The organism is Lysobacter soli (assembly GCF_009755585.1).
Classification (GTDB): Bacteria; Pseudomonadota; Gammaproteobacteria; order Xanthomonadales; family Xanthomonadaceae; genus Lysobacter_J; species Lysobacter_J soli.
Map to the genome: position 1 here is coordinate 398608 of NZ_CP046603.1, position 57671 is coordinate 456278.

A 57671-nucleotide genomic window follows, 5' to 3' on the forward strand; every position below is an offset into this window, starting at 1 on the left:
CCCGATATCCGATTTCCTCGACTGTTACGCCTCGGAAACGAGCGGGGGGCGGACGACCGATCCTGCTGCCCCGGATGACTTCGCCGAAGCCGCGATCCGGGTTCTGGAAAAACGATGATGTCCGCTCGTGGCCGTTAGTGGACATTGTCATCGCCTGCATGGCACGTGGAAAACGACGAAGACGATGACGAATCTTGTGCCAAATCTGCTCATGGCCGCGGCCTTCCTTGCCGGAGCGGTTGTGGTAGTGCGAATTGGTCGGGCGAAAGGACTCGGCGCGAGCCGGGCCGCGCTCAATGCATTCACTGCAGTCTTCATCGTCTTGGCGATGGGATTTGCCTGGCTCACTCGCGATCGGCTAAGTAGCCAGGCATGGTTTGCCGCGGCTGGTCTATTCGTCGTGGCGTTCACCGTCGTAGCAAAACTGCTCAAGAGACGCTGAAATGCCATCGCCGCCGATCGAGCGCACTGACGGCCTGCCAATGTCCGCTTCTGGCCGATAGCGGACGTTCGATCGGGACGGCCCGACTTTCGCGTCTGCAAGTATGTGCACACGAAAACGGGGAATAGGCTCTTCGACGTTTACGTCGGCGAGCATCCGAACAACCCAGAAGGCCTACGTTACGCCGGCACGACACGGACCAGCGGGCACGACCTCATTTGGTTCCGAACGCCATCCGGTGGTTGGGACAAGCCGCGCGTCTGGCACACATACCTGCCAACGGGGAGTCCACGGGGCACAGTAATGGTGGTCGCCTGCACAACGAGCACGCAAGAGCAGTTCCAAGCGCTTTCAGGAGTGGTCTCACACCAGCCAAGGCTCTAGGTGGGACGTCAGCTACTGGTCGTTAGGGAACATTCGGCCGGACGCTCCCGCTGTGGAATCCTCATGTCCGCTTTCAACCCAAGGCGGCCCTTCGATCGGTGCGTCCGACGGCACACGCGGTCCGCCATTACCTGCTTGTGAGGCGGAGCAAGCTTGCATAAGCTCCAGCCCCAACAGGGGGATTCGATGAAAACTGTAGCGGCACTAGCTCTTGCAGCTATTTGCGCTTGTTCGATCGAAGCGGTTGAGTCGGGGCCGCGCAGGGGGCCGCCCATTACTTGTCCGAAGGAGTTGCGCTCCACCGGAACGCTGATTGTGGGACTGGGGCCGCGCCACGGTTCCGAGATGGCGATTCTGAGAAAGAGCGACAGTACGCTGTTTGTGTTGGTCTCCAACGAAAAGGTACTGATAATGCCGTCCAAAGTTTTCGCGACGGTCCCCTTGATGCAGTTCAACGTCGACGCCGAGTTCCCCGCGGGCGATGGCGAGACGCAGAGAATGTTCAGCAGTCCGGGTGAGTACGAGGTAATCGTTTCGAACGATCTTACGGACTCTGCGCGAGGCCACCGCTGTACGATCCAGTTCACCGGCTGACGATGAGATAAGCGAATGTCAGCCAATCTCCGCTTCTGGCTGATAACGGTCATGGGAACGGAGCAAGGAGGACGGACTGATGCCGGCATCCTCTTCCGGCCGAGCGCTTGCGCGAGTTGTCCAGAGGGAGGGGGACCTTCATGCGCGACGGTGACGTCGATTACTCCAGGTACACGCTCCTCGAACTGGAGGAGGCGCTGGCCGGCATAAACCGGGATCAATATCCCGAGAACTACGCGAGACTTCGCGCTGCCCACGAGCGGTTGACGGCTGCCAAGGAGAAGGGTGAGTCGGATGGTTCGGCCCTCCAGGGCCAGACTTTGGAGAGTGAATCGCCCACAAGCCGCAAAGGGAGCGCCGCATGGGAACGCCCCTTCGCCATCCTGGCGGGCGCTGCCTGCTTCTGGTGGCTTATGACCTCGCCACCCAACCGGCTTGCGGTGACGGTCGGAAGCTAGTGGCCCTTATCCTCCACGCCGTATGCGAACGCGTGGGCCACGCAGCCGCGGCAGCGATTGCACTGTTGTTCGGACTCATTTCCCTCGCCTATGCCCTGCGCGAGGGACGAGAGGACTAGCCCTGACACTGCGACCCATCAAGCGAGCATCTCAATGCGCCTGGTTCTTGTGATCGTTGCACTCCTGCGGCCCGACGCATCCGCGAAGAAATGCATCGAGGATCGGACGGTGACCGGCCTCGTGGAGGATGCGCACGGCGCACCGCTGCCCGATGCACTGGTCGGCGTGTCCTGGGCCGTTGACGAACAGCCAAAGGGTCCGGCCATCGCCTACACGGATTCAGAAGGCAAGTTCGCGATTCCTCTTCGCATTGCTACGGTGTGTAGGGGACTTTCAGATACTCGGTCAAGGCCTTCACCCGCACCCATGAATCGTTGGTGGAGGCGATCGAGGACGCCCCCGTCGTGATCCCGGTGCCCACGCTTCGCGTGATTTTCGAGATCGCCCCCACCCCACGAAGGGGTTGCCCTAGGCTAGCGGAAACCACGTGCCCGCCGTGATGCGCGTGATCGTGGAAAGGCGGTTCAAAGTGGCAGGGGTGCTACTGTCCGCTATCGACCCAAAGCGGACATTAGGACCGATCGACAAGGAGCTGAACTCGATGGCGCAACTGGTTCGAAGTCGGTGTCTGCACATTGTCACGGCCCTGCTCCTCATCAGTCCCGTACGGCCTTGCCTCGCCCTTGGAGGCATCCTTACCGATCCGCCGACACAGTCGGGCGCTATAGGACCATCGGTGAGTCTCACCGGGCTCTACCGGTTTGGCGGGGACGGCGAGCTCTGTTTCCTGCCCTCAGCGCGTTCGGTCGCGCAACTGCCGGAATGGAAGGGAGGCAACCGCCTGTGCTTCATGAACCACGATGCGTTCGACGTTCTGCACGTCCGCGATGTCGCACTGGGGGAGCCGCGCATCTGCGGCTTCGAAGGTCACGCGTCGGTCGTCGTCGAGAACCTGCGGTGGGCGGACAACGAGGGCGAGTGGCGGTATGAAGGAACGCTGGTCGACGCCACCGACCTTGGGTCGCCGTCCTGGATCCGGTGCGGCGATGTGCAGGACCGCTGTTACACGCTGAGGGATGCCGAAGCGATGGAGGCCCTCGTGCCAATCGAGCGGCCTTCCGTAGTTGAGGAGTCTCGCTCGACGCCCGTGCCCGGCATCGACCTGGACGCGGACGGCCTTGCCGATCGCATGGCCCTTGAGAGCAGCTTTTCAACCAGTCATTCGCCCGGCGATCTGCAGGAGCTTTCGTACACGGTCAGCTCGACAGGAAAGACATTCGCCGTCGGCTTCCCGGTGATCGGGTTGAACCGGCAGGATGGGTCTTATTACGTCCGAGGCGTTACCTATCCGGCTTCGGAGGCCGGCCCCTATGCCACCAAGCGCGTGGACGTCCTCAGCATCACGCGGGACGGGCTTGTGCCCGTCTGTTCGTATGAGCTTCCTTGGACCGCCTACTGGTAGCTCCGAGTTGTTCGCCTGATTTCGAGATCCGTCATTCGCGACGCTACAAGCAAAGGTCTTTCGATGTCCGCTTCTGGCCGATAGCGGACGTTCGGCGGGGACACACGCCAGCCGGGCTGCTAATGTCCAAATCCGACCCTTAGCCGCCATTAGCAACGGGTACTTGGGGACTCATGAATACTCTCGTCGTAAAGGCGACCCAACGTTATGGGGATTCGGCCTTCAGACAACAAAATGGATGACGGGATGCGACTGTTCGCATTGGCGGCTGCGGTACTACTTTCCGGATGTTCCACGATTCCCGATAGCGCTCCGGCCACGCTTGAGTTCGTGCCGACACCAAGCGATACGTTGGCGGGCGGAATCTGGTCGGTTGACTGGGAGGAGTTGCAAGGGGCACCGGTCGCGTCCACAAGCCTGAGGCCTGGAAAACGTGTTATCGGTTACACCTGTCCCGGGCTCCTTTTCGTCGACAACCCTCCGGAGCTGCGCTTTCGCTTCGCGTCCGGGGCCAAATACTCCCTGACCTGCGATGGACGAACTCCGACAGTTCGAGAGGTCGCACCGCCCTGACTTCCCGAGCGTCCGCTTCTGGCCGATAGCGGACGTTCGAGCAGGGCGGGCGCGCCGACGACTGGTAATGTCCGCTTTCGACCCTAAGCGGACATTGGGACGTAGACCATGGGGCTCAGCATGTCAGTCAGGCGGGATCAGCTTCGAGTCGGAACAATTGTCATGGCCGCACTGCTATCGGGATGCTCTGCCTTCATTCCTGAGCATCTGTGGTCGATTGATCCGGACCTGTACGTGACGTCAATGAAGCCCGCGAGTGGCAGTCGCGTAGCCTACGGAACTCCGATCAAAGTCAAGCTCAAGTACCGCATCGACCCATTTCGGGAAGGCCAGCGGTATTACGTCCTGTTGTGTGGTCAGGACACTCTGCGGTGGGAATCGACGTGCGGCACGAGCCACGAACACGTGTTCGAGGTAGTGAAACCACGCGGCACCGTGAGTATCTCGTTTCCATTTTCCGAGTCCACTCGATGGGCTGTACTCGTCGCGCGGCAACCCAAGGTGGTCCAGTGCGCCCTGAATGATGCGTGGTGCACGAGTCCGAGTACGCTCGGTGCGGCCGATCTCTATCTCATCCCACTCGCCCGGTAGATGAGGTCGACGCCACGCAGAGGGCGTGGCGTGACCCCGAGCCCCAATGTCCGCTCTTGGCCGATAGCAGACGTCCAAGCCCGGATATTGGAAATGGATACCGCATGCGAGCGGACTACGTGTCACACCATTCGGAGCTGAAGCGCGGGTTGCTGCAGCAAGGGGCAGTTCTCCTGTGCGAGTCGGAGCTGATGGCCGAGTACCGACTTTCGTCTGGGTGGATGCTGAGGTTCGTCTGCGAGAAATGCGACGGCCCCAGCTGGTCGATCGATATCGCACCGTCGGCTGGCGGGCCTTGGTTCGCAGTTTGGCTCCTCATGCAGGCTTTCGAACGATTGACTGGAGCCCACTACGGTGCGCCGACGATCAACGCCCAGGTGTGCTTCCTTGATTCCGAAGCCTCACGCCTATTTGACGAAGACGCCTTTTATGCGGCTGAGTACGCGAGGCTCAATCGGGTTGACGGCATGGAATGACCGTCGGTGTGAGAAGGTCCGCTTGTGGCCGAAAGCGGACTTGTATTGGTGACAGGGTCGGCGGTAAGACGCGAGCAATGAAACGACAAGTTCATTTTCCGTCCCTTGCAGGCCTAATCCTCACGCTCGCTGCTACAGCAGCGGCGCTGTGGGGGGCGCGGGGGTGCGGCACGCAGCAGCTCCGACCATTTACCAGGCGGGCAGACCTAAGGCATGGCTGTCCGATTTTGGGGATATGGCCACCGCGATTGTTCTGCTAGCTGCTCCCCTGATCATTTGGCTGGTCCATAAAGCATTTTTCAGTAGGTTTCGGCGTTAACGAACTTCGTCCGCTACTGGCCGATAGCGGGCATTGAGGAGGGAGGCGGCCGAATCTGATGCTAATGTCGAACCGTCGTCGGACGATGATCCGTTGGAGCGGGACGCGCAGGAGAATCGTAGGTGGGCGATCCATACAACACGGCGGACCAGCAGCCACCTTCGTCGGATAGGGGAGCTGATAACGATCCGGCGGCGGAGGCCCGCGCCAGGGCGGTGGCGTTTGCTCGTTCGCGTGCAAAGCGCCATGTGCAAGGAACCCGGTGTGGAAATTGTGAGGTGCCGTGGCATCTTTCGCTGGCCGATCTCATTACGTTTCGCAAATGGATCATGGCCTGCCCGCGCTGCCGAGTTTTTAACCGTCTTCCTCACCGTGCTGACGTTGGTTGCGCGCTGGTCGCCTTCGCCTTGGGCGGCCTGGTCTGCGTCCTATTGATCCCTTTTGGATTCCTCGGGCCGCTGGCCGCCGCTATCCTGTATCCCGTTTTCGTCGGAGTTGCGCGCGTGCTGTACCTGGACAGGGGAAAACTCGTTTCACTCGGGTATTGACTGCTAGCCAGAGCGTTGACGTGGCTGTACGGCACGCAGGTGGTTCGCGAGCGTCCGCTCCTGGCCGATAGCGTACGTTCTGACGGCACGGCCCGCGGCCGGGCTGCTAATGTCCGCTTTAGACCCAGCGGACGATCGTGTCCGCTAGGCGCCCGCGGGGAACTCATCAAGTAAGGCGGCAATGTCCTATGAAGCAACGCGTCATATTTGTGGATGTGGATGACACGCTCGTCCGTTCCGTCGGCACGAAGCGCATTCGAATGCCTTACGTCTTGGATCGTATTCGTGCTCTGTACGAGCAGGGGGCCGCCTTGTACCTGTGGAGTTCAGGCGGCGCCGAGTACGCCCGCGCCTCGGCTGCCGAGCTCGGAATCGAGGATTGTTTCGTCGCGTTCCTGCCGAAGCCGGACGTGTACTTGGACGATCAGCCCGTCCATGAATGGCGCTATTGCCAGCACGTCCTTCCCGCTAACGCGGGCGACGCCTACTAACTAGAGGGTCGGACTGGCGAACGTCGGCCTCTGGCCGATAGGGGGCGTTCGAGCAGGACGGGCGCCCCTACGACTGGTAATGTCCGCTTTCGACCCAAAGCGGACATTCGAAGGCCTATATATTCGGGGCCACGAATTCCCAAGTCCGACGGAGAGGCCCTATGACGAAATGGACGTTCGCAGCCTCAATCGCGTTACTTGTTGCCGCCTGTTCTCACGGGCGTATGGACCCTCGCAAGTCTGTTCTCGTCGAGGTATCCGTCCAACGTTGCCTCGACACTTTGCGCAACGACGAGATCCCGCTCGTTATTACGAACCGCTCCGATCGCCAGGTTGCATTCTTTTCTACCGGCACATCGGGACCGCCTTACGTGCTCCATCCCTATGCGTTCGCCATCAACTTCGCGGAGCCGAGATCAGACGACGAGCTCGGGGTGCTGCTCGAGCATTACATCCCGCCGAAGAATGAAGTGCGGCTCGATCCGGGCGACCGCGCGGAGGTCCTGGCTTACGCCAGTCTGTGGCCTCTGCCCGGCTACACGGGGAGGGTGCGGGCCGAGGTCACCGATACAAACGGTCGCCCGTACGTGTCAGAGGAACTGGCCGTTTGCGTCTCGACAGCCATGTCCGCTTCTGGCCGATAGCGGACATTAACCCCGCTTCTCGCGTCGCTACGTTGGCAAGGTGGTCCGTCACGGAAGAGAGGCACCTATGATCCGCGTCGCAAGCTGGTTTTCGATGGTCGCGGTGCTGGTTCTGGTTGGCACCACGTTGTTGCTAATCGCGCTGCCAAGAGACCCGTTCCGTCAGCCTGGTGAGACGTGGAGCTTTGGCTTGCTGAGCGGCTACTCAGTGCGTCTGTTGGAGTCGGGCCGGTATGTGGATTCCAACTGGTGCGACATCTGCCCTGAAGAGCGATCGTTCGGAACGTGGCGTCTTGCGTCGGAGGGCTACGAGCTCTACCCGGATTCCGGAAAGCGCCCGTGGCGACTGCGGCGAGTTGAGCGCGGAGGGTGCTCGCGCTTGGCTGGACCGCCGGTTCGTCGTGGCGGCGAACCGGTTTACTTCAGGCGGGAAGGTGATCTGTGCACGGAGCGCTGATAATTGAGCTCTGCAGTGAGTGCGAACGTCTGCTCTTGGCCGAGGAGCGGACGCCGGCGCAGGTGCTTGCTGCCGCATTAGCATTAGGCACGTTTGGATGGCCGAAGAAGGCGACCCTGCAGGGCTCGATTCCGCTAAGGACTCACGGCTAAAGCTTGACTGCGGTGATTAACGAGTTGGAATCGAACAGGAAGTCCGAAGCGATGGAACAGCGAAGATTGCGCGTGTGTGCTCGTGCCCCCATGGTGGGGCTCGCATCGTTGGCAAGCGTGCTCCTGCTGACAGGTTGCCCAGGAACGTCTGCCGAAACCACGCAAGCTCCCGCACGCATGACCACCAATGCACGCGACTCCGGCTACGCGGGGACGCCAGTGCATTGGCGTGATTTCCTTTCGTGCTGGAATCGCGAAGCGAAGCAGACGCGGCAGGGCCGCGCCGACCTCGGGCCCGCGCTGATCGTGAAGGATCCGGACAATCCTGATGTGTCCCTGTCCTCGCGTATCCGGGCGCGCGAGCGTGCGCTTGGCGTCGAGTTGCCCCGTTCGTACGTCCATTTCCTCGCCGCCGCCCGTCCCGACGGAACCTGGCCTGGGCTGGCGCGGAGCACCGGCTTGCTTTCCATTGATGCCATCGACACGGTGGGGCATCTGGACCCGGAGGGGGCGTGGATCGCACAGGCTCATGCGCTGGATACGGACGACGAACTGTACTTCGTCTACGGCGTGAACCAGGACGATGCAACCATGCGATCGCGTTACCTCGGCGATGCCATCGTGGTCGGGAAGTACGGCGACAGCCTGTATGAACAGATCGTGCTCTTTCCGCAGGTCAGAACGTCCGACGGGGAGATGGAGGCCGCGTTGCTGGGATGGGCAGGAACCTTCCGAGCCCCGTCGTTTGCCGAACTCATGCGGCAATTGTCCTATCAGGACCTGGGGCGCGCCGACCATGTGCCGCCTTACGCGCAGACGTTGCTCGTCGGTACGTGCGCTGATCGGTTGCCGCAGAAAGATGTCTGGTGGAAGTGATTCGGTTGCGGTAAACGACATCAGAGCTGGCTCGTAATGTCTGCTTCTGGCCAATAACGGACGTTCGGGCGCTTCGTGACGCCTACCGGGTCATGGAGCGCTTTGCCCAGAGTTACTGCGAGCGCGGTGACACACCGATATCCGACTTCCTCGATTGCTACGCCGCGGAAACGGGCGGAGGGTTGACGCCCGATCCTGCTGCCCCCGATGACTTCGCCAATGCCGCGGTCAGCATCTTGGGGAAGCGATAACGTCCGCTTCTGGCCGCTAGCGGACCTTCGGGCGGGACGGCTGTCCGGTTTCGACCGGCAGACGCGGGAGCCAGGCGGACCCGGCGTAACCGGGTCCGCACGAAGCGCGTTTAGAAGCTGGCGCGGACGCCCACGCGGAGCAGCGTCCAGGCATCGGCGACTTCCACCTCGCCGACGATGCCCCACGTAGGAGTGAGTCTGAACTGGAGACCCGCGGCGCCAGTGAAGCCGCCGTCGTAAACGGTGTCGCCGATGAAACCGGCTTTCGCCCAACCCTCGAGCTGTTCGGAGAACGCACCGCGCATGCCCACGCTGACCCGTGCCGCGGTCGAACTGTCGTCCAGCTCAACCACCGAATAGGGCGTCATGTCTCCGAAGAACGGCCTTTCCTCACGGGTGACCTTCGCGGCCACGTTGACCGCGGCGACCTCGGCGATCAGGTCGACCCGATCGCTAATGGGGTGGTGGTAGCCAAGCCCGAGCTCGCCGAGTTCCAGATCGTACTTTGTGTGGTGACCGCCGCTGTTCGATGCCCAGACATCCTTGCCGCTCGCCTTGGAGTACTGCCCGAACAGGCTCAGGTTGTCCGCGAGGCGCACCGAGCCGCGACCATATCCGCCATCGACGTCGAGCTCATCCCCGCTTGTGCCATCGAATCCGCCAACGTCGACCTTGTCGTAGCCACCTTCTACAAACGTGTAGCTCAGTGCCTGCGCCGAAGCTGCAAACGGTGCCGCCGCCAGCAACGCGGCCAATACGAAACGTTTCTTCATGAAATCCCCTGGTCCTTGTGTAATCGTCCTTGCCGCTACCGCGGCCGGGCGACCTTAGCAGAACGTGCGGCGCGCCTATGAGGCGTCCTGCGCAGTTCTTGCCAGTACCGCGACCGCAACGCCGGACTTGGGGGATGGTAATGTCCGACCCGGATCCCAGCGCACACTTCGGTGATTCGGGCAGACAGCTATGGCGAGTAGCGTCACAAGGGGCAGAGTATTGATCGTCACGACGTTCCTTCTCGGCGCGGGCCTCCTCTTCGTTGCGAGTCCGTGGTTGCTTTCGCAGTACGTGGCGAGTGCGCCAAGCGCGGCAGATCCGCTGAGCGGCCATCTCCAGCCCTTCAATCAACATGGCACCGTCGTTTACCTGTCCATGTCCGAACAGCTGTGCGTGTACGGCACCGCCGGGTTGGGCGTTCTTCTGCTGGGCGCGTGCGGCTTGCTAGTAGCACGACACAGGCCCTGACCACCTGCCGCTTGATCGCAGCAAAGGGTCGGGAGCATCGCGCCGTTAGGGGCGACCCCGTCGAAACTGATGCCCGGCGGGCTCGGCAAGGCGGTGCTAATGTCCGCTTTCGACCTGAAGCGGACATTGGAGATGCCGGCGCTCGTCATATCATCGAAAAGGTCCGTGCGACTACCGAACGGGAATCGATGTTTCCGCTGAGTCATGCGTGTCTTGGACTTGCTCTCGCCGTCGCGCTCGGTTCGTCCGGATGCGCGAGCGCTCCGCCTTCGTTGGCGTCGGACCCTGTTCCGCCGACAGCGGAAGACTTTGGAACCGTTACGTACCACGACGACAACTCCGACGGGGTCGTCGATTTTGAAATGCATGACTTCGGATGCTGCGATCGCAACTGGGCGCTGGTCGATTCCGATTTCGACGGCACGTTCGATCTGCGCGTACAGTGGGGCGAAAGCTTCACCGAGGAACCCATCGAACAGCCCGTTCCCTCCCTCGTTTCAATTGCGCCCCGAGGCTCGGGCTGGTTGCGATGAGTGTCCGCTTCTGGCCGTTGGCGGACGTCAGAGTTGTGGCACCCGCGGCATTCGGAGCCTGCGGCTCCGGATGCCATTGGTACGCGGCTACTTCGTTCTCTTCACCGGCGAAACCGGTCCCACGGCAGTCGAACCGATGCCATCGAGCAGTGCATCCTGCTCCTTCCAGTAAACGTCGAAGTTGACGCCGCCGGTCCGGTCGTAGAGCTGATCGGGCGTGACCACATCGGCGACGTGGTAGGCGGCGACGTTGGCGCCTACTTTCGTTGCGAAGGCGCCATTGACTGGTTGCGAAACGATATCCAACGGCTGGCTTCGATACCCGAGGCGGCTGCCGGTCATGTCGCGGGCGAACGCGCGCATCAGGCCTTCGGCACGGGGCTTTGCAACCTCGTCGCCATAACGGGCGTAGAAGTCGCCTCCAAGCGCGAGTGCGTGCGCCTGCTCGCTGGGGGTCAACTGCGACCACATCTTCTCGCGGATGAGCAGCAACGTCCGACTGCCCCGCTCGGCCGCCAGGTCGGCCCAGACGTACGCCTGTGCGCGATCTTCGGCAACGCCGGCCCCGTGCCAGTACATCAGGCTCAGGTAGTGCTGCGAATACTTGTCCGCATACCGTGCGGCGGTCATGAAATGATCGACCGCGTCTTCGCCGTCTCCCCTCAGATAGGACTTCAGGCCGAACACTCGCTGCAGCTCGTTCGGCTTGTCCTTGGACGTGATGACGACGGCGTCGAGCTGCATGAAAGTCTTGTTGCTGAGCCGAAGGTCCTGCCCTTGGCCGCTGTGTGCACCCGCCGCACCCGCCACGAGCAACATCGCCAGAACCAACACGTTTCCATGGATCATCACTGCCATCTCCCTGTGCACGATGAATGGTGTCGTTCGTCCCCGGGGCATCGCGACGAAGCGCGAGCGCTCAAAGCGCGCCCCGCCACAACCCTACCGGCCCCCCGGCCGCGTCGCAAATCCATGCCGCCCTGAAGGTGGCCGCATGCGCTCGGAGGGACGATGGTACTGTCCGCTCTCGACCCATATCTGGCGTTTGGTGGCGGGCATGCCCGAGAAAATGGCGACCAATATTGAGCGGCTGCACTCGGCGTTCGCTAGCGGCATCATCTTCCTTGTAGTTGCTCTCGTCGGATACTGGTCTGGGTTTCGAGGCAAGGGGCGCGCCTTGGACTCAGCGACGACCTGGGCAGATCTCCTGGAGGTCGCGCCAAGTTGCTTGGTGCTCTCAGTGCTTGTCGGTGGCTGCGTCTACTTCTGGGTCGGCCGTCGTCGCTAACTGGAGTCTGGAGCCTCCTCTTGGCGGCTAGCGAACGGTCGCGCAGTAGGGCCGGCTACCACGCTGCATGCGTCCCGCCGAGATCCTGCTGGCCTTCGTGATCCTGATATTGCCACTGCATCGCTTCTTCTTGCCGCTCGGGTTCCTCGGTGCGGATTTCCAGATTGGGGGCATTTCCCTTGCAGGCGGCAATTCTGTCCTCGACCGCCGTTAGCGCTCTCTTTGGGTGGGCGCCCGCCGCGCTGTCTCCATATGATGTCTGCCGCTTGTGGCCGTCGGCAGAGATCACACCGGACCGGGCTGTGGAAGGTTCGAACAATGCAACGCGCGTCGTTTTAGCAATGTGTCGACGACGCGAACGCGAGCGGCTCGGCATTGGTGTGTGACACATCACACGCTGCTCTTCACTGCCGGCCCGGCGAATGGGTCGCGCGGGGTGTACGGAAGGATCGATCTGATCCGCTAGCCGCGGCGACATCGGATGCGGTGATGGTCGGCGCGGCGCGGAAGGATGCATGACGCGCCTCACGCCGCATCCGCCACCGCATTCGCCTCGCGTCGCGGCTCGCGCGGTCCCAGTCCGAGCAGCGGACGCATCCATCCGATGCGGCGCACGAGTTCGAATGCCGCGAACGCCAGTGCGAACGTCGCCACCACGAGCAACGGTCCTTCCACTGCCGGACGCAGCGCCAGCGGCTGCAGGTTATGCGCGAGCACGACGATGATCGTCTGGTGGAGGATGTAGACCGGGAAGACCGCTTCGGTCAGGTAGCGACGCGCGCGGCTGTCGCCCGGCGACCAGTGCGCCGCGAAGCCGATGATCGCGACGATCGCCGTCCACTGGAACGTGCCCCACACCGCGCGCATCGTGTTGCGCAGCGCGTCCGGCGGCGTGGCGTCGCCGCTGTAGGCGCTGAAGTACACCACGATCGCAACGTAGCCCAGCACCGCAAGCGCGGCGGCCTGCCAGCGCAACGCGGCGAAGCGGTCCCACACCGGCTGCGACTTCGCCACCGCGAAACCCAGCAGGAACTGCGGCAGGTACTGCGCGTGGTTGTACCAGTCGTCCACCAGCGCGTGCGTCGATTCGAAGCGGTCGATCATCGTGATTCGCGCCACGATCAGGAACAGCGCCGGCCACAGCAGCAGGCCGACGCCGCGGCCGAACACGCCGGCGATGCGGTCGCACAGGCGGGAGAGTCCATCCGGCGCGATCCACTTCAGCAGGCACAGCACCACCGTGTAGACCCAGAGGTAAGCGACGAACCACAGGTGGTTCCAGGTCGGCACGTCGAGGCAGTCGCCGTCGCGGCAGAAGTTCTGGTCGTTCTGCAGGTAGCGGGCCCAGAAGGCGAGATAGCCGTCGTGGTAGCCGCCGGGCAGCCGCTCGACCACCTCGTAATAGGACTGCGGCGGGACGATGACGAGCATGCCGAAGATCAGCGGCACCAGCAGCCGCCACGAGCGCTTGCGCAGGAAGCCCTGCGGCGTCTTGCCGAGCAGGAAGGCGGTCGCCACGCCGGATATGAAGAACAGCAGCGACAGCCGCCACGGCGAGGTCATCAGCATGAACGGCTCGAGCGCGGGGCTCGCGAACGGGCTTTTGACGTGCCAGTCCCAGGTCACGTAGTACATGCCGACGTGGTAGAACACCAGCAGCGCGAAGGCGCCGATCCGGACCCAATCGAGGAAATAGCGGCGGCTCACGGCGGCGTGCTCCAGCGTGGAAGATGCGGCCACCCTCGGCCCGCCGGACGCGCGATTCCACCGTGAAGTGACCATCCGGCGGGGCTTTGGGACGAATCGCGGGCTCGCAGGGACGAGCCGGGACGGACCCGCGGCACCGTGCCCCTACAATCCCGCTCGATGAATGCGCCCTCCGCTCCGACGCCGTCGCCCGTCCCGTTCCGGTCGCATGCGCGGCGCCGCGCGTTCGAGATCGGCTTCTGGGTCGTCACCACGCTCATCAATGCCGTCGCCAACAGCGTGACGGTGCTGATGGACATCCGCCGCACCCGGCTGGATTTCGGCGCCTGGGAGCCGGTGACCTGGGAGTGGTCGAGCGCCGTGCTCATGCTGGCGCTGGCGCCGGCCGTGGTCTGGTTCACCCGCCGCGTGCCGCTTCACTGGGACACCTGGCGCCGGACGCTGCCGCTGTACGTGCTGGCCAGCCTCGTGTTCAGCCTGGCCCACGTGCTCGGCATGGTCGCGATCCGCGAGGTCGTCTATGCGGCGCACGGCGCGGAGTACGACTTCGGTCCGTGGCTGGAGCAGCTGGGCTACGAATACCTCAAGGACGTGCGCAGCTTCGCGAGCATGGTGGTGCTGGTCGAAGGCTATCGTTTCATCCGCCGCCGCCTGCAGGGCGAGGCGAGCCTGCTCGGCGAACCCGACGAAGGCCCGCCGGTCGAGCCGGTCGAACGTCCCGAGCGCTTCCTCATCCGCAAGCTCGGTCGCGAGTTCCTCGTCGCCGCCAACGACATCGAATGGCTGCAGGCCGCGGGCAACTACGTGAACCTGCGCGTGCGCGGACACGACTATCCGCTGCGCTGCACGATGGCGACGATCGAGGAGCGACTGGATCCCTCGCGCTTCGCACGGATCCATCGCAGTTACATGGTGAACCTCGGGCAGGTGGCCTCGATCGAGCCGCTCGACACGGGCGATGCACGCGTGCATTTGTCCGACGGCACGGTGCTGCCGTGCAGCCGCCGTCATCGCGATGCATTGCGCGAACGCGCGGGTTTCGCGTGATGTTGCGACGCGCGTGTTGCACTTCGTGCAGTGCGCGCATCGATCGATCGTCCGCATCGCAATCGAGTCGATGGATGCAGCAACTGACGTGAAAACAGGGCTTGCAGCCGACGGACGGCTGCGTTGCCGACACGATCGGCAAGTTCGCGCATAACGCGCTGCGTTATTGGAGCGCCGACGCGCATCGCACGAAAACACGTGAAAACGGCCGTGATTTCGAGCGCGTGTGACTTCTAGCGTTTGCATCGTTCAGCTTGCTGTGGTTTATTGCATCGCAGTGGGATCGGGGATGAGCTCACATCCGATGCGATGCACGCGCCGGTCTGGCGCATGTGCAGTTCCTTTTTTCGCGAAGCCGCGTTGCGGTGTCTCGCGCATGGATGTTGGTTGCAATGAGCAGAGATGATCCGGAAGCCGCGTTGGCTTCCTACGAGATATTGATCCGGTCGGTGGGTCAGGGCATTCGCGAAGTGCACGGCAACACGACATGGGAAGCGGTGCAGGCGCGCGCCGAAAGCCTGTGGCACCTGTACGCGATGACCACCGGGCTGGAATGGCCGCAAGTGGCCGAACGCGTGCGCGAGGCATGGCGCGCGGCGGCGGACGACGCGCAGCCGTAGCGTCGCGTCATATCGCGTGCCGTCGTGTCAGATCGCATGCCCGCATCGGCGCGCGATATGTCGGTTACATGACGCGCCACCTATCGCGTTCGACAAAACGATTGGCCGATGGAAGGTCCGTCACATCCGACGGATCGGTCTACGATCGCTGCATGGCCGCCGCGATCACGCCGATGCAGTGCTACTTCCTTGAAGCGTTGGGACGCAACGCCCGGCGTGCGTTTCCGACGGCGCGACTGCGCGAAGTGGAATCGCGATTGTCCGCGTGCTGGTACGGCAGCGGCCTGGCCGGCGATTGCGAATGGCCCCAGGCGCGCGGCATCGCCATCCACAGCTGGCGCGTGTCCACGCCGACGCGCGTTTTCGCGCAATCGCTGGGTCGTGTCGCGCGCAACTACCACCCCGCGCTCAGCTGGGACGAACTGGAGCCGTCGCTGGTCGATGCCTGGCACGCAAGCGCCTGGGGCGGCACGACGTCATGGAGCCGCGTGCGCGAGCTCGCGCGATCGGGCTGGACCCACGCGGACGGCTGACTCGCGCGACTCGTCGCGCGCCAACGCCATCGTCACCCCATCGCCACCGCTGCCTCACGCGCGGTAACGGACGCTGCGGTTTCCACGGGAACGGACGTCCGCGAATGCCGGGATGGGCGGAACGCAATGTCATCGTCATCGGGGGGTCGTCCGGCGCCGTAAAGCCACTGCTGGAGGTGGTCGCGGGGCTACCGCGCGAGTTCCCGGCGACGATCCTCGTCGTGCAGCACATCGGCGCGCACACCAGCGTGCTGCCGGAACTGCTGAACCGGCGCGGCGCGTTGCCGGCGATGTTCCCGACGTCCGGCCGGTTGCTCGAGCCGGGCGTCATCTACGTCGCGCCGCCGGACCACCACCTGCTGGTCAGCGACGGCGCGGTGCGGCTGAGCAGGGACGCGAAGGAGAACTTCACCCGGCCCGCGATCGATCCGCTGTTCCGCTCGGCGGCGATCGCCAAGGGCCCGCACGTGATCGGCGTGCTCCTGAGCGGCCTGCTCGACGATGGCGTCGCCGGATTGCAGGCGATCAAGGCCTGCGGCGGGCTGGCGATCGTGCAGGATCCGGCCGACGCCGAATCGCCGGAGATGCCGCAGAACGCGCGCGATTACGTCGCCTTCGACGCGCTGCTGCCGGCGTCCGACATCGCGCAGGCCCTCATCGTCATGGCGGCGCAGCGCGTGGATGCGGAGCCTTCGGTACCGGCCGCGCTGATCGAGGAACATCGGCTCAGTATCGGGGAGGCAGACAACCCCATGGCCACGCTCGACGACATCGGCACGCCTTCGCGCATCACCTGTCCCGAATGCAGCGGCGTGCTGTGGGAAATCAAGGGCGCGCAGCCGCCGCGGTATCGCTGCCACACCGGGCATGCGTACACCATCGGCGCGCTCGATGCGGCGCAGAACGTGCGCACCGACCAGGCGCTGTGGGCAGCGTTGCGCGCGCTGCAGGAGCGTGAGCGACTACTGCGCAGCGTCGCCGCCGCGCATCGCGTTCGCGAAGCCCGCAACGACGCCGATCGCGCCGACGCCGAAGCCGACCACATCGCCGTGCACGCGGCGCAATTGCAGCGACTGGTGGCGGACTGATTGCCGCGCCAAAAGCCGTGCCGGATACTGAACGCCTTCTTCGAAACCCGCCGAACCCATGACCAAGCCGCCCCATCGCGACGCAAAGCCGAAAGGCGCGGCAGACGAGCAGTCGGGGCAGGCGCGCGCCGGTGATACCGCAGCGCCCGCGAACGTGCCGCTGATCGTTGGCATCGGTGCCTCGGCCGGCGGCCTGGAGGCGTACAAGGCGTTCTTTGAGAACCTCGAAAGCGCGGACGGCATGGCCTTCGTGCTCGTCTCGCACCTCTCGCCCGACCACGCGAGCATGCTGCCGGAGCTGGTGGCGCGATACACCTCGCTGGTGGTGATGGAAGCGGCCGACGGCATGGACGTTGAAGCCGGCCACGTCTACATCATCCCACCGGACGCGACGCTCACCATCAGCGGCGGCGTGCTGCAGCTGAGCAAGCCGGCGCCGCCCCGGCAGTACCGTTTTCCGATTGACACGTTCTTCGCCTCGCTCGCCGAAGACCAGGGCGACAACGCGGTGTGCATCATCCTGTCCGGCGCCGGCAGCGACGGTGCGCGCGGACTGGGCGCGATCAAGGAACGCGGCGGCCTCACGCTCGCGCAGGCGGCGATCGACCACATCGCCATCGCCGGCATGCCGGCCAGCGCCGCGGCGACGGGCCTGGTCGACAACATCGTCCCGGTCGAACAGATGCCGGCGCGGCTCAAGGCGTACCGAGCGCACCTGTCCACGGCGCGCACGCAGAAGGGTCCGGACGGCATGCGCCAGGACCTGAGCAACCACCTGCAGACGATCTGCACATTGCTGCGCGCCGAAGTCGGCCACGACTTCAGCCAGTACAAGGAAAAGACGCTGATCCGTCGCATCCAGCGACGCATGCAGGTGGTGCAGATCGACGGCGTCGCCGGCTACATCGACTACCTCAAGCAGACGCCGCGCGAACTGGACAACCTTTTCCGCGAGCTGCTGATCGGCGTCACCGAGTTCTTCCGCGATCCCGAAGCGTTCGAAGCGTTGCAGACGCTCGCCATTCCCTCGCTGCTGGAAGGCAGGAGCGCCGCCGACACATTGCGCGTGTGGACTCCCGCATGCGCGACGGGCGAGGAGGCGTATTCCATCGCGATCTCGCTGGCCGAAGCCATCGCGGCGCGACGCGGCGGCCCGAAGGTGCAGATCTTCGCCACCGACATCGACGACCGCGCGATCAACGCCGCGCGTGCGGGCCGCTTCCGCGCGCCGCTGCCGGGCGTGTCGGCCGAACGGCTGGAGCGCTGGTTCATCCAGGACGGCGAGCACTACGTCGTGGTGAAGCCGATCCGCGAGATGGTCGTGTTCTCGCCGCACAGCGCCATCAAGGATCCGCCGTTCTCGCGGCTGGACCTGATCTCGTGCCGGAACCTGCTGATCTACATGAACTCGGAGCTGCAGGAACACCTGATCCGCACGTTCCATTACGCGCTGCGGCCGGGCGGCGTGCTGATGCTCGGTCCGTCCGAAAGCCTCGGCCGCAACACCGCGCTGTTCTCCGTGCTGGACAAGAAGCATCGCCTCTATTCGCGACGCGCCGATGGTCGCGCGAGCCTGCCGATGACCACGCCGAAACGGCTGGCTGGCATCGACACCGTAGCGCGCGTGCCGACAGTGCGCGGCGGCGGCATCGAGGATGCGATCGACCGCAACGCGCGGCGCGTGCTCGACAAGCACTCGCCGGCGTACGTCGTCATCGATGCCAACCACGACGTGCTGCGCTTCTCCGGCGACACCGGGCGCTATCTTGGCCCGTCGTCGGGTGCGGCGAGCCTCAACCTGTTCGCGCTGCTCAACAAGGGCCTGCGCGGCCCCGCGCGCACCGCGGTGCAGCAGGCGCTGATCCGTCACAACACCGTCGTGCAGGAAGGGCAGCTCACCGGACCCCACGGCGAGCGCATCCCGGTGCGCCTGATCGCCGAGCCGATCCACGAGCAGGACGACGGCAACGCCGAACGCCGCGCGCCGTCGTCGCTGTGCATCCTGGTGTTCAAGGAACTGACGCCCGTCGCAGCCGTCGCCGAATCGACCACGCCCAACGGCCGTCGCGCGCGCGGCGAATCGGCGCGCATCCGCGAACTCGACCTTGAATTGGCCACCACGCGCGAGCAGCTGCACACGGCGATCGACGAGCTGGAAACGGCGAACGAGGAGATGAAGTCGGCCAACGAGGAACTGGAAACCTCGAAGGAAGAAATGCAGTCGATCAACGAGGAACTGCAGACGGTCAACGTCGAGCTCAACAGCAAGAACGAGGCGCTCGCGCGGCTCAACAGCGACCTGCAGAACCTTCTGGAAAGCACGCAGATCGCCACGCTGTTCCTCGATTCGGCGCTGCACGTGAGCGGCTTCACGCCGGCCATCAGCGACCTGTTCCACCTGCGCGAAGGCGACCACGGCCGCCCGATCACCGAGATCACCGCGCGCATCCCGTACCCGCAGCTCAAGCAGGATGTGAAGCAGGTGCTGCGCACGCTGGCGATGGTCGAGCGCGTGCTGCACGGCGGCGTCGATGACGCGGTCTATCTGTTGCGCATGCGTCCCTACCGCACCACCGACAACGTCATCGACGGCGTGGTGCTCACCTTCATCGACATCACCGAACGCCAGCAGCACGAGTACGAACGCGCGCGACTGGCGGCGATCGTCGAATCCTCGCAGGACGCGATCATCGGCCACAGCCTGGAAGGCATCATCACCAGCTGGAACGCCGGCGCCGAAAGCATGTTCGGCTATCCGCCGGCGCGCGCGATCGGCAAGCCGCTGTCGGTGCTGCTGCCGCCGGATTCGAAGAAGGATCTCAACACGCTGCTGGAAGCGTCTTCGCGCCAGATCAAGGCCGAAGAGCTGTTGATGACGTGGATACGCGAGGACGGCACCCCGGTGCCGCTGTCGTTGCGCTGCTCGCCGGTGCTGGATCCGGCCGGTGCTGTCGTCGGCGGTTCGACGATCGCGCGCGACATCACCGATCGAAAGCGCGCGGCGTGGATGCTCGACGAAACCGAGCGCCGCCTCGCGGCGATCATCGAACAGACCACCGTCGGCGTCGCGCAGACGGACCTGGACGGCAAGCTGGAGATGGTCAACCCGCGCTACGGCGAGATCCTCGGCCGCAGTGCCGATGAACTCATCGGCCATCGCCTGCACGAGTACATCCATCCGGCCGACGCGGCGGAATTCGAGGCGCAGTTCCACGACCTGGTCGCCGAGGGCAAGCCCTTCCAGACCGAACAGCGCTACGTGCGCCCTGACGCGAAGCTGGCGTGGATCAACCACCACGTCACGCTCATCCACGACGAAGGCGGGCAGCCCTCGCACGCGGTGGCGTTCGCGCTGGACGTGACGCAGCGCCGCCTCGCCGCGCAGCAGCGCGAGTTGCTGGTGAGCGAGCTCAACCATCGCGTCAAGAACACGCTGGCGACGGTGCATTCGATCGCGCTGCAGACGCTGCGCCACACGCCGGACATGGGCAAGTTCCGCGACGCGTTCGTCTCGCGCCTTCGTTCGCTGTCGACCGCGCACGACCTGCTCGCGAAGGAAGGCTGGCGCGGCGTGAGCCTGGCGGACCTGGCGCGCGCCGAACTGGCGCCGTACCACGCGGGCGACACCGACACCGCGCACGTGCAGATCGTCGGCGACGACCTGCACCTGGACGCGAAGACCGGCCTCGCGCTGAGCCTCGCGCTGCACGAGTTGGCGACCAACGCCGGCAAGTACGGCGCGTTCACGCGCGAAGGCGGGCAGGTGCGGCTGGAATGGGCCACGTTCGAACGCGACAGTCAGCGCTGGCTGCGCATGGTCTGGACCGAATCCGGCGGCCCGCCGGTGAAGGCGCCGGCCTCGCGCGGCTTCGGTTCGCGCCTGATCACCGAAGGCGTGGGCTACGAACTCGGCGGCGACGTGTCGCTGGAATTCCCCGAGAGCGGCGTGGTGTGCACGATGACGGTGCCGTTGAAGGACGCAGGAAGCTGAGATGGGCGGCAAGACCCTGTTGCTGGCCGAGGACGAGATGTACGTCGCGATGACGCTGAGCGACCTGCTCACCGAAGCCGGTTACCGGGTCCTCACCGCCGCGCGGCTCGGCGATGCGATCGGCGTCGCCGAACGCGAGCGCATCGACTGCGCGATCCTCGACATCAACCTGCACGGCGAGCAGGTCTATCCGCTGTGCGACCGCCTGCGCGAAAGCGGCGTGCCGTTCTTCTTCACCTCCGCCTATGGCGCCGAGGGCCTGGCCGAGGAGTACCGCGACGTCCCGATGGTGCCCAAGCCCTACACCTGCGACGAGGTGGTGGAGGCGATCGTGCGGCAGATGGATGGCGCTGCAGACGGGTCCCAGGCGCGTTGAGCCGCTCTCCCGCCTGGAGAGGCGTTGGTGTAGCTCCTCTCCCGGCGGGAAGCGCTCAGGTTTAGCCCCTCTCCCACCGGGAGAGGGGTTGGGGTGAGGGTCGGGCGTGTGATGTGCTGGCACTTGCGACGCGCTCATCGATTGCCTTTCAACAGCGACAGCAAAATGGATTCCAGCTTTCGCTGGAATGACGATGCTTTTGTTCGACGCTCGTGGACTGCCTGTTCGCCGGCAATGGAGTGCCCACGCGCGGTGGGCCTGGATCCCGGCCTTCGCCGGGATGACGGCTTCGGGGAGGCTGTCGGCCATCGGCGGGATGACGCCTTTACCCATCTCCTAGCGGGAGAGCGTTGGCTAACCTCTCTTTCAAGGGAGAGTCGTTGGTATAGCCCCTCTCCAACGGGAGGAGCGCTGGTTTAGCCCCTCTCCAACGGGAGGAGCGCTGGTTTAGCCCCTCTCCAACGGGAAGAGCGCTGGTTTAGCCCCTCTCCCACCGGGAGAGGGGTTGGGGTGAGGGGCGGGGCGTGCGATGTGCTGGCACTTGCGATGCGCTGCTCGATTGCGTTTCAAAAGCAACAGCAAAAGTGCATTCCAGCTTTCGCTGGAATGACGATGCTTTGTTCGCCGATGGTGGAGTGCCTGTTCGCCGGCAATGGAGTGCCCATGCGCGGTGGGCCTGGGTCCCGGCCTTCGCCGGGATGACGGCTTCGGGGAGGCTGTTTTGGGGTGGGGCGGTGCCTGCCATTGTTGCCCCACAGGCAACACCCGATGTCCGCACCCGAACCTACCGGCCATCTGCCAACGGCCGCACCATCGCAGCCGGATGGCAGCCGAAGCGCGCGCCGGAGGACTCCGCAATGAAGATCGTCGTCGCAGGCGGAACCGGGCTGGTCGGGACGCGGCTGGTCACGCGGTTGCGCGAGGGCGGGCACGACGTCGTGTCGGCCTCTCGACGCACCGGTGTCAACGTCGTCACGGGCGACGGGCTCGACGCCGCGCTCAAGGGCGCCAGCATCGTCATCGACGTCACCAACGCGCCATCGTTCGACGAACCCAATGTCGCGGACTTCTTCCGCACCGCCACGCGCAACCTGCTCGACGCGGGCGAACGCGCCGGCATCGCGCACCATGTCGCGCTGTCGGTCGTCGGAACCTCAAGGCTGCAGACCAGCGCCTATTTCCGTGCGAAGCAGGTGCAGGAAGACCTCGTGCGCGCGTCGCGCGTGCCGCACACGCTCGTGCAGGCGACGCAGTTCTTCGAGTTCATGGCCAGCATCATTCCGCACGACGACGACCGCGACCCGGTGCATCTGTCCAGCGGCCTCGTCGAACCCGTCGCGGCCGACGACGTCGCCGCGCAGCTGGCGGAGATTGCGGTTTCACCGCCGTCGGCGGCGACGATCGAGATTGCCGGGCCCGATACGTATCGTCTGAACGAACTGGTGCAGTGGGTGATGTACAGCTACCAGGACGACCGGCCCGTCATCGCCGATCCCACCGCGTCGTACTACGGCGGCCTGCTGGACGACCGCACGCTGACGCCCGGGCCGGGCGCGCGCATCGCGCCGACGCATTTCCGGGACTGGCTGAGCGGACTGCAGGCGTCGAAGATCGAGATTCCGCACGTGCATCATCCCGATCCCATCGCGCGCCGGCGCTAGCGATCCTTCGCGTCGACCGTCGTCGCGATACGCGCGAGCATCCAGCCGTGGAACGGGTTGCTGCCCAGGCGACTGAGCACGTCTTGCGACACCACCAGCGCATTGCGTTCGCCGCGCACCGCCACGGCGCCGAGCCGCAGCCCGCCTTGTCCTTCCGGATGCATGCCGTACAGCGGATCGTCGTCGGCGAAGGGCAGTGCGACGTGCGACAGCGAATACACCTCGGCGGGGTACCTCATGCCGATCGGCTGCGCGGTGATGGCGCCGGCGCGCGCCGGCCGTGATCGCGCGAGCACGGCCGCGTCGTCCTGCGAGGTCACGCCAAGCGCGGTCAGCGTGTAGTCGCGCGGGCGCTGCAGCGCGTCGCGCGTCCAGTTCGTCGCGGCGGGGCGCAGCATCGGCGCCATCACGCGGCTGCGGTTCACATCGAACAGCACCAGCTCGCTGCCGTTGTCGGGCAGCACGTCGAACAGGCGCGTCATCACCGCGCGCGCGGACACGGTGTCGTCGACGACCGACTGGAACGCGAGGATCGGCGGCAGCTGCGCGATGCGGTTCTGCCGCGCGACGGTGTCCAGCGAGCGTTGCAGGTCGGCCGTCACAAGATACGACTCGCGCGCGGCACGCACGGGGAAGGAGTTGTACTTGAACGGGTTGTACTCGGGCATCAGGTCCAGCCACGCGGATTTCGCGTAGCGGCTGAAGAACGCCGGCACGCCCGCCAGGCCCGCGTATCGCGCGAAGCGGTTGACCTCGATCATCGGCGAGAGCAGCACGATCCGATCGACATCGCTGCGCTGGCCACGTTCGATCCAGCGCATCTCGTGCAGCAGCGCGAGCGCGGCGCCGTTCGAATAGCCCACCAGGTGGATCGGCAGCGCATCGCCCGCGCGACGCTGCGCTTCGCGCATCGCCATGTCGGTGACGGCGTTCCATTCCGCGCGGCCTTCGCGCGTGAGACCGGCGGGCACGGTGCCGTGGCCCGGCATGCGCGGCACGAACACCACGAAACCGTGCTCGCGATACAGCTCCGCGAGGCTGCGCATGCTGTACGGCGAATCGGTCAAACCGTGCAGCATCACCGCGACGCCGCGCGGCTTGCCTTGGGGCTCGAACACGAACGAGCGGTTCCAGTCGCGATCGAACCGCAGCGGCGAGGTGATGCTGTCGTCGTAATAGCGGTTGAGCGGCGTGTGGTCGGACGCATCGAGCTGCGCGCGCAGCTTCCGATGCACCTGGTCGAACATCGCCGTTTCGGCCTGCACCCAGGCGCGCCAGTCCATCTTCGCGATGGCGGCGGCGTCGGGCTCCTCGGGCACAATGGTCTGCCACGGGCGCAGCGGCGGACCCTGCGTGGACAGGTACGCGCGGATGGCGATGAGCGCGACGACCAGCAGCACGACGCCCAGCAGCAGCCGGCGCGCGAACGTGCCCAGGCCGCTGAGCGAACGGCGGATCAGATGCGTCAGGCCCTGCGCATGCGCGGGAACGTCGTCGTTGTCCTCGACGCCGGGATGCTCGCGGTTCTCGTCTTCGGGCAAGGCCATGGCGGGCTCCCGCGTCGCGGATGCGCCGCATGGTGCGGCGGCGAGCCGCTCCGATCAAGTCGACCGATCAGATCGTGGGCTTCAAGGCGCGGGCGCAAGGCTGTAGACGTGCGCGCGTACCTGCGCTCCGTCGTCCAGCCGCGCGGTCGTGATCACGCGGATGTAACCCTCGCCTTCGAAATCGTCCAGCCGTTCCCAGTGCGCCGGCAGTTCCGCGGACGTGAATACCAGGCCGGCGACGTCATCGCCCTCCGGGTCGAGCACGAGTCCGGGGAAACCCATCGCCGCGCCCCAGCCTTCGGCGTGCAGCGTTCCGCGCACGGTGGCCGGGCGCCATTGCCCGGGGATGTCGGCCAGTACGTGCGCGTTGGCGCGGCCGGGGGCGAGGCTGCCGTAGACGAACAGGTGCGTGGTCATGCGCGAAGCGTAGCGCGTCGTGCGCGCGCCACGCTTCACGCCGCCGCGCCGATCACTTCAGCGGAGGAACCGTCTGCTGGTACGTGCCGACGCGTTCGCCCTTCGCGATGACGTGGCCCTTTGCGGCCGACAGCACCTGATCGCGATCCGCGCCCGGAGGCAGGTCGAGCACCGTGTCCAGTGCAAGGATCTGGAAGTGGTAGTGATGCGGCGGATCGCCCACCGGCGGGCGCGGGCCGTAGTAGCCGACGGAGCCGCGGCTGGTCCGGCCCTGCATCATTCCGTCCGGCTTGGTGAGGCGCATCTGCTCCTGCAGGCCTTCAGGCAGCGACGTCACGTCGCCCGGGATGTTCCAGGCGACCCAGTGCACGAACGGCGTGATCGGCTTCGCGTCGGGGTCTTCCATGATGATCGCGTACGACTTCGCGCCCGGCACCGCGGTCCACGACAGCGCCGGCGACACGCCGTCCTTGTATTCGCTGTGCTTGGGCGGAATGGGACCGTTCGCCGGAATCGTCGGCGATTCGACGGTGAGCGCACCCTTCGCGGCCGTTTCCTTGCGCTGCATCGCGATCGGCACGCCGATGCCCTTGGCCGCCTGCGTCTTCATCGGGCCGGCTGGCGGCGACAGCGGCTTGACCGCGCCGTTGCCGTCGCGACTGGCGAGGCGATAGATCACGCCGTTGACGTCGTCGCCAACGAGCAGCGCGCCGTCTTTCGCCACCGCGACGCCGACCGGCCGGCCGAAGTGTTGCTGCCCGCCATCGACGAGGAAGCCGGAGAGGATCGGCTCCATCGACTGCGGCTTGCCGTTGGCGAAATGCACGCGCACCACCTCGTAGCCCGACGGCTTCGCGCGATTCCACGAACCGCGCATGGCGATGAAGGCATCGTTCGCGTAATCGGCCGGCACCGCGCCGCCACCGGGATGGAACGCCATCTGCATCGGCGCCGCGTGCGCGGTGTAGCCTAGGCTCATCGGCACGCTGATTGCCGCCCACTGCTCGCGCGTGATCCCGCCCGGCGGCGGCGCGCTCTGCGGATTGAGCTCGCCCTTGCCGTACACGTGCGGCCAGCCGTACTGCTTGCCGAGTTCGATCCGGTTGAATTCCTCCGGCTGCTGCTCGTCGCCGAGCAGGTCGATGCCGTGGTCGGCGCCCCACAGCTCGCCGGTCTGCGGATGCCAGCCGAAACCAATGGTGTTGCGCAAACCACTGGCGAAGATCGTGCGCGACTTGCCGTCGGGTGACATGCGCAGCAGCGTCGCGTGTTCCGGGTTGGTCTCGTTGCATGCATTGCAGGTGGAACCAACGCTGACGTACAGCATGCCGTCCGGGCCGAAGGCGAGCGTGCGGTTGGGATGCTGGCCGCCGTCGGGCAGGTCGCCGACGAGCAGCGTTTCCTCGCCGAGCGTGCCGTCGGCGTTGATCGGCGCGACGAAGATCTCCTTCACCGTCGCCATGTACAGCTTGCCGTCGTGGATCGCCAGGCCGTGCACGCTCGGGCGCGTGGCGACGATGGTCGGTTCGCCATCGGCGGCGCCGTCGCCGTTGGCGTCGCGCAGCATCAGCACGTCGCCCTGTTCGCGACGGCTCACGTACACGGTGCCGTCGGGCGCGACGACGAGGATGCGCGCGTTTTTCAGGCCGGTCGCGAAGGGTTTCACTTCCAGTCCGTCGGCGGCCTTCAGGCTGGCGATGCGTTCGGGCGTCGCGTCGACCTTCGCCGGTCGCAGGACGTTGGCTTCGTTGCGGCGCGTTTCGGTCTTCTCGTCCTGGGCGAACGCCGGCGCGGCAAGCGTGCTCATCAGTGCAAGGCAGGCCAGCGATGTCGCCCGCGTCGATCGTGTTCCGTTCATCGTTGTGCTCCATGGAATGCCCATCTCGACGCACGAAGGTAAAAGCGGGCGCGTGGGCAAACCGTCCACGCAACGCGACGATCACGTCGTCGTCATCGCGCGATGCACGTTTCACGAATCCGTGCATGCGAGTGCGTTTCCATCGAACACGACGCCGCCTCGCACACGGAGTGACACCTCATGAAGCGCACGATGAGCCGCATCCACGTAGTGCTGTTCCTGCTCGGCATCGCGATGGCGATGCCGGGTTGCGATCGCCGCGAAAGCGATGGCAATTCCACGACGCCGCCAGCGGCGGGCGATGCGTCCGAACCGTTGCAGTCCGAGCAGCCCGCCGCGCCGGCGCCGGAAGCGGCGAGCAACGATTCCACGGCGCCGGGCGCGGCGAATCCGCCGCCGGAAACCACGCCGTCGGAGACCTCGCCCGAATCGCCGCAGCAGGACGATCCATCCCGCCGCTAGGCCGTCGACGCCGTCTGGGCGCGCTTGCGGGGGCGTCTTCACGCCCCCATCGTGGAGGGACCGGACGAGACCGTCCCCATCGACGAGGCAGAGGACCGACATGAGCGCCCGTACCGAAACCGCACTGCTGGCCGGCGGCTGCTTCTGGGGCATGCAGGAGCTGATCCGCGCGATGCCCGGCGTGGTGTCCACGCGCGTGGGCTACAGCGGCGGCGACGTGCCCAACGCCACGTATCGCAACCACGGCACGCATGCCGAGGCGATCGAGATCGTGTTCGATCCCGACAAGCTGAGTTATCGCGAGATCCTGGAGTTCTTCTTCCAGATCCACGATCCCAGCACGAAGAACCGGCAGGGCAACGACATCGGCACCAGCTACCGCTCGGCGATCTTTTATACCAACGACGAACAGAAGCGCGTGGCCGAAGACACCATCGCCGACGTCGATGCTTCGGGTTTGTGGCCGGGCAAGGTCGTGACCGAAGTGTCGCCGGCCGGCCCGTTCTGGCAGGCCGAGCCCGAACACCAGGACTACCTGCAGCATTACCCCACCGGCTACACCTGCCACTTCGTGCGGCCCGACTGGAAGCTGCCGCGCCGGGCCTGACCGGCGCGCCGATGCAGGGCGCGTGAAGCGCGGCCCCGTTCGCGCGCGTCCACCGATCCCCGGCTAGACTCGCCGCACGACCACGGCTGGGGAGAACGGTGTATGGCTGCATCGGTTTTCGGGCGTCGCGCGCAACTGGGCGCGATCGGTTTGACCGCCTTCGCGCTGACGGCGATGGCATCGGGGATGGCATTCGCGCAGGCGCCTGATCGCGCCGCGATCCAGGCGCAGGTGACCAAGCGGCACGACACGGCGGTGAAGGCGTTGCAGGACTGGATCGCCCTGCCGTCCATCGCCGCGGAGGATCGCAACGCGAAGCAGGGCGCCGAATACATGGCGAAACTCGCGCGCGAGGCCGGCTTCCAGAAGGTCGAGATCGTCGACACCGGCGGCAAGCCGGGCGTGTTCGCCACGCTCGACGCCGGCGCGTCGACCACCGTCGGCGTGTACTACATGTACGACGTGAAGCAGTTCGATCCGGCCGAATGGTCGTCGCCACCGCTGGAGGCGCGCATCGTCGACAAGCCGGGGCTCGGCAAGGCGATCGTCGGCCGCGGCGCGGCCAACCAGAAAGGCCCGGAAATGGCCTTCCTCACCGCGCTGCACGCCATCCGCGACGCGAAGCAGAAGATGCCGGTGAACCTCGTGCTCGTCGCCGAGGGTGAGGAGGAAATCGGTTCGCCCAACATCGGCAAGCTGGTGCTGCGCCCCGACGTGCAGGCCGCGCTGAAGAAGAGCATCGGCGTGTTCATGCCGATGGGCCTGCAGGATCCCGACGGCGCGGTGACGGTGAACCTCGGCGCGAAGGGCGTGGTCGAGCTGGAACTGGTCGCCGACGGCAACGCCTGGGGACGCGGTCCGTCGAAGGACGTGCATTCCTCGCTCAAGGCGATGGTCGACAGCCCCGCATGGCGGCTGGTGAAGGCGCTGGACACGCTGGTGTCGGAAGACGGCAACACCATCACCGTCGACGGCTTCCCGAAGCCGACGCCGCTCACCGCGACCGAACGCGCGCAGATCGCCAAGTCCGTCGCCGCGCGCGACGAAGCCACCGCGCGCAAGTCGCTGGGCGTACCGCACTGGATCGACGACCTGTCGTGGGAAAAGGCGAACGAGCGCCTGGTCTCGCAGCCGACGATCAACATCGAAGGCATCGTCGGCGGCTACACCGGCCCCGGCGGCAAGACGATCCTGCCGTATCGCGCGGTCGCGAAGATCGACATGCGCCTGGTACCGCCGATGACGCGCGACGGCGCGGTCGAGGCGCTCAAGGCGCACTTGAAGAAGCGCGGCTACGGCGACATCGCCGTGAACGTGAGCGGCGGCTACGACCCGACCACGACCGATGCGGATTCCAGACTGATCCAGGCGCAGATCAACGTGCTGCGTCGTAACAACATCGAGCCGCTGCTGTGGCCGCGCCTGGCCGGCTCGTACCCGGGCTTCGTATTCACCCAGCCGCCGCTGTCGCTGCCGTCGGGTCACTTTGGCCTCGGCCACGGCGGCGGCGCGCACGCGCCGGACGAGTTCTACCTCATCCAGTCCACCAACCCGAAGGTGCAGGGCTTCGACGGCGCGGTGATGTCGTACGTGGATTACCTGTACGAGCTGGGCGCCTCCGGCGGGAGTTCGGCTGCGGCGAAGTGAATCCGTTGCTGACGTCGACGTCCTGGGCGAGCACGCCGGGTTTAGCCCCTCTCCCGTCGGGAGAGGGGTTGGGGTGAGGGGCGGGACGTGCGATGCCTTCCCGATGTTCAAACCTTCAGGCCGTCATCCCGGCGAAAGCCGGGACCCAGGCCGATCACGCTGGTTCTTGCGTCACGCCCATCTTCGGATTGTCAGCGGGCCTGGGTCCCGGCCTTCGCCGGGATGACGATTCGGGAAGGCGCGGCGTGAGCCCGCCTTGCCTCAACTGGCGCCCCGCACTCCGCCGCCCGCCAGCCGCCACAAACCCCACCAAAGTCACGCGACAGCCCCGTCGCGTGCCGTTAGCCTCGGGCGTTCCATTTCCGTCGGAACCGCCCATGAAGTTCTCGTCCCTGAGCCTCGCCCTCGCGCTCGGCCTGGCATCCACCGCCTCCTTCGCCGCCGGCAATCCGGCCGGCAAGCCCGAGCTCGGCGATTTCGGCGTCGACCTCAGCGCCCGCGACCTGTCGGTCAAGCCCGGCGATGACTTCAACCGCTACGTCAGCGGCACGTGGTTGAAGAGCTACCAGCTCAAGGATTACGAGACCTCCTTCGGTTCGTTCAACGCGCTGCGCGACCGCTCCGAGGAGCAGGTGCATGGCCTGATCGAGGAACTGCACGCGAAGGGCGGCATCGCGCCGGGCAGCAACGACCAGAAGGTGCGCGATTTCTATGCCAGTTACATGGATCGCGACGCGCGCGACGCCAAGGGCATCAAGCCGCTGCAGCCGGTGCTGGGACGCATCGGTGCGATCAAGTCGAAGGGCGATCTGATCAACGCCTTCGCCAACGCCGACCTCGACGCCAGCGCCTCGCCGGTGCGCCTGGGCGTCGACCTGGACCGCAAGAATCCCGATGCGTACCTGGTGAGCCTCAACGTCGGCGGCCTCGGCCTGCCGGACAAGGACTACTACACCAATCCCGACGCGCGCTTCGTCAAGATCCGCGAGGCCTACGTCGCGCACATCGCGCGCATGCTCGGCTTCGCCGGCGCGAAGGATGCGCAGACGCGTGCGCAGAAGGTGCTCGAGCTCGAAACCGCGCTCGCCAAGCCGCAGTGGGAGCGCGCCAAGCGACGCGATCGCGACAAGACCTACAACGTGTCGACCTTCGCCGAGCTTCAGAAGCAGTTCCCGTCGTACGACTTCGCCGCGCACCTCAAGGCGCAGCAGATGCCGCAGCCGGACCGCGTCAACATCGTCACGCCTGACGCCGTGCAGCCCGTCCTCGACGTGATCGCCGCCACGCCGCTGCCGGTGTGGCGCGACTACCTCGCTTTCCACGCCGTGGACGGCAACGCCGAGCTGCTGAGCCGCGAGATCGACAACGCCTCCTTCGAATTCAACGGCAAGGTGCTCGCCGGCCAGAAGGCGCAGAAGGACGACTGGAAGCGCGCGGTGGCGATCGTCGGCGCGAAGGACGGCGGCCTCGGCGATGCCGTCGGCGAGCTGTACGTCGCGAAGTACTTCCAGCCCGAGTCCAAGGTCGCGATGGACAAGCTGGTGGAAAACCTGCGCGCCGCGCTGCGCCAGAACATCCAGCAGCTGGACTGGATGGGCGAGGCGACCAAGGCCGAGGCGTACCGCAAGCTGTCCACGTTCCGCCCGAAGATCGGCTATCCGGAAAAGTGGACCGACTATTCCAGCGTCACCATCGTGCCGGATGACCTGGTCGCCAACGCGATCCAGATGCGCCGCTTCGAACGGCACGACGAGAACCGCCGCGTCGGCCAGAAGACCGATCGCGACGAATGGCGCATGACGCCGCAGACCGTCAACGCCTACTACAACTCGACGTTCAACGAGATCGTGTTCCCCGCCGCCATCCTGCAGCCGCCGTTCTTCGACGTGCATGCCGATGCCGCGGTGAACTACGGCGGCATCGGTGCGGTGATCGGCCACGAGATGGGGCACGGCTTCGACGACCAGGGCAGCAAGTCCGACGCCGACGGCGTGCAGCGCAACTGGTGGACCGATGCCGACCGCGCGCGCTTCGACGAACGCACCAAGGCACTCGGCGCGCAGTACGACAGCTACTGCCCGCTGGAAGGCCAGTGCGTGAATGGCGCGCTGACGATGGGTGAGAACATCGGCGACCTCGGTGGCATCTCGATGGCCTACACCGCCTACAAGCTGAGCCTGGACGGCAAGCCCGCGCCGAAGATCGACGGGCTGACGGGCGACCAGCGCTTCTTCCTCGCGTTCGGCCAGATCTGGAAGGGCAAGTACCGCGACGAATCGCTGCTCAACCTGATCAAGACCAACCCGCATTCGCCGGGCATGTACCGTGCGAACGGTCCGGTGCGCAACTTCGATCCGTGGTACCAGGCCTTCGACGTGAAGCCGGGCGACGCGCTGTACCTCCCGCCGGAGAAGCGCGTGCGTATCTGGTAATCATCGACACGCCTTGATGCAGAACGGCGCGGCGGAGCGATTCCGTCGCGCCGTTCTGCGTTTCAGGCGCCGAGGTCCGGTTCCGGCGGAGGACGCTCGCGCGTGCCGCGCGTCACCAGACGCAACTGCCGCAGCGGCCCCTTCCACGGCAGCACGAAGCGCCGGTAGAAGAACGACAGCACGCGGCGCGGCCACGGCACGCGTCGCGCGAGGCCTTCCTCGATCGTGTACACGCACGGTGCGCACAGGCCGCACGGCTTGCCACGCACCGGGCGATGGCAGAACCACGTCATCTCCATGATGCCGTCCCAGCCGGCCGCGCGCGATTCGCGTTCGATCCCGCGCTTGTCGACGCGGAACAGCGGGAAGCCGAACGCGCCGAACAACGTGTGTTCCGGTGTTCCGATGCGCGCCGGGTCCACGCGCACGCTGCGGAAACCTGCCGGGTGCTCCACTTCGACGACGAACCCGCGCAGCAGCGCCTGCACCTTGTCGTCCACGTGCACGCCCAGTTCCATGCCGTCGAGCGTGTGGTCGCGGCAGAACGCTGGCAGCCACGCATATTGGCTTCCGATGAACGAACGACGGCGGATCTTCGACAGCGCGATGGCGATGTCGTCGTCCACCACGATGTCCGCCACCGCGGCGCGCCGTAGCGGCTGCAGCAGCTCGCGCGTGTGCGGGAACTCCTCGTTCAGGCGCTGCGCGATGCGCGCCATCGTGTCGATCTCGGTATCGGTCGATGGACGCGTGCGATCTTCCAGGTAGTAGGGAATCACGCGCGCGCGATCGCGCAACAGCAGCTGCAGCAGGCGGAACGTGGAATCCCAGCCGCCGGTCCAGAGCAGCTTCACGCTTCGCGCGTCCTCGTGCAGGTCATCGTTGACGCGCGTGCTGCGCATGCGGCGCGGTTCCTCTTCGCGATGCGGGGAGACAGGACAAGCGTTGTAGCAGTCGTGCATGAAGGATGCATCGCTGTCGTCGGCAGGCTCGCATGCGCTTCGTAAAGGTAGATGAATACTGGCTGTTCGAAGAACAACATGAATGCGCGATCGCGTGAAGCGCGTCTTCGCAAACGTGAGCGCAATCGCGAAATTCCCCGCAATTCCAGTGAAAACGAGAGGTCGTGGTCAAAAGGGAGTGAACCTTGCCATGATTCCTGCGGGGTATGCTCCAGCCGCACTCGATGTTCGTCATCGACGAGTTCGCTTCCCTCCACGCGCAGCGCATGCAATGCGTGCAACGCGCCTCTACCGGACCGGATGCATGTCCCTGGAAAACAGTCTGAGCCCGCTGACCACGCCCTCCTTTCCTGTCGCGATGCATCGCGGCGAATGGGACAGGGACAGTTTCTGGACGTTCGCGGACGCTGCCAAGGAAGCTACCGAAGCGCTTGCGGCGCAGAAGATGAAGGCGCTGGAGAACATGCCGGTCGAGGCGCTGCGCGAGTTCTGCACGCAGTACCGCTTCTTCACCATCGAATACATCAGCGATCTCGCGCTGCTGCTCGCCAAGCTCCCCTTCGGCGGCCTGCGCAGCCTGTTGAGCCAGATCCTCTCGGAGGAACTCGGTGAAGGCGACGCCTCGCGCGCGCATCCGGAGATCTACGATCGCTTCCTCGCCAGCATCGGTGTGCCACGCGACCGGCTGGATCGCGGCTTGCCGGAAAACCGCCGCATCCTCGGCGCGCTCACGCAGGAAATGGCGCAGCGCGATCCGGCCTTCGGCGTCGGCCTGCGCGGCATGGGCGGCGAGTGCCTGTGCCAGACCTACCTGTCGGTGATGTTCGACCACCTGCGCGTGCATCCGTACATGCAGGAGAACGCCGACCGCATCGACTGGGAGTTCTGGACGATCCACACCGGCGAGGAGGACATCGTCCACGGCGAACTCACGCGTGCGGCGATCGACCGCTACATCCAGGACGAGCCGGGCGCACTGCCGGATCTTGCGCAGGGCTACGAGCGCAGCATCACGGCATGGAACCGCTTCTGGCAGAACATCTTCGACGCATGCGCGCCGCAGCGGAGTGCCGTTTCGTGAGCGAGGCGCCGCGCAGGATCACGCAGTTCCACCTCGCGTTCCCCGTGCGCGACCTCGATGAGGCTCGCCACTTCTACGGCGAGGTCATCGGGTGCCCGCAGGGCCGCACCGACGTGTCGTACCAGGATTTCGATTTCTTCGGCCACCACCTGGTGGCGCACATCGCGCCCGATGGCGCGCCGCTGCAGACGGGCCGTTTCGACGGCGAAGCGGTGCCGGTGCCGCATTTCGGCATGAATCTCGACCGCCAGTCGTGGGAGACGCTCGCCCAGCGCGTGAAGACCGCCGGTGTGCAGTTCGCCGAGGAGCCGCACTTGCGCCTGAAGGGCAAGCCCGGCCAGCATGTGACGATGTTCTTCTTCGATCCGTCGGGCAATGCGCTGGAATTCAAGTCGTTCGACGATCCGGAGCAGACCTTCATTCCCTGAGTCCACTGAAGGCGATCGCCATGCGTGAGGCTTCCCTGCAGGGCGCCGGCGAAGCCGCGCCGTCGACCGCGCGTCGCGACGACCGCGCGCACGTGCTGCATTCGTGGTCGGCCATCGACACGTTGAACCCCACCGTCGTCGCCGGCGCTTCGGGTTCGCATTTCTGGGACGAGGAAGGCCGGCGCTACATCGACCTGTCCAGCCAGCTCGTCAACGTCAACGTCGGCCACCAGCATCCCAGGCTTGTCGCCGCGATCCAGGCGCAGGCCGCGACGCTGTGCACCATCGCGCCCTACCACGCGAATGCGGCGACGAGCGAAGCGGCGCGGCTGATCGCCGAAGTCGCGCCGGGCGATCTCAACCGCGTGTTCTTCACCAACGGCGGCGCCGAAGCCATCGAGAACGCGATGCGCATGGCGCGCCTGCACACCGGGCGCCACAAGGTGCTGACGATGTACCGCAGCTACCACGGTGCCACGGCCGGCGCGATCACGGCCTCCGGCGATCCGCGGCGCTGGCCGGCCGAGCCGGGCATGCCGGGCATCGCGCGTTTCTGGGGGCCGTATCCGTATCGCTCCGCGTTCCATGCGAGCGACGAACGCGAGGAATGCGAGCGCGCGCTCGCGCACCTGGCCGACACGATCGCGGTGGAAGGGCCGCACACCATCGCGGCGATCCTGATGGAAAGCGTGGTCGGCGGTAACGGCATCCTCGTGCCGCCGGACGGCTACCTGCAGGGCGTGCGCGCGCTGTGCGACGCGCACGGCATCGTGATGATCGCCGACGAGGTGATGGCCGGTTTCGGCCGCTGCGGCGAGTGGTTCGCGATCGACCGGTGGAACGTCGTGCCCGACCTGATCACCTTCGCCAAGGGCGTGAACTGCGGCTACGTGCCGCTGGGCGGCGTGATCATCTCCGACGCCATCGCCGCGAGTTTCGCCAAGCGCGCGTATCCGGGCGGCCTCACCTACGCGGGCCATCCGCTGGCGTGCGCGGCGGCCGTGGCGTGCATCGGCATCTATCGCGAGGAAAGCCTGATCGAACGCGCGCGTGCACTCGGCGACACGATCATCGGCCCCGAACTGCGCGCAATGCAGGCGCGGCATCCGTCCATCGGCGATGTGCGCGGGCTCGGCGCGTTCTGGGCGATCGAACTCGTGCGCGATCGCGACACGCGCGAGGCGCTGGTGCCGTTCAACGCAAGTGGCGATGCCAATGCGCCGATGATGCAGTTCGCCGCCGAGTGCAAGCGCCTGGGCGCGTGGCCGCTGGTGATGGGCAATCGCCTGCACGTCGTGCCGGCGCTCAACATCGAGGAAGGCACGCTGCGCGAAGGGCTCGCCATCGTCGACGAAGCCCTCGCGGTGGCGGACCGCTTCACCGCGGGCTGACGGCCTTGCTGATCCGGCCGGGCTTGATCGACGTCAGCCCGGCGAGCCCTGCGCGCCCGTACAATGCGCCGCGATGCGCAACCCCGCCCTCCATCGACGGATGACCCTGCTGGCGCTCGCCGCCATGCTGCTGCTCCTGTCGTTGCCGACGGTCGGACGCGTGCTGTCGGCGTCGTCGGCCGATTCGCAGGGCGCGTGGGCGCAGATGTGCACCATGGCCGGGCTGAAGCTCGTGAAGATCGCGCCGGCCGGTGACGTTGGTTTACCCGATACGCCCGCGCCGAAACACGCGCTGCCCGGCGAGGATTGCGCCTACTGCCCGGTGCTCGCCGGCCTGGCGATGTTGCTGGTGTGGACGCTCTTCGCGGTGCCGCCCGCAATGCGCCGCGCACTGCCGCCGTGGCGACCGGCGCCGCTGCGCGCGTTCACGCATCCCAGTGGCCTGGGCTCGCGCGGCCCGCCGATCGCCCTCTAGAAACACGACACCTTCCTGCCGCGCGTGCACTTCGCGCGCGCGTTCGTGCTTTCCGGAGTTTCCAAATGTCGATCCTCTCGTTCGCGATGCCGCGCGCATCGCGGCTGGCCGTTGCCGTGTGCGCGGCGTTCGTTCCCGCTTTCCCAGTCTTCGCCGAGCCGGCGCTTCCCTCGACCACGCTCGACGCCGTCGAAGTGCACGGCGTCCGGCCCGAACTCGCCAGCGCGCCGTCGCTGCAACAGGCCCGCGCGCACCTCGACGAACGCGCCGGTGGCACCGCGCTCGTCGATGCCGATGCGTATCGCGATGGCCGCGTCAGCACGCTCACCGATGCGCTCGGTTACGCGCCGGGCGTGTTCGTGCAATCGCGCTTCGGCGCGGAGGAGGCGCGGCTGTCGATCCGCGGCTCCGGCGTGCAGCGCACCTTCCACGGCCGCGGCATCGAGGTGCTGCAGGACGGCGTGCCGTTGAACCTCGCCGACGGCGCGTTCGACATGCAGGCCATCGAACCGCTTGCCGCGCGCTACATCGAAGTCTGGCGCGGTGCGAACGCGCTCGAATACGGCGCGGCCACGTTGGGCGGCGCGATCGATTTCGTTTCGCCGACCGGTTTCGATGCGCCGATGATCGATGCACGCGTGGAGGCCGGCAGCTTCGGCTACACGCGCGAGCAGGTCGCCGTGGCGAGTGCATCCGATCGAGCCGACGGCTACGTCAGCCTCACCGGCCTGCAACAGGACGGCTATCGCGCGCATTCGCGGCAGGAGAATTACCGCCTGTTCGGCAACGCGGGCTATCGCTTCAGCGACACGCTCGACGGACGCGTGTACCTCACGCACGTCGATACGCGCTCGGAACTGCCGGGCAACCTCACGCTCGCGCAGTCGAAGGCCGACCCGCGCGCCGCCAACGCGGGCAATATCGCGCTCGATCAGCGCCGCGATTACACGCTCGACCGCATCGCCGGACGACTGGGCTGGACGCCGTCAGAAGGCCGCACGCTGGTCGTGTCGACGTGGCTGTCGGATAAGTCGCTGCACCATCCGATCTACCAGGTGCTCGACCAGGACAGCCGCGACGTCGGCATCGACGCGCGCTGGCGCGACGAAGGCGAACTCGCCGGGCATCGCAACGTGCTCATCGCCGGCGTGGCATACACGCGTGGCGACATCAACGACGACCGCTTCGTCAACGTCGCGGGGCATGCGGGCGACCGCACCAACCGCTTCGATCAGCGCGCCACCAACGCCAAGGCCTACGTCGAGAACCAGACGTGGCTCGATGCGCGCTGGGTGGTGTCGCTGGGTGCGCAGGGACTGCATTCGACGCGGCGCTCGCGCGACGGCTACATCACCGGCGGGCGCGACGAGAGCTTCGACGTCCGCTATCCCGGCGTGAGCCCGAAGCTCGGCGTGCGGTATGTCCTCGACGACGCCGCGCAACTGTTCGCCAACCTGAGCCGCAGCCTGGAACCGCCGAGTTTCGGCGAAGTCACCGGCGGACCGGGCGTCACGCAGGTGGACGAGCAGAAGGCGACGACCGCCGAAATCGGCGTGCGCGTGCAGCGCGAGGCGCTGTCGCTCGATGCCGCGCTGTACCGCGCGCGCGTCGACGGCGAGCTGCTCGCGCTGACCGACGGCAACGGCAATCCGCTGGGCACGATCAACGCCGATCGCACGCTGCACCAGGGGCTGGAATTGGGCCTCGGCTGGCACATGGCCTCGCAGTGGCTGCTGTCTGCGAACTACCTGTGGAACGACTTCCGCTTCGTGCACGATGCGGTGTACGGCGACAACGCACTCGCCGGCATCCCGCCGCACCAGTTGCGCGCATCGTTGCGGTGGTCGCCGGGTGAGTCGTTCTACGTCTCGCCCAACGTGGAATGGGTACCGCAGGACTACTACGTCGACCACGCCAACACGTTCCGCGCGCCGGGCTACACGCTGGCCGGCGTGCGCATGGGCGGGCGCATCGCGTCGAGCTGGTCGTGGTTCGTGGATGCGCGCAACCTCGCCGACCGTCGCTGGATATCGAGCACGAACGTCGTCGCCGACGCGCGCGGGCAGGACCAGGCGAACTTCATGCCGGGCGATGGACGCTCGATGTACGTGGGGCTGGAGTGGGCGATGCAGTGATCGTTGCCGATCGCGTCGGTTCGTGACCGCGGCACTCGACGGCAGGGCGATTCGCACCCACGATGTCGCCCTCGCCGAAGCGGCCGCTTCGGGCCGCCTTTGCGAAACAGGAGTCCGCATGCCCCGCAGTGTCCTCACGCTCGTGCTCGCCGCCGTCCTCGGCATCGCGACACCCGCCATCGCCGCCGAATCGCCCGATGGCCTCCGCGCCATGATCGACCGGCAGACGATGGAGGAAGTCCGCCAGAATCCGGAGCTGCGCACGCTGCTGGGCATGTCCGGCGACGGCATCGACCTGTCGGGCCAGCTGACCGACGTCGGCCTCCCGCGCCGGGCCGAGCTGCGCACGCGGATGCAGCACAACCTCGACGAGGTGATGCGCGTCGATCCCGCCAGGCTCACCGGGCAGGATCGCTGGAACTACGGCCTGGTCGTGTGGTTTTACCGTACGCAGATCGACCTGCTGAAGCCCGACTGGGCGCCGGCGTGGATGCCCGCAGGCGCGTCGACCTACGCCGTGGACCAGCTCTTCAGCATTCCGGTCTCGCTGCCCGGCTTCCTCGAGAACCAGCACGCGGTGCGCGACGAGGCGGGCGCGGTGTCGTACGTGTCGCGCCTGCATGCGGTGGCGACGAAGATCGACCAGGTGCGGGCGAACTTCGACCTGCAGGCGAAGCAGGGCGTGCTGCCGCCGCAGACGGCGATGGAAGGCGCGGCGTCGCAGATCCGCATGCTGGTCTCGCGCGATCCGGCGCAGAGCCCGCTGGTGACCTCGTTCGAACGCAAGCTCGCCGCGGTGAAGGCGCTTCCGGCGAAGCGCCGCGACGAACTCCTCGCGCAGGCCGTCGAGGCCGTGCGCGTCGACGCGAATCCCGCGTATGCGCGCCTGCTTGCGCGGCTCGACGAGGAAATCGCGAAGAAGCCGGGCGACCACGGCGTGTGGGCGCTGCCGGACGGCAAGGCCTTCTACGACGCCTCACTGCGCTGGAACACCAGCACCAACCTAGACGCCGACCGCATCCACCAGATCGGCGTGGACGAAGTGGCGCGCATCGAACGCGAGATGGACGCGCGGCTTCGCGCGCAGGGCCGAAGCGACGGCAGCGTCGGCGCGCGCATGTCCGCGCTGGTGACGGATCCACGCTTCCAATACGACGACACCGAGGCCGGGCACGCGGAACTGATCGCCGATATCCGCCACAACCTCGCGAAGCTTGATCCGCATGTGCCCGAGTACTTCGGTCGCACGCCGCCGCAGCCGCTCGACGTTCGTGCGGTGCCGAAGGAAGCCGAGGCGAACGCGCCGGGCGCGTACTACATCCAGCCGGCGATGGACGGCTCGCGGCCGGGCATCTTCTTCGTCAACTTCGGAAACCTGAAGGCGAACACGCGCTGGAGCCTGCCGACGCTGACCTACCACGAGGGCTCGCCGGGCCATCATTTCCAGATCTCCATCGCGCAGACGCTGACCGACCTGCCGATGCTGCGTCGCAGCCTCAACCCGAGCGCCTTCACCGAAGGCTGGGCGCTGTACGCCGAGCAGCTCGCCTCCGAGATGGGCCTCTACAAGGACGATCCGTGGGGCGACCTCGGCCGCCTGCGCGCAGAGCTGTTCCGCTCCGTGCGGCTGGTCGTCGACACCGGCCTGCACCGCAAGCGCTGGACGCCGCAGCAGGCGATCGACTACATGCGCGCGCACACCGGTATGCCGGAATCGGAAGTGCGGTCGGAAGTCTTCCGCTACCTCGTGCAGCCGGGGCAGGCGTGCTCGTACAAGATCGGCCACCTGAAGTTCGTCGAGTTGCGCGAACGTGCGCGCACCGCGCTGGGCGACCGCTTCGACATCCGCGCCTTCCACGACCTCGTGCTCGGCAACGGCGCGGTGCCGCTGGCGGTGCTGGAAGCGTCGGTGGACGACTGGATCGCGACGCAGCGCAGGTAACGCTTCGCCTCGAAGGCGTGAAGAAGCGCGGCCTCGACACGTGGCCGCGCCTCGGCGCGCGCTGCGTCGAATTCCCCTAGACTCCCGCCTGGAACACCGGAGTGCGTGCGATGCGTCGATTCACGGGCTGGCTGTGTGCGTTTCTGTGGCTGTCGATCGCGGCCGCGCCGGCCTTCGCGCAGACCAAGACCGTCATCGAGACGCCCACGGCGACGCCGGATGCGCCGAAGGCGCCGGTGGCGATTCCGGTCGCCGACATCCCGCTGCGCGCCGACTCCGACGAGCGCTTCGCCGAGGCGATCATCCTGCGCGCGAGCGAGGAGGATCCGACCGAACATCTCGCGCCGGAACTCGATGCCATCGCGAAGTCCGTCGACGAGAAGGCGAAGATGTTCCGCGCCGCCGAACTGCGCGAGCTGCCGGTGATGCGGCTGGAGAGTTTCGAGCGGCACTGGAAGTTCGACGCGCGTCGTTTCGCGCGCTGGCAGGAAAACATGCGCACGGCGATGGCGCCGTACGCGCAGAGTGCGTCGCAGCTCTCGCAGCGTCGCGCCGATTGGGAAGCGACGCAGGTCGTCGCGCGCGGCGGCAACATGCCGGCGGCGCTGTCCAGTCGTGTCGATGCGCTGGTCGCGCAGATGAAGGAAGCCGAACAGGCGCTGTCGAAGCCGCTCGCGCGGCAGATCGCGCTCGGCCGCCGCGCGAACCTCGTCGATGCACGCATCCAGGTCGGCCTGCGCTCGGTGTCGGAGGCGATCGAGTTCATCGACAGCCGCCTCATCCGCCTCGACTCGCCGCCACTGTGGCGCGCACGGCAGGCCGACAGCGATCCGAACGATGCGATGACGTCGATCAAGAACGGCATCGGCATCGAGGCGCGCTTCCTCACCGAATATACGGCCTCCGATTTCGGCAACCAGCGGGCGCTGCACGTGCTGCAGGTCCTGCTGCTGCCGGTGCTGCTGCTGCTGTCGTGGCGCGCGAGGCGCGCGCGTCGCGAGGCGATGAAGGCGGGCGCCGAGCCCGAGCCGATCGATGCGACCACGCGCGTGCTGCAGCGGCCGATCTCGTCGTGGCTGCTGCTGTCGATGATGGGCGTGCTGGCGTTCGAGCCCGACGCGCCGCTGCTGGCGCACCAGTTCGCGATGCTGGTCGCGCTGGTGCCCGTGCTGCGCCTGCTGCCCCCGCAGAGCGAGCGGCTGCTCGGCCACTGGCCTTACGTCGCCACGGCGCTGTACCTGCTTGAACGCATCGCCTTCTTCTTCCTCGCCAACGCGCTGGTGTACCGCTGGTACCACCTGGTGCTGGCGACACTGGCGCTGCTGCTCACGCTGGGCCTGCTGTGGCGCGCGCGCCGGCAGCAGCATTCGGGGCTGGAAGGCCGCTACGGGCGCGCCGTGCACATCGCCGCATGGGTGAGCGTGGCGGTGTTGCTGGTGTCGATCGTCTCCAACGTGGTCGGCAACGTGTCGCTGGCGGAGATGCTCAACAGCGCCGTCATCGACAGCGGCTACTTCGGCCTGGTGCTGTTCGCGGGCATGACGGTCGCGGTCGCGCTGCTGCATCTGCTGTTCGCACGCGGTGGCGACGCGCGCCTGCGCGTGGTGCGCGAACACGCCACGCCGTTGCTGACGCTCATCGTGCGCCTGCTGACCTTGGCCGCGGTGATCGGCTGGGTCGTGTTCACCATGAACCGCTTCCGCGTGTTCCGGCCGGTGTACGCGTTCTTCGAGACGATCCTCACGCACACGCTGCAGATCGGCGAGATCGCCATCAGCCTGGGCCACGTGCTGGTGTTCTTCGTGTCGATCTACGTCGCGTTCTGGGCGGCGAAGGCGACGCGCTACCTGCTGCAGGAGGAAGTGCTCACGCGCATGTCGCTGCCGCGCGGCGTGGGCAATTCGGTCGCGTCGCTCACCTATTACGCAGTGCTGCTGATCGGCGCGCTGGTCGCGCTGACGGCGGCGGGCTTCAAGATGACGCAACTGGCATTCATCTTCGGCGCGCTCGGCGTGGGCATCGGCTTTGGCCTGCAGAACGTGGTGAACAACTTCGTCTCGGGCCTGATCCTGATGTTCGAGCGGCCGATCCAGCCGGGGGACGTGGTCGAAATCACCGGCACGTCCGGCCGCGTGCGCGAGATCGGCATGCGCGCCACGACCATCAAGACCTTCGACGGCGCCGACGTGGTGGTGCCCAACGGCACGCTGCTGTCGGAGAAGCTGACCAACTGGACGCTGCTCGACCGCAATCGCCGGCTCGACATCGACATCGGCGTGGCCTACGGCTCCGATCCCGCGCAACTGACCGCGCTGTTGCAGAAGACGGCGCTGCAGACGACGGGCATCGTGTCGAACCCCGAGCCGGCGGTACTGTTCCTGGGCTTCGGCGCGAGTGCGCTGAACTTCGGCCTGCGCGCGTGGACATACGACTACGACAACTCCGCGTCGATCCGAAGCGACCTGGTCACGCGCATCTACGCGGCTCTGAACGAGGCGGGAATCGAGATGCCGTTCCCGCAGCAGGACATCCATCTGCGTTCGGTATCGGAGGAAGCGGGCGAGATGCTGCGTCGGCGCAGCGAGGCGCGTAATGCCGGTGGTGGTGCTCGAAACAAGGGCGAAGAGGCCGGCGGCTGAGCGCGCCTGGGTCTGGGCGTGTCATTCGTTGATGCGAAACGCGCGCCACCCCGAAGCGGCGTCATCCACACCCACCCACACCGTTCAGTCCGCACGCCCTCCCGTCACCCGGGTTTCGTTGTACTGGCATCGGGCCCGTCGCGTGCGGATCGATGCGGAACGACGAACACATCAGCGCCGACGGAAAGGCGTCGCCCGCATTGCCCGGGCTCATGCTCGCCGCGCTGGGCGTGGTGTTCGGCGACCTCGCGACCAGTCCGCTGTATTCGCTGCAGGAGGCATTCGGTTCGCATGGCGTTCGGCCGACGCCGGCGAACGTGCTCGGCGTGGTGTCGCTCGCGTTCTGGGCGCTGGTGGGCGTGGTGTCGCTCAAGTACGTGCTGTTGATCATGCGCGCGGACAACAAGGGCGAGGGTGGCATCATGGCGCTGCTGGCGCTGGCGCGCTCGTCGCTGATGGAGCGGCCGCGACGGCGGCATTGGATCGTGCTCGCCGGCCTCACCGGCGCCGCGATGTTCTTCGGCGACAGCGTGATCACGCCGGCGGTGTCGGTGCTGTCAGCGGTGGAAGGGCTGGAGATCGCGGCACCTGCGCTGGCGCCCTGGGTGTTGCCGCTGAGCGTCGCGATCGTCGTCGGCCTGTTCGCGCTGCAACGGTTCGGCAGTGCGCGCGTCGGCGGATGGTTCGGCCCGGTGATGCTGTCGTGGCTGCTTGCCGCTGGCGTGCTCGGCTTCTTGGCGATGCTGCGGCAGCCGCAGATCCTAGCGGCAATGAATCCACTGCATGCATGGTCGTTCTTCGCGCGCAACGGCTTCGCCGGGTTCACGACGCTGGGCGCGACCGTGCTGGTGCTGACGGGCGCCGAAGCGCTGTACGCGGACCTGGGGCATTTCGGTGCGCGGCCGATTCGGCTGGCGTGGACGACGATCGCGCTGCCGTGCCTGGTGCTGAGCTACTTCGGCCAGGGCGCGGTGCTTCTGGTCGATCCCACTGCGGCCACGCGTCCGTTCTATCGGACGGTGCCGCAATGGGCGCTGTTCCCGATGATCGGGCTCGCGACCGCGGCGACGGTGATCGCATCGCAGGCCGTCATCGCCGGCGCGTACTCGATGGTCCGTGCGTGCATCCAGCTCGGCTACCTGCCGCGCATGCGCGTGCTGCATACGTCCTCGCGCGTACGCGGGCAGATCTACCTGCCCCTGGTGTCGGGGCTGCTGCTGTTGCTGGTGCTCGCCGCGATGCTGGGATTCCGCTCGTCCGGCGCGCTGGCCGCCGCGTTCGGCATCGCGGTGAGCGGCACGATGCTGACGACGACCATCCTGATCGTCGTGGTGATGCGACGCGTGTGGGGATGGGGATGGCCGGTCGTCGTGCCGTTGGGACTGGCGATGCTGGCGGTCGACCTGGCGTTCTTCGGCGCGAACCTGATGAAGCTGCGCAGCGGCGGCTGGTTCCCGCTGCTGCTGGGCGCGCTTGCGCTGGTGGTGATGACGACCTGGCGCCGAGGGCGCGAACTCCTCACGCAGCGCAACCGGCGCGACAGCCTGCCCCTGGGGCCTTGCCTGGTCTCGCTGCGCGACCACCCGCCCACGCGCGTGGCGGGCACGGCGCTGTTCCTGACGAACGATCCGGAGTACGCGCCGCAGGCGCTGCTGCACAATCTCAAGCACAACCGCGTACTGCACGAGCGCAATGCGTTGCTGACGGTGGAAATCCTGGACGAACCCTATGCACGCGAGCGCGTGCGCATCGACGCGCACGATGCGGATTTCCACCGCATCTGCGCACGCTTCGGCTTCGCGGAAACACCGGACGTGCCCGCCGCATTGGAAGCGTGCGGCGAGCAGGGACTCGACTTCGACCTGATGGAGACGACGTTCTTCACCAGTCGCGAGGACGTCATCGCCGGGGACCGCACCGGCATGGCGCTGTGGCGCGACCAGCTGTTCGCGCTGCTCACGCGGAACGCGCTACCCGCCACGTCATTCTTCCAGATACCGGACAACCGGCTGATCGAAATCGGCCGGCGTGTCGCGATCTAGCGTCAGGCGCGACCGGCTACGTCGTGGAGGTAGAGCGCGCTGGTCGCATCGGGCGATGGATCCTGCAGCGGCGCCGCTTCGCGACTGTGCAGGTACATGTAACCGATGATCGCGACGGCGAGGATGATCGCCATCGCGATGAAGATCTGGCGTGAGTTCATCGCGCCGTCCTCAGTGCTTGCGATCGCCGCGATCGCCCTGGCCCGGCTTCGACTCGTGCTGCGATTGACGCTTCTGGTCCTGCGACAACGAACGACTTACGTCGTCGGACTCCTTGAAGCGGCCCTTCTCGTCGCGACGCACGTAACGCTTGTCGCCGTTGGGGGCGATGAGTTCGCGCTTGCTGTCTGCCATCGGCGTGCTCCCTTCACTGGACGATGGCCCATGCTCGGATGCGCGCGGTTAAGACGGGGCGAATGAAGGCCGCCTTCATTCATGCACGCGCGGTGCGCGTCACGGATCCTTCACCGCGTCAGCGCGTGCGCGCTTGCGATAGACGACGACGATGACGAGGTCCTCCTCGCCGCGCTGCGCAAGCGCATGCGTGCTGCCATCGCGCGTGAGGATCGCGTCGCCCGGTCCGACGTCGCGGCGCTTTCCGTCGAGCATCAGCTCGCCGCGACCGGACAGCACGTAGTAGATCTCGTCCTTGTCGTTGCGATGCTCGCCGATGGTCGCGCCCGGATGGAGTGCGCGCTGACGGAAGACGATGTCGAAACCCTCGGCCTGCTCGAAGAAGGGATAGGCTGTGGTCGTGCCCTTGCCTTCGTGCGGACCGGGCTGCTGGACGGCGATATCGCGCGCGTTCTCGACGTACGAGTCGCGGCGGGGCTCGGCGGCGTGGGCCGTGGAAAGCGCCGCGCTGGTCAGCGCGAAAGCGATGAAGCGGAATGGACTCACGTCATCTCTCCTTGTCGTCATCCCGTTGTCGTTACCGGGTTGCCGTAACTGGATTGTCGTCGCTGAATTGTCGTCATCCCGGCGGAGGCCGGGATCCAGGCCCGTAGCGAGTGGGCACTCCGCATCGGACCATCGTCTGCTCCTCATTCCAGCGAAAGCTGGAATCCATCTTGATCTTGCGTTTGTCGCGGTGAGCAACATCGCAGCGCTGTGCGGAAATCGACGTTTACCGCTATGCCTTCGTTGCCCCCTCTCCGGCCCGAACGCATGGCGTTCGGGCGTTCGAAGGCGCGCGAACCAGTGGTTCGCAAGCAGCGCCTTCTCACCCCCAACCCCTCTCCCGGTGGGAGAGGGGCTCAACAGCGCGCCTGCACCATCGCGAGCGCCATCACCGCGCCAGCCACCCACCATCCACCGGCAGGATCGCGCCATTCACGTAATCCGACGCACGCGATGCGAGGAACACGGCCGCGCCGCCCAGGTCGGACGGATCGCCCCAACGGCCCGCGGGGATGCGGTCGAGGATCGCGGCGCTGCGCGCTTCATCCGCGCGCAGCTGCGCGGTGTTGTCGGTCGCCATGTAGCCGGGCGCGATCGCGTTGACGTTGATGCCCTTGTTCGCCCATTCGTTGGCGAGCAGGCGCGTGATGCCTGCGATGCCGCTCTTGCTCGCGGTGTACGACGGAACGCGGATGCCGCCCTGGAACGACAGCATCGAGGCGATGTTGACGATCTTGCCGCCGCCGTTCGCGATCATGTGCCGGCCGGCCGCCTGCGCCATGAAGAACGCGCCCTTGATGTTCACGTTCATCACGTCGTCCCAGTCCTTCTCGGTGAACTCCACCGCATCGGCACGACGGATCAGGCCGGCGTTGTTGACCAGGACGTGCAGCCCGCCGAGGCCGTCGAGTGTCTCGCGCACGACGCGCTCGATCGGCTCCACGCTCGACAGGTTCGCTTCGATCGACACGAAGCGGCGGCCGAGCGCGCGCACTTTCTCCTTGGTCTCTAGCGGTGCCTGGATGCCGGCGGCGGCAATGTCGGCGCCGGCTTCGGCGAGCGCCACCGCGATGCCTTGGCCGAGGCCCGTGTTGGCGCCGGTGACCAGCGCGACCTTGCCTTCGAGACTGAACGGATTGGACATGTAGCCTTTCCCCTTGGTTTCGTGTGCGGATGCGCCCGCGCGCTTACTTGAGCTGGCAGATGTCCAGCTGGTTCATGTCGGTGTAGTCGAGGTTTTCGCCGCCCATCGCCCAGATGAAGCAGTAGTTCTTCGTGCCCGAGCCCATGTGGATCGACCAAGGCGGCGACACGACGGCTTCGTCGTTCGCGATGACCAGGTGGCGCATGTCCGCCGGATCGCCCATGAAATGCATGACGCGCTGGTCAGCGAGGTCGAAGTAGAAATAGACCTCCGAGCGGCGGTCGTGCAGGTGCGGCGGCATGGTGTTCCACACGCTGCCGGGCTTGAGGATCGTCAGGCCGAGCAGCAGCTGGCACGACTTCACCGTCGCAGGGACGATGTACTGGTAGATCGTGCGTTCGTTGGAGGTTTCCAGCGCGCCGCGCTCCAGCGGAACCGCCTGCGCGATGGAGATGTGCTTCGTCTCGAAGCGCGCATGCGCGGGCGTGGATGCGAGGTAGAACTTCGCCGGATTGGCGGCGTCGTTCGAGGCGAACGTCACGTCCGCGCTGCCCATCGGCACGTACAGGCCGTCCTTGGGTTCGAGCGTGTGCGCGGTGCCGTCGACCGTGACCGTGCCCGTGCCGGCACCGACATTCACGATGCCGAGCTCGCGGCGTTCGAGGAACGGCTTGCCGGCGGCGGAGGCCGGTTCGGTCTGCGCCGGGAGCGCTACCGGCGCCGTCGTCGGGGCCGCGCCGCCGATGACGAAGCGCTCGTTGTGCGAGTAGTTCAGGACGACCTGGCCCGGAACGAAGAGGCCGTCGATGAGGTAGCGCTCGCGCAGCTGGTCGTTGCTGGCGCCGGCCATCATGTCCGGGTGGGTGGCGTGGTAGGTCTTGCGGAACATCGGGCCTCTCCGGTGGTTCGGGCCGTCGCGGACGTCGCGCGGCAGGCGGGTGAGGGGATGATAGCGGGGTTTTGGTAACCGGTGTCAAAGGTCAGTCGCGTTGAGTGCCCGGGGTGCGGGAAGTGGTTGGAATCCCTTCTCCCGCGTGCGGGAGAAGGTGCCCGAAGGGCGGATGAGGGCGAACCCCGAACAGCGGACGATCGCCCTCACCCCAACCCCTCCCGCAGGCGGGAGAGGGGCTTATGGAAACCGGGCGCGGCGTCTTAGACCTTCGGCCGCTGCGTCGAATCCCGCACGACCAGCTGCGGGCTCACGGTGCGCGGTTCCTTCACCGCGTGCGGGCCGGACGGCTCCTCGCCCAGCAGCATCTGCGCCGCCTGGCGGCCGACGTCGCGCGTGGGCGAATGGATCGTGGTCAGCGCCGGCCACAGCTGCGCGGCGAGCGGGCTGTCGTCGAAGCCCACGACCGACAGATCGCCGGGAATCGACAGGCCGCGACGCATCGCCGCCTTGTAGACGCCGGCGGCCATTTCGTCGTTGCAGGCGAAGATCGCCGTCGGGCGCGGTGATTTGGCGAGCAGGTATTCGGCGCCCGCAACGCCCGAATCGAATGTGTAGCCGCCTTCGAAGATGTAGTCCGGCGACAGCTCGATGCCGCGCGCATCCAGCCCGGCGAGGAAACCGCCGCCGCGTTCGATCGTCGAGCGATAACGGCGCGGACCGGTGATCAGCCCGATGGTGCGATGTCCCAGCGATTCGACGTAGTTGGCCGCTTCCATGCTGGCCTGGCGGTCCTGCGTGACCAGCATGTGCGTCGCCGCGTCCATCGGCACCGAGGCGATGCGCACGTAGCGCACGCCGGTCTCGCGCAACGCCGTCGCGAGCTGCTCGTCTTCGGACACGCGCGGAATCAGGATCACGCCATGCAGCTTCTGCTGCTGCACGAATCGGCGCACGCCCTCGATGTAGTCCTCCTTCGAGGAATCGCACGGGTGCACCACCAGCTCGTATCCCGAATCGCGCAGCGCATCGAGCGCGCCGTACTGCATGTTCACGATGTACTGCGCGGTCGGGTTGTCGTACACCAGCCCGATCAGGAACGAACGCCGGAACGCAAGGCCACGCGCCTGCGGGTCGGGCGTGTAGCCCAGTTGCTTCATCAGCGCGAGCACTTTCTCGCGCGTTTCCGGATGCACCAGCGGCGAGTTGTTGATGACCCGCGAGACCGTCTTCTTCGATACGCCGGTGAGCCGCGCGATGTCGTTGATCGTCGCCTTGCCGGTCAGCCCGGTGTCCTCCGGCGCCGGCAGCGGCGAGGCGGTGCGGGATCGGCGGGTGCGCGGCGCGGGTTCGGTCATGGGCGGATTCTAGCGGGGCGCGAGCGGGGTGCGCGCGCCCGGCATGATCCGACGTCGATACACGTATGAAACGGGCGCGTCAGGCCTTGAGCACCGCCGGCAACCACAGCGACAGTGCCGGCACGAAGGCCACCACCAGCAGCACCGCCAGTCCCGCCAGCCAGAACGGCCAGATCGTGCGCATGCTCTGGCCGATGCTGATCTTGCCGATGGACGTGCCGACGAACAGCACCGATCCCAGCGGCGGGCTGATGAGGCTCAGGCCGCCCTTCAGCACCAGGATCACGCCGAAATGCACGGGGTCGATGCCGATGGCCCGGGCCACCGGCAGGAAGATCGGCGTGCAGATCAGGATCATCGGCGCGAGGTCGAGGAACGTGCCCAGCACCAGCAGCACGAGGATCATCAACAGCAACATCAGGTTGCGGTCCTGCGTCAGGCCGGTGAGGAAATCCACCGAGGCCGACGGCACCTGCAGGTACGCGAGCAACCAACCGAACACCGCGGCGGTGGCGATCACGAACAGGATCGCGCCCGCGCTGCGCGCCGCGTGCACGACGGTGCCGAGGAATTCGCGCCATGGCATCTGCCGATACAGCACGCTGGTGACCAGCAGCGCGTAGACGACCGCGATCGCCGCGCTCTCCACGGCGGTGAAGATGCCCGCGCGGATGCCGACGAAGATCAGCGCGACCAGTCCCAGGCCCGGAAGCGCCGACACCAGGCGCAGCGCGACGGCGCGCCAGCCGGGGAAGATCTCCACGCCGTAGCCGCGATGCCGCGCCACCGCGTAGCAGGTGAGCATCAGCACGAGCGTCATCAGCAGCGCGGGCACAATGCCGGCGGCGAACAGGTCGGCGATCGACAGACCGCCGCCGGCCGCCGCCGAATACAGGATGAGGTTGTGCGAAGGCGGCACCAGCAGCGCGACCAGCGCGGCGGTGATGCATACGTTCACGGCGAAGTCGCGGTCGTAACCGCGCTGCACCATCTGCGGGATCATCGTGCCGCCGACGGCCGACACGTCGGCGAGCGCCGAGCCCGACACGCCGCCGAAGAACAGCGACGACAGGATGCTGACCTGTCCGAGGCCGCCGCGCATGCGGCCGACCAGCGACGACGCGAGGCTGATCAGGCGTTCGGAAATGCCGCCGCGCATCATGATCTCGCCGGCGAAGATGAAGAGGGGAATGGCGATGAGGCTCGCCGAACCCGAGCCGGCCGAGACCTGCTGCACCATCACGATCGAGGGCACGTCCAGGTAGAGCAGCGTCGCCAGCGAGGCGGCAGCCAGCGCGTACGCCACCGGCACGCCCAGCACGAGCATCACGCCGAAGACGACGAAGAGCAGGGCGATCGCCATTCAGTGGACCTCCGCCGACGGGGTGTCATGGAACATCTGCGATATCGCGAACAGCGCCATCAGCGCGCCGCCGACGGCGAGCGGCAGGTAGTCGATGCTTTCCGGCAGCGGTGCGCCCGCGGTCGGGATGTGCACGCCGTCGACGAACAGCACGCCACCCCAGTAGGCGAGCATCAGCCCGATGACCACCACCACCGCCGACTGCAGCAGGTGCACGGCGTGCTTCGCGCGCGGCCCCAATGCCTCGGCGAGCAGCGAGAACGCGAAGTGCCGGCGCGTGTGCACGCCCGCGGCGGCGCCCATGCTCATCGCGGTGCTGAGCATCAGCAGCGTGACCGGCTCGGTCCAGCTGGGCGAATCGTTGAGCACGTAGCGCGCGATCACCTGCCAGCCCTGCACGAGCACGAGCATCAGCAGCGCGAACGCCGCCGTCGCGATCGTCCAGCCGGCCAGCCGTTCGCAGGTGCGTTGCAGGATCGAAGTCGGAACCGGAGTCACGGTGGCGTCCATGGGAATCCTCAGGCGAGATCGCGGACCTGCCGGTACAGCGCGTCGATGGCCGGGTCCGTGCGGTAATGCGCCAGCAACGGCTGCGCGGCGGCGCGGAACGACGGGATGTCGCATTCGTTGAACGCGACGCCGGCGTCCTCCACGATGCGGCGCGCATCGTCTTCCTGCTGCGCCCACAGCGTGCGCATCACGCCGACCGATTCGCGCGCCAGGCGCAGCAGCACCTCGCGATCGCGCGGTTCCAGCGAATCGAAGATCTTGCGCGACATCAACAGCACGTCCGGCGCCCACGAATGATCGCTGTGCGACCAGTAGCGCGCGGCCTCGAAATGGCGGCTCGACTGGAAGCTGCGGATGTTGTTCTCCGCGCCGTCGATCATGTGCGTCTCCATGCCGGAGAACACCTCGCCCAGCGGCAAGGGCGTCGGGTTGGCGCCGAACAGGCGCAGCATCCGGATGAAGATGTCCGACATCGGCACGCGGATCTTCAATCCGTGCAGGTCGCCGGGCACCACGATGGGATGCTTGATGTTGTAGAAGCAGCGCGGACCGCTGTCGTAGATCGCAAGGCCGACGAGCCCGCGCGATTCGAAGCCGCGCAGCACCTGCGCGCCGACGTTGCCGTCGATCGCGCGCCGCAGGTGCTCGGTGGAATCGAAGACATACGGCAGGCACAGCGCCTGCGTGAGTGGAAACGCGTTATTCAGCGCACCGGTGTAGACGCGCGTGATGGCGATGGCGCCGAAGCGCGCCATGTCGATGGCTTCCGATTCGCGGCCGAGCTGGCCCGCGTGGTACATCCGGATGCGCACGCGTCCGCTGGTTTCGCGCGCGAGCTGTTCGCCGATCCACTGCACGGCCTGCACGGTCGGGTAATCCTTCACGTGCACGTCGGTGGCGGTGAGCACGCGCGCGGGTTGAGCCGCGCGCAGCGCCTGCGGCAACGCGCCCGCGGCGCAGGCGCCGGTGAGTCCGGCGAGGAAACGGCGGCGGTGCATTCCGTGTTCGGCTTCGGTCACGCGCGCTCCCCGTGCGGTTGTGCGGCGATGGCGTTGCAGTGGATCTCGCCCCATTCGCCGAAACTGACGCGCGCGCGCTGTCCGGCCACGATGTCGTGGATGCCGGTCGCCGCGCCCGTCGTCACCAGCATGCCGCGTTTGAGCGGATGTCCGCGACGTGCGCAACGCGACAGCGCGAACGCCAGCGCCGCGAGCAGGCCGCCGGCGATGGACGCCGCGCCGCCTTCGCCGACCAGGTGGCCGTCGATGAAGGTCTCGCAGGTGAGATCGTCCGCGCTGCGGCGCTGCCAGCCGGTGATTTCGTTGCCGAGCACCAGCCCGGTGTTGTTGCCGAAATCCGACACCACCACCGGCGGGCCGAGCACGTTGATCAGCGGCAACGGACTGCCGGCCAGTTCGATGCCCACGTGCAGCGCTTCGACCAGGTCGGCTGCTTCGTCGGCGGAGTAATCGAACTTGCCGGGATCGCTGTCGCGCGCGATGCGGAACACGAACTCGGCTTCCACCGCGGCGAAGCCGCCCGGGATCACCGGGAACGTCGCCGCGTCGCGCGGCGAGGGCGACTGGATCGCACCTTCGAAGATCGGCCCGACCAGGCGTTCCTCGCCGAGCGTCGCTTCCCAGTCGGCCGGGATCTTGCCGACCTTCCAGCCCACGACCGGGCGGTCCCACAGCGCGATCGCCGCGTCCTGGCACGCATAGCCCTCGTCGAGGCTGGCCGGCAGCGCGCCGGGATATTCCCGAAGCGCCTGCGCTTTCCGCCGGGCATCGACCAGTCGCCGGGCGATCGTTGCGCTGTCACTGCCCGCGTCGGGCGCGTGTTTGTCCATGCGACGGCGATCCCCTGAGATTCGGCTGTTCGGGATGTTGTATAGGAAACCGGTGTCATTGACAATCGGGGTCTACACTCGGATCACGGCTCGGGGAGGGGACGGATGGGGATGCAGCGCCGGAAGGGCAGGATTCACGGGTTTGCGCGCGCGCTGGCTATCGGCGTGCTGCTGGTTTCCACCACGGCCGGAGGCGTCTGGGCGGGCCCCGCCGGGCCCGACGCCTTGTCCACCGGGACACCCGCACTCGCATTCCCCGGCGCCCAGGGCTGGGCGGCGCATACGCCGGGCGGCCGCGGCGGCAAGATCCTGCGCGTCACCACGCTCGCGGCCGACGGGTCGGGATCGTTCGCCGAAGCGCTCGCCACCAAGGGCCCGCGCATCGTCGTGTTCGAAGTCGGCGGCGTGATCGACCTGGGCATGAAGGAGCTGCGCATCACCGAGCCCTTCCTGACCATCGCCGGGCAAACCGCGCCGCAACCGGGCATCACCTTCATCAAGGGCGGGCTGACCATCGCGACGCACGACGTCGTGGTGCGCCACATCCGCATGCGCCCGGGCGATGGCGGCATGCCGAAGTTCTCCGGCGACATCGATGCGATCACCACCGTGCGCGGCGCGAAGGACGTGATCGTCGACCACTGCTCGCTGACGTGGGCGACGGACGAGAACCTGTCGGCGTCCAGCACGCGCTTCTTCGGCGAGGACGAGAAGGCGTGGATGGACGCGGCGTCGCGCCGCATCACCTACAGCAACAACATCATTGCCGAGGGGCTGTCGAACGCGACGCACAAGAAGGGCGAGCATTCCAAGGGCTCGCTGATCCACGACCACGTCAACGACGTGCTGATCGTCGGCAACCTCTACGCGCACAACTACGAACGCAACCCGCTGTTCAAGGGCGGCGCGCGCGGGCAGGTGATCAACAACCTGATCTACGACCCCGGCCAGCGCGCCGTGCACTACAACCTCATCGCCGAGGAATGGCTGGGCCATCCGTACTCGCGCGGGCAGGTCGTCGCGCGCGGCAACGTGATGCGTGCGGGCATTTCGACCGAGGACGTCGCGTTCTTCGAAGTGGGCGGTTCGGGCGACGTGGACGTGTTCTTCGAGGACAACCTCGCCGTCGATCGCATCGGCAACCCGCTGCCCCAGCAGGGCCGCTACACCACGACGCCGATCCGCGTGGATGCGATGAAGCGCGCGCCGGCACTGCCGTTCGGCGTGACGCTGCTGCCGTCGTCGCAGGTGCAGGACGCGGTGATCGCGAATGCGGGCGCACGCCCGTGGGATCGCGACGACGTGGATCGCCGCATCCTCGCCGACACGATCGAAGGTCGCGGCCGCATCATCGACAGCCAGGAGCAGGTAGGCGGCTATCCGGTGCAGAAGGAGACCCGGCAGGCGTTCGTGCCGGCGGACTGGGACCTGGACACGATGGAACCGCTGAAGCCGCTGCCGCGGCGGGAGCCGTTGAAGTAGGCGTTTGCGGGAGCCGCATCGCAGCGTCGATGTTGTCTGCGTTGTCCCCGACCAAGGGAGAGCCGTCATCCCGGCGAAAGCCGGGATCCAGGCCCGTAGCGCCGGCTCGGCCCTCACCCCCACCCCTCTCCCGCAGGCGGGAGAGGGGCCTCGCTACGGCAAGCGTTCGAGCGTCGGCAACTCCAGCCCCGACTCCCGCAACGCTGCCGCAAACTCCCTCGCCATCCGCGCCGCACCTTCAGGCGAGAAATGCGTGTTGTCCTGCACGCCCTGCGGGTAGTTCGCGTGCTCGCCGGGCGCGAGCCAGAGGAACAGCGCCTTCGATCCCTCCACGCCAGCTTCCTGGAGCACGGCGGAACTGCGGCGCTCCATGTCGATCAGCGCGACATGCTCACGCGCGGCGAGTGCACGCACGAGGTCGGGATATTCGCCGTGGCTGGCCACGACGCGTCCGTCCTCGTCGAACCGGCGTCGTGCGACCGGCGTGAGCAGCACGGGCGTGGCGTTCCGCGCGCGAACGTCGGCGACGAAACGTTCAAGATTCCGCGCATAGTCCGCGGGCGGCGTGTAGCGGTCGGGTTTCTCGATCGACTGATCGTTGTGGCCGAACTGGATCAGCACGATGTCGCCCGGTTTCGTCGCTTCCAGCAACGCGCTCCAACGGCCTTCGGCGATGAACGTGCGCGTGCTGCGGCCGTTCATCGCGCGGTTGTCGATAACGACCGCGCCGGGTGCGAACTGCTCCGCGAGGAACTCGCCCCAACCGGTTTCGGGCCGCTTCTCGGCGCGTTTGATCGCCAAGGTGGAGTCGCCGGCGAGGTGGATCGTGGGCGGTTCCGCTGCGCGTGCGGAGGCGGCGAGGGCGAGCAGCAGTGCGAGTGCGTGGACGACTTTTGGCATGGGGTTCGTTCGACGGTGCGGGCCTGGGTCCCGGCTTTCGCCGGGATGACGGTGAAACGAGGGATGACAGCGGGCTCGAAGGTGCCGCGCCGAAGCGCAGCGTTGATCAGATCGGCTCCCAGCCGTCGAGCACGCGCTCGCGCGCATACGCAGCGATTCGGTCGCGCGGCAATGCTCGCCGTGAAGCAGAACGATGTGCGCCCGGCCCCGAACTTGCATGCTCGAATAGCCGTGCGTCGCCGGGCTGAAGCATCACGCGCTTGCCGTCGCGGGCGGTGTAGCCCATCTCGTCCCAGCCGCGGGGGTCGATGTGCGCATCCATCCAGCAGTCGAGGTACACCGCGGCACCGACGGCGTCGGGATCGCCGTACTTGCCGTCGGCAAACGTGCGTCCCGGACGCCACGCGCGGCCCAGCGCGACGCTGCCGTCGCGGATGGCGGCATCGCGCGTCAGCCGACATCGCACGAATGTGAGTCCATACGCCTGCGCCGACGGCGTGCACGGCACGGCGACGTATCCCTGCCGCTCCTTGCCGGGTCGGAAGCGCGAGTGCAGCTCGCACTGTTCGAACAGCGCATTGCCGCCGCCGAAGATGAAATCGACGCTGCCGCTGATGCGGCAATCGCGGAAGAAGCTCCGGCCCGCGTCGGCGAACAGCGTGTCCTGGTGGCCGATGAAGTCCACGCGTTCGAAACAGGCACGATCGGAACCTGCGTCCAGCATCAGCGCGACCGCCTGCGCGCCGTTCGGGCCGATGGGCTCGAACTTCGGGGTGGCGAGATTGCCGACGTAGTCGAAGGCGTTCTCGATGGTGAGGTTCGTCGCGCGGAAGCCGGGCGCACGGACGGTGACGCTCGCGCAGCCCCACGTGCCCCACGGTTCGCCGTCGGGCCGCGGCATGCCGGCGGCGGCATCGAACGTCAGAACGCTGGCCGTGCGGTCTTCGCCGACGAGGTGGATGTCCGGTTTGTCGACCACAAGCTTTTCATGCCAGCGGCCGCGCGCGACGAGGATGCGGAAGGGTTTGCCGCCAGCGGACGGCGCGGATGCGATCGCGTCTCCGACGCTGGTGAAGATCGGGATGTCGTCGAAAGGCGTTCGCCCGACTACGGCATCGAAGGTTCCCGCGGGTGACTTCACCCCTCCCCAACCCTCCCCTGCGAGCAGGGGAGGGGGCAACAGCAGCAAAGCGGGTGAGACGATCGATGCGCGCAGAAAACGACGACGCTGCGCGAAGCTCGAACTCGATGTCACTTGAACGGCCCAGCCCCGAGGATCACCGCGATCGGTACGACCGGCGTGGGATCGATGCGGCGATACAGCGTCGGCGTCCAGCCGACATCGCGCGACAGCGGAACGGTGTTCACCGCGTTGTACGCATCGACCACGTCCACGCGCGCATGCCGCGACACGCCATTGCGCAACGTGCCTTCCTCGAACAGCGCCGTGCCGTTGAAACGCTCGGCGAACAGATCCGGCGTCACCGCCGACGGCACGAGGAAATGGTTGTTCTGCGCGAAGATCTTCGACTCGATGCCCGCGCCCCAGCTGTACGCGTAGGTCGTCGCGCCTTCGTCGGTGAGCGTGTACTGGTTGTTGAACACGTGCACCTGGCCGTAGCGCACGCGCGGCACGCGCTGGCCGAGGTCGTGGAAGAGGTTGTGGTGGAGCGTCACGCGCAGCTTGTCGCGATCGGCGACGGCACTGTCGGACGAACCGATCAGCATCGCCTTGTCGTGGTTGGCCATCAGGTTCCACGATACCGTGACGTAGTCGGACTCGTTGGTGACGTCCACCAGTCCGTCGTGGCGCTGGTAAAGCCGACTGAAATACGTTGGCGCATCCTCGTCGCGCGTGGCGACGTCGAGCATCGCGTTGTGGTCGATCCACACGTGCGTCGCGTTGCGCACGGAAATCGCGTCGTACAGCGCGTTCCAGTTGCCTTCGGCGCCATCGGTCGGGGACCACTGCGGGAAGCAGTCGGCGGCGTCGACCAGCAGCAGGTTGCGCACGATGACGTTCATCGGCTGGTTGCCGCTGGTGGAACTCGGGCGGATGTCGAGCCACCCGCCGCGCAGCCCGTCGCCGTGGTTCGCGCCGATGATCGTGGTGTTGGCCGGCACGCGGATGCGCACGCGCGCCTGCTGCGCGGCGGCCGAAGCGGCGCGTGCGCGTTCCTGCGGGCCGCTCGGATTCACGCGGCCCCATGTCGCGGGATCGTAGGCAGCGAGGAAGGCGTCCAGCGAGTACAGCTCGCCCGTCTGCGGGTCGGGGCGCGCGTAATCCGTGCACGTGAGCGGTTGGCCGTTCGCATCGACGTTCGCGTCGATCATGCCTTCGATGCGG

Annotated in this window: 53 protein-coding genes (2 of these 53 only partly in view); 33 read left to right on the forward strand and 20 right to left on the reverse strand. The window is 66.6% G+C overall.

Annotated features, from left to right (window positions below; translation table 11 throughout):
- From GOY17_RS01725 to GOY17_RS01770, 10 genes are all read left to right on the forward strand, one after another.
- Positions 1-118, forward strand: partial view of a hypothetical protein gene (locus GOY17_RS01725; RefSeq protein ID WP_157029027.1) — the 3' portion only. Its footprint begins 110 nt before the window's first position; 118 of the gene's 228 nt are visible here — the last part of the coding sequence; the start codon falls outside the window, past its left edge; it ends in the stop codon at positions 116-118.
- A 66-nt stretch (positions 119-184) separates the two neighbouring features.
- The gene (locus GOY17_RS01730) at positions 185-442 is read left to right on the forward strand and encodes a hypothetical protein (protein WP_157029028.1); all 258 of its coding nucleotides are present in this window, start codon (positions 185-187) and stop codon (positions 440-442) included.
- A 570-nt stretch (positions 443-1012) separates the two neighbouring features.
- Entirely contained in the window at positions 1013-1420 is a 408-nt protein-coding gene (locus GOY17_RS01735) for a hypothetical protein (protein WP_157029029.1), read from the forward strand.
- Positions 1421-1560: 140 nt separating this feature from the next.
- Positions 1561-1878 carry a hypothetical protein gene (locus GOY17_RS01740; RefSeq protein WP_157029030.1) on the forward strand — a complete coding sequence of 106 codons (318 nt, stop codon included), beginning with the start codon at positions 1561-1563 and terminating at the stop codon, positions 1876-1878.
- A 547-nt stretch (positions 1879-2425) separates the two neighbouring features.
- Positions 2426-3400: a hypothetical protein gene (locus GOY17_RS01745; RefSeq protein ID WP_157029031.1), complete on the forward strand. Its 975-nt coding sequence runs from the start codon at positions 2426-2428 to the stop codon at positions 3398-3400.
- 1268 nt (positions 3401-4668) lie between these two features.
- On the forward strand, positions 4669-5040 hold the full coding sequence (locus GOY17_RS01750) for a hypothetical protein (protein WP_157029032.1): 372 nt from the start codon (positions 4669-4671) through the stop codon (positions 5038-5040).
- A 441-nt stretch (positions 5041-5481) separates the two neighbouring features.
- Complete coding sequence (locus GOY17_RS01755; RefSeq protein ID WP_157029033.1) at positions 5482-5907, forward strand: hypothetical protein; 426 nt, start codon at positions 5482-5484, stop codon at positions 5905-5907.
- A 188-nt stretch (positions 5908-6095) separates the two neighbouring features.
- Positions 6096-6398: a DUF705 domain-containing protein gene (locus GOY17_RS01760; protein WP_157029034.1), complete on the forward strand. Its 303-nt coding sequence runs from the start codon at positions 6096-6098 to the stop codon at positions 6396-6398.
- Between the two features lie 161 nt (positions 6399-6559).
- Positions 6560-7042 (forward strand): hypothetical protein, encoded by a 483-nt coding sequence (locus tag GOY17_RS01765; protein WP_157029035.1) that lies wholly within the window; start codon positions 6560-6562, stop codon positions 7040-7042.
- Between the two features lie 786 nt (positions 7043-7828).
- Entirely contained in the window at positions 7829-8527 is a 699-nt protein-coding gene (locus tag GOY17_RS01770; RefSeq protein ID WP_157029036.1) for a hypothetical protein, read from the forward strand.
- A 361-nt stretch (positions 8528-8888) separates the two neighbouring features.
- Here GOY17_RS01770 and GOY17_RS01775 read toward each other — a convergent pair whose 3' ends face one another.
- Positions 8889-9551, reverse strand: a complete 663-nt coding sequence (locus GOY17_RS01775; RefSeq protein WP_157029037.1) for an outer membrane beta-barrel protein — start codon at positions 9549-9551, stop codon at positions 8889-8891.
- A 657-nt stretch (positions 9552-10208) separates the two neighbouring features.
- Between GOY17_RS01775 and GOY17_RS01780 the strand changes: the two genes are divergently transcribed.
- A complete protein-coding gene (locus tag GOY17_RS01780; RefSeq protein WP_157029038.1) occupies positions 10209-10553 on the forward strand; it encodes a hypothetical protein in 345 nt (114 codons plus the stop codon).
- An 87-nt stretch (positions 10554-10640) separates the two neighbouring features.
- On the opposite strand, the gene GOY17_RS01785 is transcribed toward GOY17_RS01780, so the two are convergent.
- Positions 10641-11411 carry an SEL1-like repeat protein gene (locus GOY17_RS01785; protein WP_157029039.1) on the reverse strand — a complete coding sequence of 257 codons (771 nt, stop codon included), beginning with the start codon at positions 11409-11411 and terminating at the stop codon, positions 10641-10643.
- Positions 11412-11908: 497 nt separating this feature from the next.
- Here GOY17_RS01785 and GOY17_RS01790 point away from each other — a divergent pair, with 497 nt between their 5' ends.
- A complete protein-coding gene (locus GOY17_RS01790; RefSeq protein ID WP_157029040.1) occupies positions 11909-12055 on the forward strand; it encodes a hypothetical protein in 147 nt (48 codons plus the stop codon).
- Between the two features lie 311 nt (positions 12056-12366).
- Here the strand turns inward: GOY17_RS01790 and GOY17_RS01795 are convergent, their stop codons facing one another.
- Complete coding sequence (locus GOY17_RS01795; RefSeq protein WP_232338500.1) at positions 12367-13581, reverse strand: acyltransferase family protein; 1215 nt, start codon at positions 13579-13581, stop codon at positions 12367-12369.
- Between the two features lie 126 nt (positions 13582-13707).
- Here GOY17_RS01795 and GOY17_RS01800 point away from each other — a divergent pair, with 126 nt between their 5' ends.
- The 8 genes from GOY17_RS01800 (at position 13708) to GOY17_RS01825 (ending at position 22864) form a co-directional block, all read left to right on the forward strand.
- A complete protein-coding gene (locus tag GOY17_RS01800; protein WP_157029042.1) occupies positions 13708-14595 on the forward strand; it encodes a LytTR family DNA-binding domain-containing protein in 888 nt (295 codons plus the stop codon).
- Between the two features lie 101 nt (positions 14596-14696).
- Positions 14697-14825 (forward strand): hypothetical protein, encoded by a 129-nt coding sequence (locus tag GOY17_RS19035; RefSeq protein ID WP_269750037.1) that lies wholly within the window; start codon positions 14697-14699, stop codon positions 14823-14825.
- Between the two features lie 162 nt (positions 14826-14987).
- Entirely contained in the window at positions 14988-15215 is a 228-nt protein-coding gene (locus GOY17_RS01805) for a hypothetical protein (RefSeq protein ID WP_157029043.1), read from the forward strand.
- 152 nt (positions 15216-15367) lie between these two features.
- Positions 15368-15748 carry a hypothetical protein gene (locus tag GOY17_RS18695; protein WP_198173776.1) on the forward strand — a complete coding sequence of 127 codons (381 nt, stop codon included), beginning with the start codon at positions 15368-15370 and terminating at the stop codon, positions 15746-15748.
- Positions 15749-15852: 104 nt separating this feature from the next.
- Complete coding sequence (locus tag GOY17_RS01810; RefSeq protein ID WP_198173777.1) at positions 15853-16836, forward strand: chemotaxis protein CheB; 984 nt, start codon at positions 15853-15855, stop codon at positions 16834-16836.
- Positions 16837-16894: 58 nt separating this feature from the next.
- On the forward strand, positions 16895-20827 hold the full coding sequence (locus GOY17_RS01815) for a chemotaxis protein CheB (RefSeq protein ID WP_157029045.1): 3933 nt from the start codon (positions 16895-16897) through the stop codon (positions 20825-20827).
- 1 nt (position 20828) lies between these two features.
- A complete protein-coding gene (locus GOY17_RS01820) occupies positions 20829-21203 on the forward strand; it encodes a response regulator (protein WP_157029046.1) in 375 nt (124 codons plus the stop codon).
- Positions 21204-22060: 857 nt separating this feature from the next.
- Entirely contained in the window at positions 22061-22864 is an 804-nt protein-coding gene (locus GOY17_RS01825; protein WP_157029047.1) for an SDR family oxidoreductase, read from the forward strand.
- On the opposite strand, the gene GOY17_RS01830 is transcribed toward GOY17_RS01825, so the two are convergent.
- From GOY17_RS01830 to GOY17_RS01840, 3 genes are all read right to left on the reverse strand, one after another.
- Entirely contained in the window at positions 22861-24411 is a 1551-nt protein-coding gene (locus GOY17_RS01830) for an alpha/beta hydrolase (RefSeq protein ID WP_157029048.1), read from the reverse strand. The genes GOY17_RS01825 and GOY17_RS01830 overlap by 4 nt on opposite strands.
- A gap of 81 nt (positions 24412-24492) precedes the next feature.
- A complete protein-coding gene (locus GOY17_RS01835; RefSeq protein WP_157029049.1) occupies positions 24493-24828 on the reverse strand; it encodes a gamma-glutamylcyclotransferase family protein in 336 nt (111 codons plus the stop codon).
- A gap of 52 nt (positions 24829-24880) precedes the next feature.
- On the reverse strand, positions 24881-26686 hold the full coding sequence (locus GOY17_RS01840; protein WP_198173778.1) for a YbhB/YbcL family Raf kinase inhibitor-like protein: 1806 nt from the start codon (positions 26684-26686) through the stop codon (positions 24881-24883).
- Between the two features lie 180 nt (positions 26687-26866).
- Here GOY17_RS01840 and GOY17_RS01845 point away from each other — a divergent pair, with 180 nt between their 5' ends.
- The 4 genes from GOY17_RS01845 to GOY17_RS01860 all read left to right on the forward strand — a co-directional run bounded on the left by GOY17_RS01845 (position 26867) and on the right by GOY17_RS01860 (position 31834).
- Positions 26867-27148 carry a hypothetical protein gene (locus GOY17_RS01845; RefSeq protein WP_157029050.1) on the forward strand — a complete coding sequence of 94 codons (282 nt, stop codon included), beginning with the start codon at positions 26867-26869 and terminating at the stop codon, positions 27146-27148.
- A gap of 100 nt (positions 27149-27248) precedes the next feature.
- Entirely contained in the window at positions 27249-27755 is a 507-nt protein-coding gene (gene msrA / locus GOY17_RS01850; protein ID WP_115841101.1) for a peptide-methionine (S)-S-oxide reductase MsrA, read from the forward strand.
- A 102-nt stretch (positions 27756-27857) separates the two neighbouring features.
- Complete coding sequence (locus GOY17_RS01855) at positions 27858-29402, forward strand: M20/M25/M40 family metallo-hydrolase (RefSeq protein ID WP_232338501.1); 1545 nt, start codon at positions 27858-27860, stop codon at positions 29400-29402.
- Positions 29403-29779: 377 nt separating this feature from the next.
- On the forward strand, positions 29780-31834 hold the full coding sequence (locus tag GOY17_RS01860) for a M13 family metallopeptidase (protein WP_157029051.1): 2055 nt from the start codon (positions 29780-29782) through the stop codon (positions 31832-31834).
- A gap of 62 nt (positions 31835-31896) precedes the next feature.
- Here the strand turns inward: GOY17_RS01860 and GOY17_RS01865 are convergent, their stop codons facing one another.
- On the reverse strand, positions 31897-32736 hold the full coding sequence (locus GOY17_RS01865; RefSeq protein WP_157029052.1) for a hypothetical protein: 840 nt from the start codon (positions 32734-32736) through the stop codon (positions 31897-31899).
- A 364-nt stretch (positions 32737-33100) separates the two neighbouring features.
- On the opposite strand from GOY17_RS01865, the gene GOY17_RS01870 reads away from it, so the two are divergent.
- The 8 genes from GOY17_RS01870 to GOY17_RS01905 all read left to right on the forward strand — a co-directional run bounded on the left by GOY17_RS01870 (position 33101) and on the right by GOY17_RS01905 (position 44929).
- The gene (locus GOY17_RS01870) at positions 33101-33877 is read left to right on the forward strand and encodes an iron-containing redox enzyme family protein (protein ID WP_181902696.1); all 777 of its coding nucleotides are present in this window, start codon (positions 33101-33103) and stop codon (positions 33875-33877) included.
- A complete protein-coding gene (locus tag GOY17_RS01875) occupies positions 33874-34305 on the forward strand; it encodes a VOC family protein (RefSeq protein ID WP_232338502.1) in 432 nt (143 codons plus the stop codon). Before GOY17_RS01870 ends, GOY17_RS01875 begins: the two co-directional genes overlap by 4 nt.
- 20 nt (positions 34306-34325) lie before the next feature.
- A complete protein-coding gene (locus GOY17_RS01880; protein WP_157029054.1) occupies positions 34326-35696 on the forward strand; it encodes an aspartate aminotransferase family protein in 1371 nt (456 codons plus the stop codon).
- A gap of 73 nt (positions 35697-35769) precedes the next feature.
- On the forward strand, positions 35770-36171 hold the full coding sequence (locus tag GOY17_RS01885; protein ID WP_157029055.1) for a DUF2946 family protein: 402 nt from the start codon (positions 35770-35772) through the stop codon (positions 36169-36171).
- Between the two features lie 65 nt (positions 36172-36236).
- Positions 36237-38306, forward strand: a complete 2070-nt coding sequence (locus GOY17_RS01890; protein WP_157029056.1) for a TonB-dependent receptor family protein — start codon at positions 36237-36239, stop codon at positions 38304-38306.
- Between the two features lie 118 nt (positions 38307-38424).
- Positions 38425-40248: a DUF885 domain-containing protein gene (locus GOY17_RS01895; RefSeq protein WP_198173780.1), complete on the forward strand. Its 1824-nt coding sequence runs from the start codon at positions 38425-38427 to the stop codon at positions 40246-40248.
- 110 nt (positions 40249-40358) lie between these two features.
- Positions 40359-42887 (forward strand): mechanosensitive ion channel family protein, encoded by a 2529-nt coding sequence (locus GOY17_RS01900; protein ID WP_157029058.1) that lies wholly within the window; start codon positions 40359-40361, stop codon positions 42885-42887.
- A 152-nt stretch (positions 42888-43039) separates the two neighbouring features.
- Positions 43040-44929, forward strand: a complete 1890-nt coding sequence (locus GOY17_RS01905; RefSeq protein ID WP_157029059.1) for a potassium transporter Kup — start codon at positions 43040-43042, stop codon at positions 44927-44929.
- Positions 44930-44931: 2 nt separating this feature from the next.
- Here the strand turns inward: GOY17_RS01905 and GOY17_RS01910 are convergent, their stop codons facing one another.
- The 10 genes from GOY17_RS01910 to GOY17_RS01955 form a co-directional block, all read right to left on the reverse strand.
- Positions 44932-45090, reverse strand: a complete 159-nt coding sequence (locus GOY17_RS01910; protein ID WP_157029060.1) for a hypothetical protein — start codon at positions 45088-45090, stop codon at positions 44932-44934.
- Positions 45091-45100: 10 nt separating this feature from the next.
- A complete protein-coding gene (locus GOY17_RS01915; RefSeq protein WP_115841113.1) occupies positions 45101-45283 on the reverse strand; it encodes a hypothetical protein in 183 nt (60 codons plus the stop codon).
- Positions 45284-45382: 99 nt separating this feature from the next.
- A complete protein-coding gene (locus GOY17_RS18880) occupies positions 45383-45829 on the reverse strand; it encodes a cupin domain-containing protein (RefSeq protein ID WP_232338503.1) in 447 nt (148 codons plus the stop codon).
- Between the two features lie 388 nt (positions 45830-46217).
- Positions 46218-46973 carry a 2-dehydro-3-deoxy-D-gluconate 5-dehydrogenase KduD gene (gene kduD, locus GOY17_RS01925; RefSeq protein ID WP_157029062.1) on the reverse strand — a complete coding sequence of 252 codons (756 nt, stop codon included), beginning with the start codon at positions 46971-46973 and terminating at the stop codon, positions 46218-46220.
- A gap of 43 nt (positions 46974-47016) precedes the next feature.
- A complete protein-coding gene (kduI, locus tag GOY17_RS01930) occupies positions 47017-47862 on the reverse strand; it encodes a 5-dehydro-4-deoxy-D-glucuronate isomerase (protein ID WP_157029063.1) in 846 nt (281 codons plus the stop codon).
- A 263-nt stretch (positions 47863-48125) separates the two neighbouring features.
- On the reverse strand, positions 48126-49220 hold the full coding sequence (locus tag GOY17_RS01935; protein WP_157029064.1) for a LacI family DNA-binding transcriptional regulator: 1095 nt from the start codon (positions 49218-49220) through the stop codon (positions 48126-48128).
- Positions 49221-49299: 79 nt separating this feature from the next.
- Complete coding sequence (locus tag GOY17_RS01940; protein WP_157029065.1) at positions 49300-50583, reverse strand: TRAP transporter large permease; 1284 nt, start codon at positions 50581-50583, stop codon at positions 49300-49302.
- The gene (locus tag GOY17_RS01945; protein WP_157029066.1) at positions 50584-51093 is read right to left on the reverse strand and encodes a TRAP transporter small permease; all 510 of its coding nucleotides are present in this window, start codon (positions 51091-51093) and stop codon (positions 50584-50586) included.
- 8 nt (positions 51094-51101) lie between these two features.
- The gene (locus GOY17_RS01950; RefSeq protein WP_157029067.1) at positions 51102-52091 is read right to left on the reverse strand and encodes a TRAP transporter substrate-binding protein; all 990 of its coding nucleotides are present in this window, start codon (positions 52089-52091) and stop codon (positions 51102-51104) included.
- Positions 52092-52108: 17 nt separating this feature from the next.
- Entirely contained in the window at positions 52109-52942 is an 834-nt protein-coding gene (locus GOY17_RS01955) for a 2-keto-4-pentenoate hydratase (RefSeq protein WP_157029068.1), read from the reverse strand.
- 111 nt (positions 52943-53053) lie between these two features.
- On the opposite strand from GOY17_RS01955, the gene GOY17_RS01960 reads away from it, so the two are divergent.
- Complete coding sequence (locus GOY17_RS01960) at positions 53054-54424, forward strand: pectate lyase family protein (protein WP_232338504.1); 1371 nt, start codon at positions 53054-53056, stop codon at positions 54422-54424.
- Positions 54425-54577: 153 nt separating this feature from the next.
- Here GOY17_RS01960 and GOY17_RS01965 read toward each other — a convergent pair whose 3' ends face one another.
- The 3 genes from GOY17_RS01965 to GOY17_RS01975 form a co-directional block, all read right to left on the reverse strand.
- A complete protein-coding gene (locus GOY17_RS01965; protein ID WP_157029070.1) occupies positions 54578-55324 on the reverse strand; it encodes a rhamnogalacturonan acetylesterase in 747 nt (248 codons plus the stop codon).
- A 106-nt stretch (positions 55325-55430) separates the two neighbouring features.
- Positions 55431-56465: a pectinesterase family protein gene (locus GOY17_RS01970; RefSeq protein WP_198173781.1), complete on the reverse strand. Its 1035-nt coding sequence runs from the start codon at positions 56463-56465 to the stop codon at positions 55431-55433.
- Positions 56466-56575: 110 nt separating this feature from the next.
- Positions 56576-57671, reverse strand: partial view of a pectate lyase family protein gene (locus tag GOY17_RS01975; protein ID WP_157029071.1) — the 3' portion only. It continues 248 nt past the right edge of the window; only the last 1096 of its 1344 coding nucleotides appear in the window; the start codon falls outside the window, past its right edge; the stop codon is at positions 56576-56578.

Excerpts from the sequence above, each read along its gene's own strand:
- GOY17_RS01730 (WP_157029028.1), top strand. The coding sequence starts at position 185 with ATGACGAATCTTGTGCCAAATCTGCTCATGGCCGCGGCCTTCCTTGCC.
- GOY17_RS01735 (WP_157029029.1), top strand. The coding sequence starts at position 1,013 with ATGAAAACTGTAGCGGCACTAGCTCTTGCAGCTATTTGCGCTTGTTCG.
- GOY17_RS01740 (WP_157029030.1), top strand. The coding sequence starts at position 1,561 with ATGCGCGACGGTGACGTCGATTACTCCAGGTACACGCTCCTCGAACTG.
- GOY17_RS01750 (WP_157029032.1), top strand. The coding sequence starts at position 4,669 with ATGCGAGCGGACTACGTGTCACACCATTCGGAGCTGAAGCGCGGGTTG.
- GOY17_RS01760 (WP_157029034.1), top strand. The coding sequence starts at position 6,096 with ATGAAGCAACGCGTCATATTTGTGGATGTGGATGACACGCTCGTCCGT.
- GOY17_RS01765 (WP_157029035.1), top strand. The coding sequence starts at position 6,560 with ATGACGAAATGGACGTTCGCAGCCTCAATCGCGTTACTTGTTGCCGCC.
- GOY17_RS01770 (WP_157029036.1), top strand. The coding sequence starts at position 7,829 with ATGACCACCAATGCACGCGACTCCGGCTACGCGGGGACGCCAGTGCAT.
- GOY17_RS01775 (WP_157029037.1), bottom strand. The coding sequence starts at position 9,551 with ATGAAGAAACGTTTCGTATTGGCCGCGTTGCTGGCGGCGGCACCGTTT.
- GOY17_RS01780 (WP_157029038.1), top strand. The coding sequence starts at position 10,209 with ATGTTTCCGCTGAGTCATGCGTGTCTTGGACTTGCTCTCGCCGTCGCG.
- GOY17_RS01785 (WP_157029039.1), bottom strand. The coding sequence starts at position 11,411 with ATGGCAGTGATGATCCATGGAAACGTGTTGGTTCTGGCGATGTTGCTC.
- GOY17_RS01790 (WP_157029040.1), top strand. The coding sequence starts at position 11,909 with ATGCGTCCCGCCGAGATCCTGCTGGCCTTCGTGATCCTGATATTGCCA.
- GOY17_RS01800 (WP_157029042.1), top strand. The coding sequence starts at position 13,708 with ATGAATGCGCCCTCCGCTCCGACGCCGTCGCCCGTCCCGTTCCGGTCG.
- GOY17_RS01805 (WP_157029043.1), top strand. The coding sequence starts at position 14,988 with ATGAGCAGAGATGATCCGGAAGCCGCGTTGGCTTCCTACGAGATATTG.
- GOY17_RS18695 (WP_198173776.1), top strand. The coding sequence starts at position 15,368 with ATGGCCGCCGCGATCACGCCGATGCAGTGCTACTTCCTTGAAGCGTTG.
- GOY17_RS01810 (WP_198173777.1), top strand. The coding sequence starts at position 15,853 with ATGCCGGGATGGGCGGAACGCAATGTCATCGTCATCGGGGGGTCGTCC.
- GOY17_RS01815 (WP_157029045.1), top strand. The coding sequence starts at position 16,895 with ATGACCAAGCCGCCCCATCGCGACGCAAAGCCGAAAGGCGCGGCAGAC.
- GOY17_RS01820 (WP_157029046.1), top strand. The coding sequence starts at position 20,829 with ATGGGCGGCAAGACCCTGTTGCTGGCCGAGGACGAGATGTACGTCGCG.
- GOY17_RS01825 (WP_157029047.1), top strand. The coding sequence starts at position 22,061 with ATGAAGATCGTCGTCGCAGGCGGAACCGGGCTGGTCGGGACGCGGCTG.
- GOY17_RS01830 (WP_157029048.1), bottom strand. The coding sequence starts at position 24,411 with ATGGCCTTGCCCGAAGACGAGAACCGCGAGCATCCCGGCGTCGAGGAC.
- GOY17_RS01835 (WP_157029049.1), bottom strand. The coding sequence starts at position 24,828 with ATGACCACGCACCTGTTCGTCTACGGCAGCCTCGCCCCCGGCCGCGCC.
- GOY17_RS01840 (WP_198173778.1), bottom strand. The coding sequence starts at position 26,686 with ATGAACGGAACACGATCGACGCGGGCGACATCGCTGGCCTGCCTTGCA.
- GOY17_RS01845 (WP_157029050.1), top strand. The coding sequence starts at position 26,867 with ATGAAGCGCACGATGAGCCGCATCCACGTAGTGCTGTTCCTGCTCGGC.
- msrA (WP_115841101.1), top strand. The coding sequence starts at position 27,249 with ATGAGCGCCCGTACCGAAACCGCACTGCTGGCCGGCGGCTGCTTCTGG.
- GOY17_RS01855 (WP_232338501.1), top strand. The coding sequence starts at position 27,858 with ATGGCTGCATCGGTTTTCGGGCGTCGCGCGCAACTGGGCGCGATCGGT.
- GOY17_RS01860 (WP_157029051.1), top strand. The coding sequence starts at position 29,780 with ATGAAGTTCTCGTCCCTGAGCCTCGCCCTCGCGCTCGGCCTGGCATCC.
- GOY17_RS01865 (WP_157029052.1), bottom strand. The coding sequence starts at position 32,736 with ATGCGCAGCACGCGCGTCAACGATGACCTGCACGAGGACGCGCGAAGC.
- GOY17_RS01870 (WP_181902696.1), top strand. The coding sequence starts at position 33,101 with ATGTCCCTGGAAAACAGTCTGAGCCCGCTGACCACGCCCTCCTTTCCT.
- GOY17_RS01880 (WP_157029054.1), top strand. The coding sequence starts at position 34,326 with ATGCGTGAGGCTTCCCTGCAGGGCGCCGGCGAAGCCGCGCCGTCGACC.
- GOY17_RS01885 (WP_157029055.1), top strand. The coding sequence starts at position 35,770 with ATGCGCAACCCCGCCCTCCATCGACGGATGACCCTGCTGGCGCTCGCC.
- GOY17_RS01890 (WP_157029056.1), top strand. The coding sequence starts at position 36,237 with ATGTCGATCCTCTCGTTCGCGATGCCGCGCGCATCGCGGCTGGCCGTT.
- GOY17_RS01895 (WP_198173780.1), top strand. The coding sequence starts at position 38,425 with ATGCCCCGCAGTGTCCTCACGCTCGTGCTCGCCGCCGTCCTCGGCATC.
- GOY17_RS01900 (WP_157029058.1), top strand. The coding sequence starts at position 40,359 with ATGCGTCGATTCACGGGCTGGCTGTGTGCGTTTCTGTGGCTGTCGATC.
- GOY17_RS01905 (WP_157029059.1), top strand. The coding sequence starts at position 43,040 with ATGCGGAACGACGAACACATCAGCGCCGACGGAAAGGCGTCGCCCGCA.
- GOY17_RS01910 (WP_157029060.1), bottom strand. The coding sequence starts at position 45,090 with ATGAACTCACGCCAGATCTTCATCGCGATGGCGATCATCCTCGCCGTC.
- GOY17_RS01915 (WP_115841113.1), bottom strand. The coding sequence starts at position 45,283 with ATGGCAGACAGCAAGCGCGAACTCATCGCCCCCAACGGCGACAAGCGT.
- kduD (WP_157029062.1), bottom strand. The coding sequence starts at position 46,973 with ATGTCCAATCCGTTCAGTCTCGAAGGCAAGGTCGCGCTGGTCACCGGC.
- kduI (WP_157029063.1), bottom strand. The coding sequence starts at position 47,862 with ATGTTCCGCAAGACCTACCACGCCACCCACCCGGACATGATGGCCGGC.
- GOY17_RS01935 (WP_157029064.1), bottom strand. The coding sequence starts at position 49,220 with ATGACCGAACCCGCGCCGCGCACCCGCCGATCCCGCACCGCCTCGCCG.
- GOY17_RS01940 (WP_157029065.1), bottom strand. The coding sequence starts at position 50,583 with ATGGCGATCGCCCTGCTCTTCGTCGTCTTCGGCGTGATGCTCGTGCTG.
- GOY17_RS01945 (WP_157029066.1), bottom strand. The coding sequence starts at position 51,093 with ATGGACGCCACCGTGACTCCGGTTCCGACTTCGATCCTGCAACGCACC.
- GOY17_RS01950 (WP_157029067.1), bottom strand. The coding sequence starts at position 52,091 with ATGCACCGCCGCCGTTTCCTCGCCGGACTCACCGGCGCCTGCGCCGCG.
- GOY17_RS01955 (WP_157029068.1), bottom strand. The coding sequence starts at position 52,942 with ATGGACAAACACGCGCCCGACGCGGGCAGTGACAGCGCAACGATCGCC.
- GOY17_RS01960 (WP_232338504.1), top strand. The coding sequence starts at position 53,054 with ATGCAGCGCCGGAAGGGCAGGATTCACGGGTTTGCGCGCGCGCTGGCT.
- GOY17_RS01965 (WP_157029070.1), bottom strand. The coding sequence starts at position 55,324 with ATGCCAAAAGTCGTCCACGCACTCGCACTGCTGCTCGCCCTCGCCGCC.